The following is a 57671-nucleotide window of genomic DNA, read 5'->3' on the forward strand; positions in this document are numbered from 1 at the left end:
AGGCGTGCGCCAGCCCGACTGATGAGGCGATACGCTTCCAATCCGGGCGCTGACGATCGGCGATCATTTCGCGGGGCAAGGCGCTGATGGTCATCGGGCTCTCGCCCTGGCCGTAGATCTGCACCAGGCGCGGGCCGAAGGTGTCCAGCGCATCCTGCAAATCGGCCAGGTACATCGGCGCGCCGCCGTAGACGATGGTCTTGATCCCTTCACCGGCATACCCCGTTACCCGCGCCTGCTCGACCATGCGCTTGACCATGGTCGGCGCGGCGAACAGCGAAACCTCGCCAAGCCGGGTCGCCAGCTCGAACACTTCTTCAGCCTTGAAGCCACGGGACTCCGGCAGCACGTGCCGAGCGCCGCAGCGTACATGTATGAAGTTGTACAACCCGGCACCATGGGACATCGGCGCGGCATACAGCACCGCCTCGTTACCGCTGAGCGCATCGACATCCAGCGGATAGCACAGCGACATCGCCACCAGGTTGCCGTGGGACAGCATCACCCCCTTGGAGCGTCCGGTGGTGCCGGAGGTGTAGAACAGCCAGGCCAGGTGATCGGCATTACAGGTGTAAGGCAGTGCCAGCGCATCGCCTGCGCCCTCCACCACCCGCCCGCGCCCGACCTGCTCGCGGCAATCCTCTGCCAGCTCGCCCGGTGCAAACACCTGGCCATCATCGGTAAAGATCACCCGCGCCTGGGCGTTATCGACAATCCAGGCGGCTTCGCTGCGGTGCAGCTTGCAGTTGATCGGCACGATCACGGCACCGACCCACCACACTGCATACATCAGTTCCAGGTACTCGCAGCAGTTCTTCATGAACAGCGCCACGCGATCACCCGGCTCAACCCCGTGCTCGTGAATGAGCTGACAGGCCAGACCGCGCACGTTGGCGGCAAAGGTCTGGTAATCGGCAATTTGCCGATGCCCGGCAAACAGCGCCGGGCGTTCGGGCCAGCGCTGGGCGGCGGTGTGCAACCAGTTGGCAATGTTCAAGCTCACGCCCTCCGTGCCTGAAGCACCGAGGCGTAGTTGGCGACCGCCATACCGCCCATGTTGAAGAGCAGGCCGAACTCGGCATTCGGTGCCGCAAGCCCGATCGGCTTGCCGGTCAGTTGCGCGAACGCCAGGGCATGCATCGACACCCCCGTCGCCCCCACCGGATGCCCCTTGGCCTTGAGCCCGCCCGACAGGTTGACCGGCAACTTGCCACCGGGCTGGACAATACCCGCCTCCAGTGCCCGATACCCCTGCCCTCGCGGTGCCAGGCCCATGGCTTCATAGATCAGCAGCTCAGCGATGGTGAAACAGTCATGGACCTCGGCAAACCCCAGATCGTCCAGGCTCACCTGCGCCTTGCTCAAGGCCGACTGAATCGCCCGCTGCGGCCCTTCAAAGGCCAGCAGGTCACGTTGCGACAGCGGCAGAACATCGTTGACCTGGGCCATGCCCTTGATCGCCACCTCGCGGCGGAACTGCCGGGCACGCTTGGCCGACGCCAGCACAATCGCCGCCGCGCCATCGCTGACCAGCGAACAGTCGGTCAGACGCAGCGGCTCGGCGATATAGGGATTGCTCTGCGACACCGTATTGCAGTGCTCGAAACTCATCGCCTTGTGCATCTGCGCTAACGGGTTGCTCATGGCATTGGCGTGGTTCTTCGCGGCAATGCTGGCCATGGCCGACAGCGGGCTGTGAAAACGCTGCTCGTATTGTGCGGCAGCCAGCCCGAACAACTGCGCAAAGCTCAGCCCTGCTTCTTCCACATCATGCTGATAGCCTGCACCGGCCAGCGCCTTGGTCACCTGCGCGGTCGAGTTGGAGGTCATCTTCTCCGCCCCCACCACCAGCACCAGCTCCGCGCTGCCGGACAGAATCGCATTGATCCCCGCCTGAATCGCCGCCGAGCCCGAGGCGCAGGCGTTTTCGCAACGGGTGGCGGGCTTGAAGCGCAACGCCGGATCGGCCTGCAACATCAGCGATGCGGGGAAGCCGTCCGCCACCAGCCCTGAATTGAAGTGGCCGAGAAACAGCGCGTCGATCTCCGAGGCCGCCACCTGCGCATCGGCCAGCGCGGCGCGGGTGACATCGACGATCAGGTGTTCCAGGGTGGCATCGCTCAAGCGGCCAAAGCGCGAATGCGCGGCGGCGACGATGCTGACGGAGTCGGTTGCCATGGTTTTTATCCTTCTGGTTGAACAGGCGTTCCTTACAATGGCCCCAACCCCGAAGCCCTCGCTATTCGTGCAACTACGTATAGGGATGAGTAGCCAGACTGATGGATACTGCGTGGCAACATTTCAAAGGAACGAATGAGGCCCGCGCCATGACCGACCCCGCCCGACAACTGCAAGACCTTGAGCGCCTGGCCTTCCAGGTGTCGCCTGCGCCGCAAGTGATCACCGGCAACCGCCGCATGCTCGACCTCAACGAAGCGTTCCAGAGCCTGTTCGGCTACCAGCGCGACGCCCTGCTGGGCGAACTGATCCTCAAGCTCTACCCCTCACAGGCCGACTACAACGCCATCGGCGAACGCAGCCTGAGCTGGCTGCGCCACGCCAAGAACGGTGCTTACTCGGATGAGCGTTTCATGCAGCACCACAGCGGCGAAGTGTTCTGGGCCCGGGCCAATGGCTACACCCTGACCCCGGAAGATCCGTTTCAGTTGATGGTCTGGCATTTCGAACGCATGGACCGGGCATTCCGGCCCACGGTCAACCTCACGCCCAGGGAGCGTGAGATTTCCGCGCATATCGTCAACGGCCTGACCTGCAAAGAGATCGGCCGCAAGCTGAACATCTCGCACCGCACGGTGGAAGTGCACCGGGCGCGGTTGATGAAGAAATTGCAGGCGAAAAACAGTGCTGAGCTGGTGTCGAAAATCATCGTACTGAACTGACGCCCGATCACCAGGTCCAGGGCTTCCACCAGCTCGGTGTAGCGCCAGCGCCGGCTGCTGCACCGCTACCGTTGAGCTGTAGGTTGATCTCGTGAATCTCTTGCGAGAGCCCGGTAATCATTGTGCTCGCCGCGCGCCCACATTTTTTGTACAGGGTAACGGCCTCCTGCATGTGCGCACGGGCTTTCTCCAACCGGGCAATTCTCTTCAGCACCATGGCGTACACGCTCAGGCAGTCGGCAAACGCCCGGATGTCTGCCTTTCTGACGCTTCTGAAGGTTTCGACACCACGCGCCAGATAGGCCTCTGCTTCCTCATAACGCTCTTGCTTGAAGTAGACCGAACCGAGCAGGTAGCAGGAATGCGCGATGCGCTGATCGTTGCTGGCCAATGCCGATTCACGCAGATACAACACTTGCACAAACAGCTGCTCGGCCTCCTCCAGGCGGTTCTGTTCTTCACGCAAGGCCGCCAGGCCATTGAACACGATGGCGCGGTCAGCCGTGTCTATTTCACTAAGGTCTTTGGCAATGTCCAGGGCTTCGAGGAAGCACTGCTCCGCCAACAAGAACTGGCCACTGTCTTTGTATTCCACGGCCAGATTGTTCAGGTACATCACCAGAGCGCAGCGTGTAGCCGAATCTCTGGCCATGAGCCGACGGTGGGCCAGCTCAGCCTGAAGGTGGTTTTGGTCCAGCCTGAACGTCAGGCACTGGTTGAACATCTCCTGAGCGCTACGGGTGTCTCCGGTCTGTGCAGGAAAGTGGCGACTGCGCTCGACGGCATTGCCCAGCACCTCTTGCGCTTCAACCAGCGCGCCTTGCTTGAGCAACAGTTGCCCCAGGTTGCACTCCAGCGTGTAGAGCTGTTGATGGTCATCGGGCGTCGTATCACCAAAGATTGCGTACGCTATCTGGTAGGCCTCAACAGCGTCCTTGACCTTGTCCAGGCCCGCGCACACGTTCGCATAGGTCACCAGCGCATGGATGTGAGTCGGGTGCCAGCTGGGTAGCGAGTCTCCAGCAGCCTCCAGCGCTTTGGCCGCGAATGCGCGAGCCCGGATGTAATCCTGCTTATCGCAGTAGGTGTCCGCCAGTACGACGGTCAGGGTAATGAAGTCGATGTCGAACGCGTCGAAAACCTTGGCCGCCATTTTGAAGCCATCGAGCAGCGTTGCTTCTGCCGCGTCGAGATTCCCCTGGTCCCTGTAGGTCAGACCCAGATTGCTGAGTATCTGTACCAGGTCTCGATTGCCATGCGGATAAGCCGCCAACTGGATCTTGTAAGCGTTGCTCCCGAGGCGCGCCGCCTCTGCAAGATCACCTTGCTGATAGCGGGCCAGCGCAATAACCGCCAACACCTTGCCGACTTCCGGATGATCCTTGCCGAACGCGGCTTCAAACTGCGCCAACACCTGCCGTTCAAGGCGTTCCGCCTTTTCCGGACGGCGACTGGCAAGGTACATCGCGGCCAGGTTGGCGTTGTTACGCGCCTGCAGCGTGAGGTTGTTGTCAAAGCGTCCGGCAATCAATTCGGCAACAAATGCACACCAGGCTTCGCACAGCGCGTTGTACGAAAGGTCGATGAACTGATGGGTAATCTGGTTGCAAACGGCCAGATCTTCGACAGCCAGAGGAAACCAGAGCGGCGAGCAGGCTTTCCAGGCGGCGGTAATACCCGCTATCGCCTGGTCGTGTTCTGCGTGTTGAGCACCGAGCGTGGCGAAGGCTTGCATCAAGGTTGCCGGGGCAGACTGGTAGCAAGCAACGACGCACAGCGGCTTTTGCAGATCCCACCGCAGGGTGTCCAAGGCCACGGCGTCGTCAGGATCCAGGGCAAGCAGTTCACAGGCTTGGAAAATGCGCTCGGCGATGACCAGCGCAGTGAAGCTGCCCAAGGCATTACTCAGCGACGGATGCTGGCTATTGCTCGCCCACCCGACGATCAGAATGATTTCCTGGCGAATGAGGATTTCATCGGCACCCTGCATGACAGCAGACTGCAACGACGAATGCATCAGTTGCTCACGCCCCTCATAGCGCACCAGGTAAGGACGCAAAACCGAGAGCACGCGGCTCATGAGCAACTGCGGTGCGCGCTTCTGCCCACTCTCGCCTTCGGGCTCATCGCTGTCGCTTGCCAGCAGCAGGGCCAGCTGGCGCTCGGAAAGCCCCGCCCGCGAGGCGCACAGATACTGTGCCGCGCGGGAAACGATCTGCGGATGGTTCGCCGTGCTCAGATCAAGGTCCCAGGCATTGAGCATCGAGCGGAACAGGCTTCCTGCATCCGGATGCTCCAGCAACACCTGAATATCTTGCTCAAGCGTTTCATGGGCCGAACGTATGCGCATTTGTTCGAGGACAACCCGCATGTACACCGGCAAGGCCATTGCCGGTGCCTGGATCAGCTGGTTGACGAGGGCTTCGGGTAAACGCTTGCGGTAGTTGATCGTGTAGGTATCGATCATTCTGCGCAAAAGCGCGGCATCCGCCCGCTCAAGCCCATAGCGCCAGACGGCCTCCTCGCCTGCATCCAGGCTCGCTGTCGCCGACAGAATGACAATCACCTGTTCAGGCAGGGCCAGCTTCTGCAACTGGCGCAGGACCTGGCTGGGGTTGTCGAAGCGTTCGATGCCGTCCAGGAGCAGGACCAGCGGCTTGCCTTGCGCCGTGGCGACGCTTCGCGACAGCAGCTGGACCAAGGCCTGCCACTTTTCGTTCCCGGAGGGCACTTGAGTCAATGCTTGTTCTGGCGTCACGCGGCCTTCAAGCAGCACCTGAATGTCGTCAAGCCACTGATCGATGCCTCGTTTACCATCGGCACCGATGTGAAAGTCGAGGACCCTGGCGCCGGCAAGCAGTGGCTGTCGCGGCAGGTTGCGCGCCAGATAGGCCATCAAGGCGCTTTTGCCCGCGCCCGGTTCACCGATAATCAGCGCAGGTCGCTTTTCTTTGCCGCTCAGCCGGTGATGGCAGTACCCCAATACCGCCTCGCAAGACCCGGTTGGCGGTACATAGAACTTCAGGCGCGTCGTGGCAAAGTTCTCATGCGGCAGGCGCAGCAAAGCCAAGGCGCCCTGCTTTTCCGGATAGCGCCGGTCCAGCTCCTGCAGCAACTGAGCCTTTACCGACTCACCAAAGGCTTCAACCGATTCGTAGTTGTCGATTTCGATGACGCCCGACTCGCGGAGCTTGTGCTTGAGCACCTCGAGTTTGCCATTGCCCGGGTCATAGAAATCCGTGGGCTGAGCGCCGCCTGACTGGCGGTACAAATCGGCGGTGAGGGCGTTGCTGCGTAAATAGAACAGCGCTTCGGCACGGCCCTGCTGCTGGCCCTCAAGGGCGTAGTCAAACTCAAGCTCGGTCACGCTGATGTTCTTGTCCAGCGCTGTCTGGATCTTGCCGACGTACTCGCTGAGTTCCTTACCCTGCAGGTAGTCATTGAGCATCGCCTGGTCGGGTACCCAACCATAACGTTCGCCCAGAAAGCCGATGAAGAACGGTGGGAATTCGCGGCAGCGGTCAATTTCGTTCAGGCAGACCGCAACGGTCGTGCCTTTTTCAGCTTCCTGCTCGGTGATGCCCCAGCGCAGATCAATTTCAGTGAAGCCCACGCCCCGGCTTTCACACGCCTCACGCACTTCGGGAAAAACCCGCGTCAGCAGGTAGTGTCGCTCGGCCTGCATATCCTTGAATGTTGAGGAAAGGAAGACCCTGATTTCCCTGACTGTGCTGCTGTCGTTTTGCATGAAGACGTCCGTGAGCAAGCTCGAAGCCGATAATGGCCAATCAATATCAAGCAGCATTTAAAGCTGATTTTGAGCGGCCACGCAATAATCGGAAAGAATTTCACAATAATGTCCCTGTACGCCTCCTCATCTTTATCCCGGCTCGATATGCTGGCGCTCTTTGAGTAAAGGCATATTGATGTCATGTCGAGTTTCAGCAGTAGGCCCAGTGCGCTGGATGCGCGCCCGTTGATGCGTGAATCCACAGGTGTGAGCCAGCCCCTTTCCATCGTCATCGGTGTCAGCGGGCATCGCGACGTGCTTGCCCAGGACGCGGCGCGAATCGAACGTCAGTTTCGAGAGCTGATCGAGTCATTGCGTCGGCAGTACCCCGACCTTGCCCTGCGGGTGATCACCGGGCTTGCCGAAGGGGCCGATCAGCTGATCGCCCGAACGGCCCTTGCGCTGCGTAAGGAAGGCGTGCCGGTTGAGCCGGTAACGGTGTATCCGATGCCGCTGGCGCACTACCGCGAAGACTTCCACGGCGCGGCGCTAGCGGCCTTCGAGGCGCTCCACGCCGAGCTGGAAGCGCTCGGCCTGCCGATAGTTGAACTACCGCCAGTGAGTGATCGCCTGCAGGCCTACTGCAATCTGGGCGATTACCTGCTGAACAAGTCCGATGTGCTGGTGGTGATCTGGGATGGCAACCTTTCGGCCAATCAGGGCGCGCAGCCCAAGCCCGGCGGCACCGAGCACATCACCTTGCAGGCGCTGCAACCGCTGGAAATGCTGGCGCGCACACGAGACACGGCCAGCCAGCTGCGCAACGACATCAGCCGCTACCTGCACGACGTCGACACCGTTCCGGTGTACCGCATCAGTGCCAATCGCCAGTCTGCCAGTGCCATCGATCAGCACTGCGGCTACATCCTCAGTGCCAGCGCCGAGGGTGTCAGTGTCAGCGCGCAACCGCCTGCCCACACCCTGGCGCATCTGCGCGAGTTGAACCGGTCGAGCCGGGCCCTGGCCCAGAACAGCAAGGGTCAAGGCCATTGGCCGAGCGACGACCAACCGTTCTACAACCAGCGTTCTGCCGACTTGAAGTCGATTGCCGAGCTCTTCCAGCGCTTTGACGGCCTGGCCAACGCCATGCAACTCAAGACCGACCGTACCCATCGCACCGTGGCCGGACTGACCCTGCTGCTGACCAGCGTGTTCCTGTTCTACGCAAAAATCCTTCCTGTCGCGCTGGTGCTGGCCGGCTATGTCTGCCTGTTCGTGCTGTCCTTTCTCTGGTACCTGCGGGCCAAGCCCAACCGGACCAAGTTTCGCTACGCCTTCTACCGCGCCGTTTCCGAGTCGTTGCGTATCGAGTTCTTCTGGCAAGCGCTGGGCCTGGTCGATCCACAAGGCAATGCTTCACTGGCGCAACGGCTGCCGGCCCAGGGTCAGGACAAGCGCCGCACCATCGTCTCGCTGATCAGACAAGCATCGCTGGGCGGCCACCAGGCAAACGTCCCACCGGTCGAACGCAACAAAGTGCTTCAAGACTGGATTGCCGCACAGCGCGCGTATTACCACAAAGCCCGACATCGTCTGCACATCAAGCACGAGAAGATCGAGCGGGTGGTCAAGGCAACCATCTGCATTCCAGTGGTTCTCTGCGTCGTGCTGCTGTCGTTCTATTCCTTCTTCAAGCACACCACCTTGCCTGGGCTGGAGCTGGCCTGGAAAGACCTGATCGTGTTTGCGATCGGCTGGATTCCGGTGATCGGCGCGGTGCTGGAGCTGCACGCCAATAACACCTCGATCAAGGAACTGCATGCGCAGTACCAATCGACCGAGCGCTACCTTGAGCGCGTCGAAGCCCTGATGGCGAGCCCACAAGCGGCAGACATGGGCGCGGCCGTGTTCGAAGTGGTCGGCGTCGAGTTGTCCCGTGAGCACATGAGCTGGTTGGCCACCACCGAACGCAAGGCGATTGTTCCCGCCCATGGCGGTTGAGCGCCAATCAACTACATAAAAGGAAGCCTGTAGTGAACTCAGTCCTTCAGGGCATGGTACGAAGCGCGGGCAAAAAGCGCCTGCTGACCATCGATGGCGGTGGCATACGCGGCGTGATCGCAGTAGAGATACTCGCCGAGATCGAACGCCTGCTGCGCGTGAGCACGGGTAACCCACAGTTGCGGTTGTCCGACTGGTTCCACTTCGTCTCCGGCTGCAGCACCGGCGCCATACTGGCAGCCGGATTGTCGCTGGGCATGGCAGTCGATGAACTGCGCGACCTGTACAGCAGCTCCGGCCAGCGCATGTTCAAACGTGCGGGCTGGTGGCAACGGCTGGGGTTTCATCGCTACGTTCACGGCGAGTTGGAGCGCCTGATGAAGGAGCGCTTCGGCGAGCACACCACGCTGGGCTCCGAGCAACTGAAAACCCTGCTGATGGTGGTGCTCAAAAACGCCACCACAGACTCGCCCTGGCTGCTCACCAACAACCCCTACGCGCAGTTCAACCAGCCGGGCCCAGGCTGCAACCTGGACCTGCCACTGTGGCGCATTGTGCGCGCCAGCACCGCTGCGCCGACGTTCTTTGCGCCCGAAACCATCCATTTTCCGGGGCTGAAAAAGCCCTTCGTGTTCATTGACGGCGGCCTTACCCCTTACAACAACCCGGCGTTCATCTCCTACCTCAGTGCCACACTGCCCGCCTATCGCATGGGCTGGAAAACCGGTGAAGACGACATGCTGCTGGTGTCGGTGGGGACCGGCCTGCACCCGGCCTCGGCACCGGAGCTGACACCCCGACAGATGAACCTGCTTTATACCGCCACCTCGACACCGGCCGGCCTGATGCTGGCGTCGGCGAACCAGCAAGACATGCTGTGCCGGGCGTTTGGTAAATGCGTCGCGGGTGACCCGCTGGACAGTGAACTGGGCGACATGATCGGCATGCAGAGCAGTGCGCCGTTGTTCACCTATGCGCGTTACAACGTCGACCTGACCAGCCAGGGCCTGGCCTCGATAGGCTGCGAACAACTGATTGGCCGCAACCTGCACCGCCTCGACGCTACCGAGCTGATCCATGACATGCAGACCGTAGGCCGGGCAGTGGCGAAAAGCAGGGTTCGCCTGGAGCATTTCGAGCGGTTTATCGAGCAGGTGCCTGCGCAGCAACGGCAGGCGATTGCCTGAAAACCCCTGCGCGGGGTGCGGCGGGATGGAATGGGGTGGGAGCGGGCTTGCCCCGCGATAGCGACCTGTCAGCCACATCGCATCGCGGGGCAAGCCCGCTCCCACCGGGGTGCTAGGCCACCCGCTCGAGGTAACTCGACTCGCCGCCACCCGTCGCGCCCGACAACCAGCGCCAGACGAAACTCAGCGTGGTACGCCCTGCTGGGTCAACGCCGACCGTGCTTTGCGATTGTGCAAACGCTCGCTGATGTGCGGAAGGTCGCAACTCATAAACCTCGCATCCTTGTAGGCAATCAATGGCGTCGATAGCTTTTTTTGCCGCTTGGCGTCAGACAATAAACGCCACCTCGTGGTCCAGTGCAGAAGCTACCAGACCCACAGCCACAGGTGTTACTTGCGCCTTGCAGCGCCTGCACAGCTGGCCGTACCGGGCTGACGCCAAGGTAGGCGCTGCAGCTTTTTTTCGAGCCGCTGATCGAGCCGTCGTTGCACAGGAACAGGTCGCCATCACACCCGGCGATACCGCCTTTGCGGCCGGAGCAAGGCGTGTTGGCAGCCAGAGCACTGGACGTGCCGAGCAGCATGATCAGGGCCAGGCCCAGCAAATGGGGAACAGTGCGCACCACGGCAAGGCCTCCAATAAGATGGCCACATGCTATCACCCAGACAACACCAATCACACCCGGTGGGAGCGGGCTTGCCCCGCGATGCGATGTGACTGACAGACCGCAATCGCGGGGCAAGCCCGCTCCTACCGTAGCTCCAGCAATACAGCTGCTGGATCAGAAGGCGAAACACGAACAGCCCAAAACACCCCAGAAGCCCTGATAGTCGCTCACCGGCACCGTAGACTGTCGCGCACGCTCATGGCTATGGGCGTGCACCGCACACGCCCCCAGACACTGATGCACCGCCGGCGCCACTGGCCGCCAATGACCAGCCACCTTCGCCACCGGCGACCACTCCGGCAGCACCGGCAGCGCTGGCGGGCCGAGCTTGTCGAACTCGCCGGCGCCATACACCACCTTGCCACCCACCACCGTCAGCACCGACTCGATCCACTTGATCGACTCCTCACCGACACTGAAATAGTCCGCCGATAACGCCACCAGATCAGCCAACTGCCCCACCTTGATCTGCCCCTTCTTGCCCTGCTCGCTGGAGAACCAGGCGCTGCCATGGGTAAACAACTCCAGCGCGACATCACGTGACAAGCCTTGCGGCTGCAACGCCATACCGCCCACCGTCCGACCGCTCACCAGCCAATACAGCGAAGTCCACGGGTTGTAGCTGGACACCCGGGTAGCATCGGTCCCCGCCCCCACCGGCACACCCTCGCTGAGCATGCGCTGGATCGGCGGGGTGTGCTCAGCGGCCTGGGCGCCATAGCGGTCGACAAAATACTCACCCTGAAACGCCATGCGGTCCTGAATGGCGATACCACCACCCAGCGCCCTCACCCGCTCGATGTTCTGCGGGGTAATGGTTTCGGCATGGTCGAAGAACCACGGCAACCCATTGAACGGAATATCGCGGTCAACCTTCTCGAACACATCCAGCATGCGCGAGATCGATTCGTTGTAAGTGGCATGCAAGCGAAACGGCCAACGCTGCTCGACCAGGTGACGCACCACCGGCTCCAGCTCCTGTTCCATGGTTTGCGGCAGGTCCGGGCGCGGTTCGAGGAAGTCCTCAAAGTCAGCCGCAGAAAACACCAGCATCTCGCCCGCGCCGTTGTGGCGGAAGAAATCGTCACCGTCGCCAGGTTTCACGATGTTGCTCCAGTTCTTGAAGTCGCTCAGTTCTTCCTTGGGCTTTTGGGTAAACAGGTTGTAGGCAATGCGGATACTCAGCTGCCCCTGCTTGGCCAGTTCCTGGATCACCGCATAATCGTCCGGGTAGTTCTGATAACCACCACCGGCATCGATGGCACTGGTAAGGCCCAGCCTATTCAGCTCGCGCATGAACTGCCGGGTAGAGTTGACCTGATACTCCAGCGGCAGCTTCGGCCCCTTGGCCAGCGTGGCGTAGAGAATAGTGGCGTTGGGACGGGCAATCAGCATGCCGGTCGGTTCGCCCTTGCTGTCACGCTGGATTTCACCGCCAGGCGGGTTGGGCGTGTCCTTGCTGTAGCCCACGGCCTTGAGCGCGGCGCGGTTGAGCAGCGCGCGGTCGTATAGATGAAGGATGAACACCGGCGTATCCGGCGCCGCGCGGTTGATTTCCTCAAGAGTGGGCATGCGCTTTTCCGCAAACTGAAACTCGTTCCAGCCGCCAACCACCCGCACCCACTGCGGCGCGGGCGTGCGCTCGGCCTGGTCCTTGAGCATGCGCAAGGCATCGGCCAGCGACGGCACGCCTTCCCAGCGCAGCTCCAGGTTGTAATTGAGGCCACCACGGATCAGATGCAGGTGCGAGTCGTTGAGACCGGGAATCACCGTGCGCTGGTTAAGGTCGATGAGCTCAGTGGCACCACCGCGCTGGGCCATCGCCTCGGCATCGCTACCGACGGCAATGAAGCGCCCGTCCTCGATCGCCACCGCCGTGGCGCTGCGCTTATCGCGGTCGACGGTGTGGATACGGCCATTGAAGAGGATCAGATCTGCAGACATGGAACCCCCTGAAAAAGTGGCGTGGAAACCTCGGTGTTTGCAATCAACGCGCATTCAGCCAGGCAGCGAACGCCCGGGTTGCCAGCGGCATGAAGCAATAGACCACCAGCAACACAATGCTCAAGGTGATCACCACGTTGCTCGGCACATAGCCGCCGAGCCATGGCCAGGTGCTGAACACCGGTTGCCACAGCCAGGGCACCAGCAGCGACAGCGGCAGGATCACCAGAAAGGTCACACAGACTTGCTTCCAGCGTGGCGGCGGCGCATCGGCCGTGGCCGGGTTGAACCAGAACTCGCGGTCGGGATTGATCTCCAGACGGTCGCCATCGGCAAGCAACGGGCTGACCTCCTCGACCAGTTGCTTGCGTTCGGCAGAATCCAGCCACGCCTGCAACTGGGCGCTGGAAGCAAAGCGCAAAATGCAGGTGAACAGATGCAAACCACCCTGCCGCTCGCGCACCACATCGATGCCGATATGCCCCGGATAGCCCTTGGCGATGCCAATGGTGCGCCGCAGCCAGGCCTCATACGGCGCCTGCTGCGCGTCGCGAACCTGATGGCGGATCAACAGGGTCACGACATCGTCTGAACGCTCGGTCGTCATCATGGGCTCCTCTGGGTCAGCGCGAATGAACACAACCGCAGAAGCAACAGCATGGCCCAATCAGCGGAAAATGCTCGCCGACAATCACCGCCCCACCGCCATTCGTCGCCTTTGAGAGGGCGGCACCCAATTTTTGACACTTACTGGCGTGCCTATTGCACAATGCCGCCCAAGCGGCCCCGAAAAGACGTAATTCTGACGCGGCAGCGGCCAACAATAACGTTTTAGGGCGCCGACCAGACGCCTGCTCAGCTATCGGAGATGTAACGTGTCAACGCTCAATGAAATCGCAATGAACCACGCGAGAATGGTCAAACGGCTGGCGGAGGAATCGATCGTACTGGAACAGCGACAGCCCATCGTCGTCGGTGGTTTCGAGGTTTCATCCCTAGACACGCCAGACCCCATGCCGCTGCCCTTCATCATTGATGCTCAAGACAGAAGCATCGAGCTGGTTGCTGTAGCGGTCTGATCGCCAGACTGCTCCCCTGCTTCAACACTGGACCGGCTTTCACTGCCAGAAAACCGGTCCAGCCTTACGGTTCGCCTTCTACTCGCGTTATGTCTTAAAATAGCCGGTTGCAGAAAGAACCGTCATGGCCATAGCCATGAAGGGCTTTCATCCTTTACATATAAAAGTGTGGTGAAGATGAACAAGCCTTTCATTTCGCTGTGCCCTGAAATTACTCGGGCACACGCGCTGACGTTGATGGATTGGTTGGAGGATGAGCGCGTCACCTGCTACCTGAGCGATTCGCGTCATGTCTCCCGCTCCATCGAGCAAGTCATCGATCGGACGCAATTGCCGATCCTGACCCATCTATTCAACCGGGACGGCCGATTCTTCATGGCCTATGACCGGCATGACGCCCCGGTGGGCTTTGTCCGTCTCGTCAAAACCGGCCCGAATTGCGAGATCGTCCTGGTCATCGGAGACAGCGACAAATGGGGCCGCAACCTTGGCGCCCGCACGCTCCGCGAAGGCATGAAACTGGCCTTCCTCGACATGCGCGCCGAGAAACTCATCGCCAAGATCCACCCGGACAACGTGCGCTCGCTGAAAGCCTTTCTGCGCAGCGGCTTTCTGCTTGAGAACGAAACGCCGACATTGAAGTCATTTTCCATGACGGCGGGGCGCTATCTGCGGTTCTTGCGCGAAGGTGCCGTTGTCGACTCCACTGAGATCTACATCACTGAAATCGACAAGGCCAGGCTCGAGAGCCTGATCGCGCTCGAGCAAGGCCCGGCCGTTGTTGAACTCGAACATGAGCTTGAGCGAGCCATTGTCGTCACGCCGCAGCAGGTGGCGCGCAATGTCGTCACGATGAACTCCAGGGCCTTGCTGCAGCTGGACGACGAAGAGATCGAAGTGGCCCTGGTCTACCCTGAAGACGCCGACAGCAGCGCCGGCAAGCATTCCGTGTGTTCCGACATCGGTGCCGCCATCCTGGGCTATCAGGAGGGGGACGCCATCGACTGGCGAATTGCTGACCGGACCCGCCGGATCGGGATCAGGAAAGTGCTTTACCAGCCGGAAGCCGCGGGCGATTTCCACCTGTAATTGCGCCTTTAGCGCAGTGTTCGTCCATCAGGCGCGAAAGCCCCCCAAGGCTTTCCGTGCCTGATGCGGACCCTCGTACTGACCGCAGGACTGCGCAGCGTGCTACTCGCGAGATCAACCTGCGCCCCGTGCGGCCCCCGACTCAACGACCATGGCATGGGCCAAATCCTCAACCAGCGCCTTGGCCATCCCCACCAGATAATGCGCTGCCCATGCCGACGTACCGTCCTGCTCAAGGCCGGCTTGCAGCGTCAGGTGGTGCGCACAGCCCATCATGACCGAAACCTGCTCCAGCACGAACGCCGCACCTTGCCCTGGTTCGACCCGAAACAGCCGCTCAGCGCCTACCCCGCCCTCGCCTTCAGCGAATGTGCCGACGCCTACCGTCTTGAGCTCCAACCGCGACCCCTCATCCATCCCAACCTCCCTAGCCGCCACTGCAATTAAAGCGCGACTCCAAATAAATCTGTGGGAGCGGGCGTTGCCCGCGATCGAGCGCAAAGCGCTCGCCTATACCAGACCAGCCACCTACACCCGACCACGGAACCCCGCGGTTACTGCCGCCAAATCAATGCCGCAACTGAACCTTACTCAACGCCACTTCAACCAAAGCGCGGGCGTTGTCGATTTCATGCATCGTGGACAAGGTCAGGATCTGGCCTGAGGACGAGGAATGGAGCATGACCGTCTGCTGTGCCACGGTCATGGCGCAGACCAGGTATTCGGAGATTTGGACGAGGATGTCTTCGAGGGATTGGTTTGAGGGAAGCGGTGGGTCGGGGACGATTTTTAACATAGCGAACTCCTTTGCTTTAGGGAGCCGCCACACGCCTGCTGTCAAACAAAAGGTGGCAGCTATACGCGGGTTGACAGACCGAGAAAGCAAAGGAAACCCGGCGCACACGAAGGTGCCCCACGTACAGCCGCCATAACGCGAGCACATGCGGATTCACTTTGAATTCGGTCTGTCAAAACCGGTCGTTGAATTGGCAACGACTGGGGGAGACTAGAGCGCTATCAGAAACACCGCAATGGCTTGAAGCAGGCGGGAGTATGATTCGGAAATGGACTACAGGGAATCGGGAAATTCTGAAAATTTGCATGTCACGGATGGAAAATCCGTCGACGATTAGGACTGAAAGTATTTCCACACGCGAATATCGGCAGCCAACCTCCAACTCGACACCGACATACATGAGTTAGGAGCGAAGTTGTCGTTTGGATTTGATGCACACCTTTCAATATTTCGTAGGATTTTTCCTCATTTTTGGTAGGCTTTTGCCACCAATCGAGAGGAAATGAAATGCCCGTCGTCATCGTTGAGAACGACACATCGCAGTGGGAAGACGAAACAGGCGCTGTCTATCATTTCCCCAAGCGTTACCAAGCCTGGCTCACCCAGGGAACCGAAGTGATCTACTACAACGGGCGAATTAAGGACAAAACCTTCGCCTCCGCCCGTCTCAGCGCCAAGCCGCATTATTTTGGTATGGCGCGCATCGGCAAAGTCTACGCGGACCGCAGGAGTGATAAGGGGCACTTTTTTGCACTGATAGAGAATTTCACTCCGTTTGAAAGCGCTGTCCCCTTAAAGATTCACGAAGCGTATCTAGAGACTATCCCCGCCACCCGCGCGAGTAACTATTGGCGCGACGGGGTTCGGCCCATTTCCCAGGCAGATTACGATGCAATCCTAAGCCACGCGAAACTTCTGCCTTCGCAGGCCTTCGCGGTCATACCGACGACCGAAGGCGATCCATGGACCTTCGAGTCGGCCCATGAAGGTAGCAAGACAAGCTACTTTGGAACCCGTTACGAACGCCGGAAAGATTTGAGGGCGAAGGCCATCGCTATCCACGGACTTGACTGCAAGGCATGTGGGTTTAATTTCGAACAGGTTTACGGCGTACACGCTAAAGGCTTCATTCACGTTCACCATGTAGTACCGATTTCGGAATTTGGGGATGAGAAAGCCGTAAATCCCGAGACTGACCTTGTGACGTTGTGCGCCAACTGTCACGGGATGGTCCATCGCAAGCGAGATATGACTCTGAGCGTTGATGAACTGAAAGGAATGTTGCGAGGGCGATGGGTAATCGAACCTTAGTTGCCTGCGGAATACCGGTCGACTTGTGGCTTTCGTATCTGTGCCGTTGAACACATATTTGATTGGTTTTACAGCTGCTGGAAAATGTCCGCCCCACATGGGCGGTGCGGTATCGGTTGAAATAGCAGCTACCCGGACTTTAGGGAAACTAATATAGAACAATTGCGAGACGGCGGTTCAAATCCCCCCGGCTCCACCAAATACACATCTAAAGACGTCCACGGACGTCTTTTTTTGTGCCTGAAACCCAGCAAATACGGGGCTTTCAGCACCATCAAGATCCGTCAGCGTCCATAGACATCCATGCAAACGTGTATTCCAAGTGGTATTCCAAGCTCCCAGCTGGTAATTTTTGGAATACACAAACAGCATTGGAATACACCATGGGTGCCCAAGCCACGCGCCTTTCAGACCTGAAAGTCAAAGCCGCCAAACCTAAGGAAAAGGACTACACGCTGACTGATGGCAACGGCCTTCAAATGCGAGTGAGAATCAATGGCTCAAAGCTATGGAATTTCAACTATATCCATCCCGTAACCAAAAAACGGATCAACATGGGACTAGGCACCTTCCCCGAGGTGAGCCTGGCTCAAGCACGCAAGCGAACCGTTGAGGCGAGGGAGATCGTCGCTCAGGGGCGGGACCCGAAAGAGCAGCGCGATGCGGAGCGGCAAGCGAAAAAAGCAGCCACAGAACACACTTTCGAAAACGTGACGACGGCGTGGTTTGAGCTCAAAAAGGATTCAGTCACCCCTGCCTATGCCGAAGACATTTGGCGCTCTCTCACGCTGCACATCTTCCCGGACCTGGGCACCACCCCGATCTCAGCCATCAATGCCCCTAAGGTCATCGATTTGCTCAGACCCTTGGAAACCAAAGGCAGCCTCGAAACCGTTAAACGCCTGACACAGCGACTCAACGAGGTCATGACCTACGGGGTCAATTCAGGACTGATTCACGCAAACCCGCTCAGCGGAATCCGTTCCGTCTTCAAAAAGCCCAAAAAGAAGAACATGGCGGCACTCCCACCCGATGAGCTGAAAGAGCTCATGGTGGCAATCGCCAATGCCAGCATAAAAAGGACTACCCGCTGCCTAATCGAATGGCAGCTCCACACCATGACCCGACCCGCAGAGGCTGCTACCACCTGCTGGGCTGACATCGACATCGAGAAGAAGGTCTGGACGATTCCAGCTGAGCGCATGAAGAAACGCCGTATCCACATCGTGCCGCTAACAGACCAGGCCCTAGCCCTGCTTGAAGCAATCAAGCCCTACAGCGGACACCGGGAGTACGTGTTCCCTGCAGACCGTAATCCTCGAACCCACTGCAACAGCCAAACCGCCAACATGGCACTGAAACGCATGGGATTCGAAGGACGCCTGGTAAGCCATGGGATGCGCTCTATGGCCAGCACCATCCTCAACGAACACGCTTGGGATCCTGAGTTGATTGAAGTAGCGCTTGCACACGTCGACAAAGACGAAGTACGCAGTGCCTATAACCGAGCGGACTACATCGAGCGCAGACGCCCAATGATGAAGTGGTGGAGCGAGCACATCCAAGAAGCAGCTACCGGCAATCTTTCGATGTCGGCCATCCAGAACAACCGGGACAGGAAGGTCGTCTCGATTCGTTGACTCATAAAGCTCTACCAAAGTAGCGTTCACCCTCAAACATGCTACACCCACCAACTAACCGTTCCAGATACTAGTTATTTGGAACGGTGCGAAAACAGCTCAATAGTTAATTATTAAAGACCACAGCGACCGTCAACACAGAGATCACAAATACAATAGGCCTATTCAAACCACCCACAACATACAGTATTAATAATTAAGAGCCAGAACATCAACTCCTTTTAACCAATACACTCCCAGAATTAGATCCATATGTCTTACCTGTAACCATACCTTGTTTGTAATAGTCATTGAGCAGCTTCAAAAAATCCTCCACATCATCCTTGTTTTCGATAAGGACTCTTCCATCTGAAGTAGACTTCAACTCTCGGCCTTCATACTGAAGAAGCATCTGCTTCATATTCTCAACTTCGGCGACACCGATTTGGGCATGATTGTTATTTTTAGCAATATTCGCCAGGGTTCGCATCATAGATGGTTTTGATGTGACTTCTGCCCGAATAATCTCTAAACCTTCGACCACAGAATGATTATTTATTATCTCTAAAGTTTCATTTGACAGCTCAACAAACTCATCTTCTAGCTCGGCGATTTTTTCGAATGCAGCTTTAGAGAAAATCAGAAACGAATTACCTTGCAAGACGCAATCAAATTTATCTTCAAAAGTAATGTGCTCAGTCTTAATTTCCACCAACTTAGGGTCAGTGGAGTCGAAGTGAGCCTTAATTTTCTTCCCAAAGCCTTGTGGCGTGTCTGTAGCAACGCTTGTAGCCGTAAGCTTTTTGAAAAACAAGGCTTTCGTCTTTCCACCATCAGTCGTACTTACAATTTTAACGCAGTAGCACCATATATTCTTTTTTAGCTCATTTAAGGAAACAGCGGATTTTATTTCCGTGCCGTTGAGAATTTTCTTCCAGGTATGATCTGAAACCTTTAGCTTTTCAGCCTCATCATACTTGAACAGCGTTTTTGGCATGTCATCGGAGATGACAGCATATTTCTGCGCCACTGCCGAAGACTCTATATATTTCTCGACTTGTGCCTTTGCGGACTTGAGAAAAAAGCCATTGATTTCTTTCGAGGCATCCAACCTACTAAGCGTATAGCTAAAACCTTTTTTCTTATTTTCAGTCTTGGCTTTTCTTTGTATGAAGAACACCTCAAACGAAAGATTTTGTTGGCTTACTAAATCCTGAATGGTGCTCAAAGCTTCGCTACTCATCCTTCCTCCCCAAATCTATACCGAAATACAATCTGTGGGCAATTCGCTTCATTTTGAGCAAATCACCTTCTTCCATAAACTTTTCTTTCGTTAGAATTATTATTTTCTTCTTTGCTCCTGCTAGACTTTCGACCTCTACGTGATAGAGGGAATACCAAAAACTCAAAGTTGGGTTTATAAGTATCATTGATGAGTTGACGTAAATTGTATACGTTACGCACATCAAAGTGATTATTGGTATTAGCTGGGCAGGGTCAGCGGGGTCTTGAAACACGAAAGGGATAATATAAGTAAATAGATAAGCGATTGATTCTGAGTTTTTATTTTCTACGTCCACCACTTTGGAAATTTCGCCGCTTTCCTCAGCTCTCTCTACGAGATTTTGGAGCAAGACCATCAAGAAAATAACAGCCAAAACCGAGATTATTATAAGCGTGGTAGCCACACCGAATTTCTTTGCGAAATTCATCCAGGCATCGCTGTTGAAACCTCCAAAGCTAAGATAGTCACTGTTTTTATAGAATTGCTGAAAAATAATTATCAAAAATAACGGAATGTAAGACACCAGGAAAAGGGTAAGCCTTCCCAGCCGCGTCAATCCGTGCCTTCTGTCCCTACTGCTCTGCATTGGACGATTCCCTGTGCCTTAACACGAGATCTTAGCTGATAGGTGACTACCCTCCAATCAGAATCCTATCCGGACGCTCAGCCTGATTCGTTGAGTAGTGCCAAAACGTCGCATACGGAAAATTGCCTCTAAAATTCCTATAACCAGATCCTAGATGCCGAGTCGGATTCAATTCGAGAAAAACTCAACCCTACATAATCGCAATGACATAACCACCAGAGAGGTTCGCCCCATGTCATTGCAGTGCCCTCGCTGTCATTCCCCAAAAGTCGCTTCCTTCCACCACGCCATGAAAATCGGGGCTGCTATCGGCACCGTAGGCGGTGCAGCCCGTGGCGTCAGCGCAGCTCTAGCAGGTGGTCAGGCTGGTGCGCTCATCGGCGCTATCGCCGGACCTGTCGGCATCACCCTCGGCTCAGTGTCTGGTGCCATTCTCGGTGGCTTGGCCGGCGGAGTCGGCGGCTGTGCGCTCGGCGCCCAACTGGGTGAGTCGCTCGATCGCCATGTCCTAGCCCACAACCTCTGCCTGCTATGCGGTCACCGCTTCAACCTCCCGGCCTGATCAGGCCACCTCTCCTATCTATTACGTCCGGACGCTACTGCGCTCTGCAAGGCGCTTTATGCCGGCTTGCACCTAAAGGAATTACAACCATGGCTCATCTCGTCGAAACAATGGCATACGCCGGCGAAGCTCCCTGGCACGGCCTGGGCAATCAACTCACCCAGAAACAACCCATCGAGGTCTGGCAACATGAAGCCGGCATGGACTGGCAGATTCAGGAAAGTCCAGTTCACTTCAAAGCTGACGCTATCGGCCACCTCGGCAGCATCCACTCCTTCCCCGAGCAGAAAGTCCTCTACCGTTCGGACACAAAGGCTCCACTTTCGGTAGTTTCCAGCCGCTACCACACCGTGCAGCCCCGCGAGGTGCTGGAGTTTTACCGAGATCTCACAGAGGTCTCTGGCTACGAGCTGGAAACTGCCGGCGTACTCAAAGGCGGCCGCAAGTTCTGGGCACTCGCGCGCACTGGGCAAGGCGCAACACTCAAGGGTAACGACCAGGTCAACGGCTATCTGCTACTGGCCACGTCCTGCGACGGCACCCTGGCCACCACGGCAACACCAACCACGGTTCGGGTGGTGTGTAACAACACCTTGACCATCGCCCTGGACGGTACCAGCCGAGCCATCAAAGTTCCGCACAACACCCGCTTCGATCCGAAGGCAGTGAAGAAGCAACTCGGCATAGCCGTCTCCGGTTGGGACGAGTTTATGTACCGCATGCGCCATCTTGCCGAACGCAAGGTGCAATGGCATGAAGCCCTGGGTTTCTTCATGAACGTGCTGTGCGAGGTCAATCCGAGCAATCAACTACCGGAACAGCTGCCCAACGAACGCGCCCTGCGCAAGGTACAGGAGCTTTACGAAGGCCGAGGTCGAGGCAGTCAGTTGGACTCGGCACGCGGCACCGCCTGGGGCCTGCTCAATGCCGTGACCGAGTACGTCGATCACGAGCGTCGTGCCCGCAGCAACGAGTACCGCATGGACTCGGCCTGGTTCGGCCAGGGTGCGCAGATCAAACAACGCGCCCTGGACACTGCTCTGCGTCTCGCCGCCTAACAACACCGCTCATCAACCGCATCGCCCGGTCAGCTGAATGCTGGTCGGGCGTTTTTATGTCTGCAGGTGAATACGATGAAAGCAACGTCATTGAACAGCCATACCCGCAAAGCCCGCCCTGCCCTGCGCCTGGTCAGCACCAAGGAACTGCCGCGTGAGGACTGGCTGGCCGTGCGCAAACAGGGCATCGGCAGCTCGGATGCAGCCGCCGCTGTCGGCCTCAATCCGTACAAGTCGCAGTTAGAACTGTGGCTGGAGAAAACTGGCCGCGATGCTGCATTGCCGAAAGCCGATCCACAGGATGAAGAAAGCCCCATGTACTGGGGCAATATCCTCGAACCTATCGTGGCCTGGCACTACAGTAAACGCACTAAGAACAAGGTCCGGCGCATCAACGCCGTACTGCAGCATCCAGATCCAGAGCTGTCCTGGATGCTCGCTAACATCGACCGCGAGGTGATCGGCGCAGACGATGTGCAGATCCTCGAATGCAAGACCGCCGGCATAAACGGGGCACGCCTCTGGAAAGAAGGCGTGCCCGAGTATGTGCAGCTCCAAGTAATGCACCAGCTCGCCGTCACCGGCAAGCGGGCAGCGGATGTGGCGGTACTGCTGGGAGGTCAATCTCTGGAGGTTCACCGCATTGAGCGTGACGAGCAGATGATCGCTCGCCTGATCGAACTGGAGCGCAAGTTCTGGAGCTATGTGGAAACCGACACTCCGCCGCCAGCCGACGGTAGCGCATCGGCCGAGGCGGCTTTGCGCTGCTTATACCCGGAGGACAACGGCCAGGCCGTCGACTTCAGCGGCCATGCAGGATTGGCGGCGGCCTACTTGGAGCTCAAGGCCGTACGCCAATCCATCGGCGAGAAACAAACGCGCGAGGCCCAGCTCAAGCAGATGCTGCAGCAAGCCATCGGCGAGGCCACCCGAGCGGAGTTTTCCAGCGGATATATCAGCTGGAAGAAATCCAAGGGCAGCACCGTGCTCGATGTCGAACGCCTACTGCAAGAGAAACCTTATCTGCAGGTTCGCTACGCCAAAACCAAGGAAGGCAGTCGCCGCTTCCTGATCAACTGACTCCGCTATCCCTCACTTTCCGCCCCCTTGGCCAGTCCACCCAGTCCACCCAGTTCGCGCTGCGTGACTGGCTTTTTTTCATTTTCAGGAGAACCATCATGCTGAAAGGCTTAGCCCTGACGCCACCCGTGCTCGGACGCATCTCCATCGGCAAAGTCGTTGAGAAAAACGGCAAACGCCTGCCGGAGAAAGATGATCAGTTCACCATCACGTCCCAGGTGCAAAGCAGGGATGGCTGGCTGCTACACCCACTCAACGACGAACTGCGCCAGAGTAAGGAAGACAAGCTGCGCAGCCTTCCTGTGCGCCTTCTGTTCAATGAGCCGGAACTAAATTTCCGGGCCGACTACACCTTATTCGACCGGCAATCCGGGCGACCGCTGTGCGTCGGCAATGGTGAAACCTGCAAGCGCATTACCCAGGACGGCATACAGTCTCTGCCCTGTCCTTCGCCCGATGCCTGCCCACTGGCAAAAGGCGGTGCCTGCAAGCCTTACGGCCGACTGAATGTGATCATTGGTGATGAGGATTCATTGGGTAGCTTTGTTTTCCGCACAACGGGTTTCAACAGCATCCGCACTCTGGCCGCTCGGCTGCATTACTTCCAGGCCATCTCAGGTAATCGGCTGGCTTGCCTGCCGCTGGAGCTGCGCCTGCGAGGTAAATCCACCCGGCAAAGCCATGGCACGCCGATCTTCTACGTCGACCTCACGGTACGCAATGGCATGGATATGACCGAAGCGCTGCAGAAGGCGAGCGACCTCGAAACACAGCGGCAAACAGCAGGTTTCGATCAGAGGGCTCTAGATGACGCGGCTCGCAGGGGCTTCGGCAACGGCGCCTTCGAGGACAGCGAGGAGGACAGTCACGTCGTGATCGAAGAGTTCTTCACAAACTCGGAGCCCGCCATTACCTCTGGCCAGGGTGAATCCCAGCCAGCTCCCAACTCTCTCGCGGGCAAGCTGGAAACTCTCGCCTCGCAGGCCCACTAAATCAAACCTGTCTGTGCTGAGCACATCGGCCAGGCAGAAGCTCTTGGAGACCCGCCATGTCGCTACTGCGATTCTTGCTCTGTTTGTTCATCTTCGTCGGCGCGCTTGCCGCCGCCGGGGCGCTGGTGCTGAGCATTCTGCTCATGCTGCGCTTCCCACCGCTGTTACTGGCCGTGGTGCTGGCCTGCTGGATCCTGAGTCGCTTGCTCAGACTAATTTTCCCCAGTCGGAGCAATCCCACCTGAAATATTCCAAATCACCGTCAGCGGCCATGCGCACGGCCGCTTTTACCGGGAGCATGAATCATGCTTCGATACTGCTTGATCTGCGACTCCAAGGCCGTCCTGACTAGGGAAGCAGTCAAGGGCATCGCCCTGTTGCTCGGCCTGGCTGACAGCGCGCTGCGAGAAGCGCAGAAAGCGAATGAAAATACACAAGCGCCAGGCAGCCATTTGCTCATCAATGGGTTGGCCGCCATTACACCCGCTTATCCATCAGCATTGCGGGTAGCCGAGGATGTCGCCAAATATCACTTCGCGGGGTTCAACTGCTTGTGCCTGTGCTGTGGTGCTCTGTTCGACGAGCCAGGGGCACAAGATTCCTCCGAAACAACAAAGCAACCGCCGTGACTGAGCCCATCAGTCGCGATCGAGTCTAGTTACAAGACGCTCCACCATATCCATGACGAAGTCGCGGTCATGCGCCTCTAGTCTAGACAGCAAGTCATAGAGCCTCCGCGCCTGATCTTCTGGGCGAGAACTCCCCTCGGTCAGCAAATCAGCTGTTTCACACCCAAAAATTGCCGCTAACTCGACCAAACGCTCGATGTTAGGCATGACGATCCCGCGCTCGATACGGGATACAGCCTCACTTCCAATCCCAAGCTTTTCCGCAACCTGTTCTTGGTTCAGCTTGCAACGAACACGCTGGCGAGCAATTGCTTGACCAACAAGCTCCGCCAGTTGCTTCGATTCGGTTCTTGACATGCCACCCTCCAGTTCAACCTGGATGGTTGGCGATCAACCTGTTGACATGAAGGACTTACCAAACCGAGACTCACCCTAAAAGGTTGATATTCGACTTTTTCTCTAAACCACTATCTCTTGCAGGGAGCTCAAAAAAACCATGATCGTCGTAACCGGTCTGAATGAAGCGCAGATTGAAGGTCTCGTGAAAAGCAAAGCGTCCTTCGAGATCCATGGCCTCAGGGGCAATTTCATGGCAGGTATCAAACTTGTCGAAATCAAGATTGAAAGCCAGGGGCTGAAGTGTCGAGTCAGAAGCGACGTGAAAAGTGCTGTGGTACAGGGCGGCGCACTCGGTGCTGTATTCACCGTCCTGACAACACCTGCAACATTGACCATAGCAACATTAACGGCCGCAGCAGGTGTAGGTCATACGTTAGTTACTTACAACCCTGACTACGAAATCATCAAGGACTACGTCAATAAGAAGCTCAAGGTTGTTTACAAGAGATAGCAGCCTTGCTCAATGACCTCCTTCTTCAAACCCCTCATAGTAAGAAATAAACCATGAAACTTATTCTCAGCATGCTCCTTCTAGCGTTCTGTGCTCACGCCACCGCCTCCGTGGACTATTACGAAGGCAACGGCTTGTTCTTCCCAGATGAGACCTCACTGAAGGGCCTCCCCGAAGCCATCCCATGTAACATGAAGAAGATTTACACCGGCCAGACCATCTTGAACTGTACCTGGCTGGCCAATGCGCGCTACGTGCTCCTGTGGGATTCCCAGCGTCAGCAGAACGTCCGCTACAACAACCAGATCAGTGGGATGTGTCAACGTGGCAAGTGCCGCGTGAGCAACGCAATGGTGGGTGAGTGGAACCAGGACATCCCGTTCCTGATCTCGATGTGGTACCGGATCGGGACCAGCACGGATGGCAAGCCCGTCGCCTATCGTACCGACGCCTCTCGCCAAGTATCGTACATGGAAGCAGGTAGTCTGCTGATGAAGTTCTACCTGGATGCAGGTGTCCCGGACAATGAACTGGTCTCGACCTTCGACAAGCGTTACATCGGTGGTTGGGCAGCGTGGAATCAGGAGAAGGGCGGAGCTGCATCAGCAGCAATGAAGGCTCCTACTGCTCCCCAGTCCGAATGGCCAGAAGTCAAAACCGCCTGGTGCAACCCGCGCATGGATGATGATTGCTACATCAACAACAAGAAAGTCCCTATTGCCGAACTGGGCAAATGGTTGCCGGACATCAGCGAATCGAATGCCGACCAGCTAGGAGGTCATTGTGAGACCATTCTCTGCTTCGACGAGAACAATCAACCGATGGGCTACCTGTTGCAATGATGATCCGGGCACTGCTGGACGGTGCTAAGACAATTGCCTTGTTCATTCAGAATGATAGGGGGCATACACCCCCTATCGGTTTCACTTCGACTCTTATTTTTTGGCCAAGTGCATAGCTGACCAGCTACTCACCAATGAAAGGGATGTTCTTTTTGTCAGTCCGGCAGAATCTACGACCCATTAAGCTTGCATCCGAAAACTTATGAAACTACTCAACACCTACGACGACCGCGACGAAGCTGAAGAAGCCGCCGAGAAGCTAACAGGCGAGCAGCGCCTCGCTAGTGAGCGCACCGTGCCGCTCTTGGTAAATGAAGCCGCCAGCTCAGCTCAGCTCAGCTCAGCTCAGCTCAGCTTGCTACATCGTCGCAGCACAACATTCATCAGTTGGGTTCGGATTTCTGTAGCCGAAGCAGCCAAATCAACTGTGGCAAACCGAATGGCATGCCCCTGACAATCACCTCTTCGAGAAAATGAAGGGAATGTCATGTTGCGTCTCGGCTGGCGTTATGTGTTCTGCTTCAGACCAGAGGCCCAGGAAGTGCGTTCCTAAGCTCCAAGCACACACATAAGAAAACAGGGCACAAAAGGTACATAACCATCCATCCGGCGACCGTGAACCCAGCCAAGCCGATCGCAAGCTAACCGTGACGCTCAAGAGCGTCCTCAGCATGATTGGCACCCAGACGTTGGATCACATTGTTGTAGGTCATGACGGCTGTGTATCGCTCGCCGAACGGGGTTACCTTTAATTCTTGGATCCATACCGTCCCATGACTGCCCTGGCATCAGCCAAGGGCAGTCATGGGCCCGGTGCCTCTTCCATATTTTTTGTCGTGATCCCGCGTGTATTCCGCTTCTACTGCATCCGAAACCATAAGAACCATCCCCAAAGACCTTCGTGCCCGACTTACACAATTCTTCACCGATGGCGAATTAAGCAAACCGCTGTCAGCGCCGTCCACCTAGTCTCTTGATGCGGAAATGGGCTTGCACTACAAAGTCACCGAGCGGGCCTCCCTCAACCTCAAGACCGAGCACGACATTATTAGTGGCGACTCGGAGTGGTTGAGCAAAACCCGCTACACCGCAGACTTCGGGGTGACCCGGTAAGTGTGCAGGCGGCTTTAGAGCCGCAGCCCGCCGTCCAGCTCCAGGATTCGCCCGGTGTAATAGTCGTTCTCGAAAATGTAAGCCGCTGAATGGGCAATCTCCTCTGGCCGCCCCATGCGCTTGAGAGGAATGCCTGCGGTCATCTTCTCCAGCGCCTCGGGTTTCATGCCCAGGGTCATCTCTGTTTCGATAAACCCCGGTGCTATACCCGCCACGCGGATACTGAAGCGCGCCAGTTCCTTGGCCCAAGTGACGGTCGCGGCCGCCACGCCGGCCTTGGCGGCGGAATAGTTTGTCTGGCCAACGTTGCCGGCCCGCGAGATCGAGGAAATATTGATGATGACGCCCTGGTTCTTCAGCTCGACCATCTTCGCGGCCACTTCGCGGGTGCAGAGGAACACGCCGGTCAGGTTCACGTCGATGACGGCCTGCCACTGGGCCAGGCTCATTTTACTCATCTCGCCGTCCTTGACCTTCAGGAGCAAGCCATCGCGCAAGATGCCGGCATTGTTGATCAGACCATGAATGGCGCCGAAATCATCGGCGACCTGGGCCACCATGTGGGTCACTTGCTCTTCGTCGGCCACGTTGCACAGGTAGGCCCGTGCTTCCACGCCATGTGCCCGGCAGGCAGCTACGGCTTGTTCGAGCTTCTCCGGGTTGAGATCCGCCAGCGCAAGCTTCGCGCCTTTGCTCGCAAAATACTCGGCCATGGTGCGGCCCAACCCCTGGCAACCGCCGGTGATAATGATTACTTTGTCGTTGAGAGGCATTCGCAAGTCCTGTGAACAGAATAAAACAACTATCAATGTTTGTTTTTTTGACTGAGTCAATCGAAGGAGTCATAAGTTAAGCGCGCACGCTGCCAAGAGTTCCCGAGAATTACTGCTCAAGGAGTTCCTTGGGAGCACTCTCCACCTTGTCCAAAGCCATGCTCGGTTTTCCCTTTGGCTTAGCTTAAGATTCGAGATGCACCGCCCGGCGATCGTGGGCACCGGGCGGTGCTTTGCCTTAATGGCCATACTCAGCGACGAACCTGATGGAGAACGTCGCTGCTCCAGCTTCCCTGCAATAGAACCCATCCTCGTAAGTTCATAACAATGCGATACGCAGACTACCCATGACCGGCTAGAACTTGTAACCCAACCCTACAGTCAACATGTGCAGTTCGCCTCCGGCCTCCACTCCCTCACTAGCCCCCGTCCCTTTGGTGATATGCCGGAAGTCGTACATGTAGGCTCCCGTCACCTCTACTCCCTCAGACACCTTGTACGTGAAACCAAGATGCGCGCTCTTGGGCTGATTACAGGGTGCAATTGCAATCAGCGTGGCCTCACGGTCGGGAACCTGGTGGTTGGCAAGAGACAACCCGGTACGCAATTGAAGCCGGTCGTTGTATTGGTAATTTACTCCGAAGCGAAATACATGCTGGTCGCGCCAACCGAAGCCCGGCCCGTTACCTGCTCCGGGTGCACCACCTTCGGTCAGGGAGTTGGCCAGGGCCTTCTCATGGCTCCAATCGATCCATAGGTAATCAAAGGCGAATGTCCAGGCACCCGTGTCATAGGCCAACCCCAAGCCTGCCTGCTGCGGCATGTTTAGGCGTCCGTTGGGAATGATGTCCTCATGTGCATCAAGTTTCTGGAACCAGACTGGCGTCGAGTAGGTGACGCCCAGACGCAGCCCTGGCGCGATAGTGCCCAGATATCCGATGCCTAGGCCGGCACCCAAAGCGTGATCCCGGTCGTTGGTCGCGCCAAAATTCTCCAGTCCATGCAACATCAGGCTTTCATAACCCAGTTTGACCGACAGCCCAAGGTAGTGGCCTGGTTGAAACTCGTAGGTGGCCGTTGGTGCAATTAATATCTGGGTCAGTTCGGATTTCACATTGGATGTTCCGAATGCGGGAATTGGTTTGCCGTAGTCGATGCCGGCACCGTACCCGGAAACCGAGAGACCGAGGGTTACATCAGGCTGGTACTGATAGTTAACGCCGAACCCCGGAACAAACACCAGCACGTCATCGCTGCTCTCGGTGCCATGAACGTTCGAACGCAATTGCCCCGCAGTGGCGGTGAGGCTGCCATCCACCCGCGAACCGACAGCTCCCATGCCAGCAGGATTATTGACAGCGGCCAGCGAGTCGGTAGGGTTGGCTATAGACGCACCGCCCATGCCCATGGCCTGTGCACCATAGCCTGCGTATTGCGGACCGTTGGAGGCGCTCGCTGTTGTCGCGAACAGCAACAGATACGCAAGCGTAAGTTTAAAACTATTCATGACCCTGATTCCTTGTATTTGTTGTGGTCAGGTCAACTATTCGCGGCTGTGCGCCTGGCACAGCATTTCCCGCGGTGCTTGCTCTTGGGCAGGCACCCTGGAATTCACACGCAACTAAGCGAGGAAGAGCGGGCGCGCTTCCGCGCCCGCTTCTAATCAACGGCAGGAACTATGGACGGCCCACGCCCTTACCGACAGCAACGCGAGTGGTGAAGATCGTTGTTTCGGTCCGCAGATTGACCATGGCATCGAAAATGTTGTCGCCATCGACCTTTGTGGCCACCAGGAACAACGTCTTACCATCCTCACCACCGAGAGTGCTGGCCACGCACTCGTAGCCCGGCATGGGGATGCGGTCGGTGACTTCACCTTGCGTGTTGATGCGCATGAACTGCTCGGCACGCAGCATGCTCAACCAGATGCCACCTTCGGCGTCGATGGAGATCCCATCGATGCAGCCACGCTTGCGGGCACGATCTTCCGCCGAAGGGAACAGCTGCGTCAGGTCCAGCAGCACGCGGCGGTTCACAAGCTTGCCGTCGATGATGTCGACCGCGCTGAGGCGCTCGGCGAAGGTCTCAACGAAGACCAGGGTCTTCTGGTCCGGGGTGATCACGATACCGTTGGGGAAGTTGCAGTCTTCCACGCCGACCGAGATTTCGCCGCTGGGCTCGACGATCACGATGCGGCCCGGCTTCAGGGCTTCCCCTTCAAAGACCCGGGCTCCGACATCGTCGACATAGATTCGCCCCTGCTGGTCGATGACCATGTCACCGACGTAGCCGGTAAAGATATCTGAGAGGTCCGCGTAGAGTTCAAGCCCGGCTGGCGTGTGGCGGTAAAGGCGGGCCTCGTGCATGGAGCTGAGGATAAGGTCGCCATTGGGCAAGAAGCCCATGCCGTTGGGCTTGTTCGGCATCTCGGCGATGACAGTCTTGTTGCCAGCTGCGTCCACCGCGTACACCTTCTTGCCCAGCATGTCCGAGACATAGAGTGTGCCATCTCGCCAGCGTGGGCCTTCACCGAAGTACAGGCCACTGGTAAGTACATTCAGCGCGTATTGTTTTTGTTCTACCGACATTTTGCATACCACCTTTGGTTTGTGTTGTCTGGTTCGCAACAGCCCAGGCCCAGGCAGGACCATGACGGGCCGTCACATTCAAGCGATCTCGAACAACGCCGCAGCCCCCATGCCGCCACCGACGCACATCGACACCACCGCGTACCTGGCCTTTCGACGCTTGCCTTCGATCAGCACATGGCCAACCTGGCGAGCGCCTGTCATGCCATAGGGGTGACCGATGGCAATGGCGCCACCGTTGACATTGCACCGGTCTAGGTCGATATCGAGCTGACGCTGGCAGTACAGGGCCTGGCAGGCGAACGCCTCGTTCAGCTCCCACAGGTCGATGTCCTGCACGCGTAGGCCGTGCTGCCTGAGCAGCTTGGGGATGGCCAGTACCGGGCCTATGCCCATCTCCTCTGGTGCTAGCCCGGCCACGGCCATCCCGCGATAGAGCCCGAGCGGCGACAGACCCCGCTGCTCGGCAAAACGCTTGTCCACCAGCACGCAGGCGCTGGCGCCATCGGACAGCTGGCTCGCGTTGCCGGCAGTGATGGTCCCGCCTTCAAGCACCGGCGCCAGGCGAGCCAGCCCCTCGAGGGTGGTCTCTGGCCGGTTGCCCTCGTCCTGCTGCAGCAACACGGCCTGCAAACGGGAAGCCCCCGAATCCTTATCGACGATGCGATGCTGGGCACTGATGGGCACGATCTCTTCCAGGAAACGTCCCTGCGCTTGCGCACGGGCCGTACGCTGCTGCGAGACGTAGGCGAACTCATCCTGCTGCTCACGGGAAATACCGTACTTGCGCGCCACGAATTCGGCCGTCTGCAACATGGGCATGTAGGCATGGGGAGCCGACTGGATCACGGCGCCATCCTGCTCATCGGCGACCCACTGGAAGTAGCGCTGCTGCACGGCGGAAATGTTTTCCTGCCCGCCTGCGACAACCACATCCATACCATCGACGATGATCTGCTTGGCCGCCGTGGCGATGGCCATCAAACCGGAGGAGCACTGGCGATCCAGCGTCTGCCCACTCACCGAATGCGGCAACCCAGCCGCGAACACGGCGTTGCGGGCAAGGTTGGACCCGGCCGTCCCGGCGGCAAGCACAGTGCCAATGACCACATCGTCAATAGCGGCTGGCTCAACGCCCGCACGCTCGACGGCATGGCGCAGCACATGCCCCATCAGCGTCGGTGACTTCACGTTGTTCAGCGCACCACGGCCTGCCTTGCCAATTGCTGTGCGCGCGGTCGAGACAATCAGCGCCTCACGCATGGCCACCCTCCTCCCGCGCCGGATAGCGCCCGGAGAGCAGTGCCCCGGCACCAGGTACGACCGGTTCCAGCCCCAGGTGATCGAGCATGCGCCGCACCGTGCAAACTGCGGTCGAGGTCACCGGGATGCCCAAGGCGTCCTCGGCCGCCTGGATCGACGGCAACGACTGCATTTGCACACAGGCCGACAGCACCACTACATCGACTCCTGTTGTATTGAGCTTTTTCACATCTTCGAGCAAGAGAGCCGGATCGCGCCTGCCTACATCGAGGTTGTCTGATATCTCAAAGGCAATCGAATCGACCACCTCTATCCCTTCATTCTCGATGTATTCGACCACTCGATCGCACAGTGAGCGCATGTAAGGTGCAAGCAACGAGATCCGCCGAGCCCCCATGATCTTTAATCCCTCGACCAGGGCACCTGCCGAGGTCATCACTGGCGCGTCGCAATGGTTGGCACGGGCGATCGCCGTCAACTCCTCCTGGACCTGACGATGGTAGCCATTGCCCATCGCCATGATCGCCACCAGGCACGCCGTACTCATGACATCAACCCTTGCATCCGCCAGCTCGGCGGCGCAACGCAGGGCTTCGCGGTTCATCGCCTCTAGCTCTTCGGGTGTGACCTTGTGCATGCGCATCCGGCTGGAGTGAAAGGTGAAGCGCTCAGGGCGAAGCTGCTGGCGCGCATTGAGCATCGCCGGAATCTCCGTCTCCATCGTGGTGTTGGAACTGGGCACAATCTGGCCAATTCGATAGGTAACGGTCATGGTCGTGCCTCTTCAGCAGAAATATGGTGTTGCTGTAAAGCCTCCCGGAGAAGGTGCGGTATCTGCACGCTCCGGCGTTCCAGCGGCTCGATACAGATAGGTGCAAAGATGCCTTCGAACGCCAGCCGCCCATCAGGCAAATGCGCATGGGCGACCAAGTCGAAGCTTCTCTCGCGTATGGTCCCGACGTGGATAGTGATATCTACGATGGATTCCGCTGGAAGGCTCACATGAAAAGTGAGGTCCATGTGCTTACAGGGCAATCCGACATTTCCTTCACCTTTCGCACCTGGCCCCCAACCAATATGGCGGTAAAAGTGCATGACAGCGCCGATCAGGTATTCGGTGAAGCGCCCGGTGAAGGCGACTCCAGCGGGGTCGCAATCCATCCAGCGCACCGTGCGCCGTACCGTGAAAGGCTGATGCCCGACGACGATCTCGACACTCTCGTTCATACCTGGCTCCCGACGTTGCCCAGGCGCGCCATCAGATCCGGATACTCACGCCGCAAACGCTCGTCATCGACGCGGCCGGTACGGGTCATGAACTGGTAGACGAATTCCTCGGCACTGTAGTTGTCCATCCACTGCGCCATCCGCTCGTACCAGAGGTAGGATCGCTCGGAGGCGCGGATGAGCTTCTGCTTGCTGGGCCTGTGGCTACGCTCGTATGCCGCCAGCCCAGCCAACGCGTCCCCCTCGCAATCGAGCAGCGCCTTGGCCAGAGCGATGGAGTCGTTCATGGCGATCCGTGTACCCGAACCGATGGAGAAATGCGCGCTCGCCAGGGCATCACCGATCAGTACATGACGGCCATGGGTCCAATGGGCATTACGCACCACCGGGAACTGACGCCAGACGACACGGGCATTGCCATCCATCAGCGGAGCCCCTTCCAGCTCAGGCGCGAAGATCTTTTCCATCAGCGCCTGGCGCTGAGCATCGCTCAGACTGCCCAGATTCAACCGTTGCCAGGTGGCATCATCGCATTCGGCGACGAAGGTGCTCATCTCGTCGCTGTAGGCGTAGTAATGGGCCACGAAATGCCCACCGGCATACTTGCGGAACACCAGCGCCGAGGCATCGAAGACCTTCGGCGTACCGTACCAAGCGAAGTGGTTGCCCAAGGTGCTGGTGGTGGTACCGAAGCCCTGCTCGAAGGCACGCCGGACCACCGAGTTGATACCGTCCGCGCCCACCACCACATCGGCGTCGTCCAGGCCAAGTCGGGCAAGGTCCGCCAGGTCCTCGATGCGCTGCCGGTAATGCACCACCACGCCCGCCGCCTCAGCCTGCCGCTCCAGGATTTGCAGCAGCGTCAGCCGGGGAATCGCCCCACCCTTCACGGGCAGGCGGATATCGATGGGCGTTTCCGCCTGCACGATCACCTGGTGCTCATGCTGCTTGGTGGCGGCACAGAGCGCGTCATAGGAGGAAGGGTCCGCATCACGCAGTTGTTGCAGGCCGGTATCGGCCAGCACCACGCCAAAACCGAAGGTCGCGTCCGCCGCGTTCTGCTCGATGACCTCCACCTGCCAGCCAGGTGCGCCGTGCTTCAACAACAGCCCGAGATAGAGGCCCGACGGGCCACCTCCGACAATCGCTATCTTCATCACTGCTCTCCTCGGCTGATCTGCAGCCGATAGCGATCGAACTCACTGACCAGGCCCACAAAACCGCCCGTCAGTGCCGCGTTCCACAATGCCGGGACAAAGCCCAGCCGCTTGCGCTCGAATACCAAGGCGTCTTCGGCCGTGATCTTCCAGTAGCCGTTACCCAGTTTTTCCAGTTGAACGCCCGGGGCTTGCTCTGCTGCCTGGACGAGCGGCGAGAACTCCGGAGCATCGAGGACATACAGCGCGAGCTCTTCAGCAGCATCGGGGTCGATACCCTTGGCCTTGGCTTTCCAGACCTGATCGATGCTGGTGAATCCGGTGCTTCCGGCTTCAAGACCATCTTCAAGCGCCATGGCAGCTTCGAGGGTGCGGGTAGCATCCTCTGCATCCAGGGCGTCCATCGGCCGTTCCTGAATGGTGATTTCCAGGTAATAGCCATTCGGGTCGTTGAAGTAGATCGACTCGATGAGTTCGTGGCGGATCTGGAAGATCAACGGGATACCATGGCTCTCCAGGCGGTCGCGCCATTGCAGCAACTCTTCGCGGGTGTCGACGCGCCACGCGGTATGGGTGGCCTCGAAGCGATAGTCCGCCACCGGCCGGGTGTAGTCCGGCTGCTCGGTGTTGATGTAGTAGAAGAAAGCAATGGTGCTGTGATTGCCGCTATCGAAGAAGAAATGCAGGAAGTCCGGGTGATTGGACGGCCCCCAACCTCGCGCCGAGATGGCATGAACGAGCGGCAGGCCAAGCTTGTCGCGGTAGAACTCCACGGTTTCACGGAGTTTCCAGGTGGGCCTGGCGCTATGATGGACACCCTTGAGAACGGGCTGGTTTACCATTTGAAGTACTCCTTAGAACTGCCTGTCAGTTCGCTTGTTTGGCCTGTTCACGCTCAACATTCGCCTTGACCTGCTCGCGCAGTTTTTCCTTGCTGAGCTTGCCGGAGGCGGTCAGAGGGAATACGTCGAGCACTTCGATACGCTCCGGCCATTTGAACTTGGCCAGGCCATAGTCCTCCAGATAAGCGCCCAGCTCCGCGACACTGGGTGCGGCAAAGCCATCGCGCAGCACCAAGGCGGCGCACAAGCGCTCGTCGAACACCGGGCAGGGATAACCCACGGCGGCCACAGCGGCCACGGCCGGATGCCCGGCGATTGCCAGCTCGACTTCCTCGCAATTGATCTTTTCGCCACCGCGGCTGACCAGGTCTTTCAAGCGACCGCAGAAGACGTAATAGGTCTTGCCGTCAATGACCTTGGTGTACATGAGGTCGCCGGAGCGGTAGTAACCGTCGCTGGTGAAGGTTTCCCGGTTGCGTTCCTCAGCACGGAAGTAGCCATGGATGGTGTACGGCCCCTTGAATGCCGGCTCGCCGATTTCGCCCGGCCTGGCATCCTGCTCGGTGCCCGGCACCAGGATGCGGATGTCGTCCCAAGCAGATACCGGCCGACCGTTGGTGGTGTCATGAGCCTCAGCCATATCCTCCTTGTGGCCGAACATGATCACGCCCTCGGTGATGCCAAACACGTTGTGGGTGCGTACGCCCAAGAGCTTCTGCAACTTGGCGGCGCTGTTGGCGACCAGCACGCCCCGGGCATTGGCCAGGTCGACCCGGCCATCCTGGATCGCCGACTCAAGACGGGCGATGATCGGGCCGCCGAGCATCAACCAGGTCGGTTTCGTCGAGGCGATCAGCGAGATCAGGGTGTCCGGCTGCAGGTCGGGCGTCACCGTGACCGTGCCGCCGGTCATGAGGAAGGGACCGAAGCAGCAGCCCATGTTGAGGTTGTGCACCATCGGCTGCGGCATGAACAGCACATCGTCGGGCTGGTAATCCAGCCAGCGGGCAACCGCGCGCATGTTGTAAAGGTATTCGTTGTGAAAGCGCGGGATGATTTTCGGCACCCCAGTGGTGCCACCGGACAACTGATAGACCGCGACCTGGAACGGGTCCAGGCGCACGCCTTGCAACAGCGTCTCGGCTTCGGCCAGGTCGATGCCGTCGATCAGCATGTCCTGATGCAAGACACCGTCCTGGGATGGACCACGCACCTGCATGATCAGCCGTAAGGAAGGCGCGGCCTCCTGCATCTTGCGGGCGAAGCCGATGCTGTCGAACTTCGGGTCGTCTCCCTGGACAATGTGCAGCTTGGCTTCGGCCAGGCTGGCCAAGTAACCAATTTCGCGCTCACGGTGAGCCGCCAGGGTACAGATCGGGATCAGCCCGCTCTTCAGGCAGGCAAGGAAGGCGATGATCAGCTGTTCGCTGTCACGCAACTGGAACACCACAGGGTCCAGCGGCTGCAGCCCCTGCTGCAGGAACGCACCAGCCAGGCGGGTGGAGCGCTCGTCCAGCTCCCGGTAGGTGATGCGCAAGCCCGGCCCCAGCAGCGCGATGTGGTCGGGGTATTGCCTGACGATCGAACGAAAGCCATCGGGCAAGGTTTCAAAGCCCAGCACGCCTTCGGAGAGATACCGGTCGAGCTCGCTCTGCTCGGGATACACCACGCCTGGAATGGGCGAAGCGACATGTCGCAACTGTTCGCCAGCACCGAGGGCGGCAGAGGTGGAAGAGGCTTGTGTTGTTGTAATTGTCATGACTGCACGCTCTTGGTCGTTTAGAAGGTGTCTTGAAGCCAACGTCCCAGGTGTTCACCAGCGATGAGCTGACCGCCGATCTCACCCTCGTCCAAGGCCTGGCCGTGATGATTTCCACGCACGCGGTAGCGCTCCTTGCTGGCCGCCGGGATCGCGCCATAGATGGCATTGGCGTCACTAGGGAACACACAGTTGTCGCCGGTGTATTCGATGAGCAGCGTGGGTTGCTCGATAGCGTTCGCGCACTTGGCCAGGGAGGCGTTCGAGGAGAGCCCGGACCAGGTTGACAACCATGACTCCGGCGTCACCGTCCGGCCGAAGCCAACGCTGCCCAGGTTGGAAATGAAAGGGTCGCTGCCCCAGAGCGAACCGACGTAGCGGTCGGACGGATCGAGCGAGGTGTCCCAGCAACGCAGGTCGGCATCGGTGCGCCACACCTGGAAGATCGGCCCGTGGCTGGCCAGCGCCTTGTCGGCGCGCGTACCACCGGACTTGATGCGCTCGCGCGCCGCCTGCCGTTGCTCGACCAGTTGTCGGGCAAAGGCATCGATGCGCGCCACACGCTGGCGCTGCGCGATCCGGTAGCGATCGATGAAGTCGACGCTGTAGCGGGACGAGTCTGGCGGCATGCGAAAACCATTCACCTCACTGAATGGGTCCAGCGCAGGATCCGTCGAGAACGGGTCGGATTCATCGCTTACCGAAGGATCAAGCGCATTCATCAGCAAGATGCCTTGACCCGGGTGCGGCGACACCAGTGCGATGCCATCAGCCGGCGGAAAATCCGCCGTGGCAAATCGGGTAGCACGACCTGCTGGTGTGCTGGTGATGCGCTTTTCCCGTGCGCATAACGCCTGCTGGTTGTAGAAGGCAAACAGCCCTGCCCCGCCCGAGTTGCCGAGCAGGACGATGGTCTCGAAGCCCATTGCCCGTAACTGGCGCATCCCGGCGGCAACATCGTAGAGCGCGAACTCATGTTCAAGACGCAAGTCGTTGCCGATGGAGCGAGCACCCTGGACCCAACAGGCCCAACCAGCATCCAGTACATCCGGGACCAGATAGTGGGTTACCACCAATTCACGGGGATGCATGATGAACACCACCTTACGCTCACCGCCCCGGGAAAACAGCACACCCAAGGCACCCTGACCGTCCTGGGTAAGCAATGGGCAAGGGGTCGAACTGAACGGCTTGCCCATGCGCTCCGGGCGCCAGGATGCACCACGCAACCCTGCGGTGACCGCTACTTTCTTGTTGCTGGAATTAGCCACGACGGGCCCTCCTGCCAGACCTCAAGGGATCGTTTGAACACATTAATTGAGACATGCTCAATTAACCTCAGGGCTAGGTTAGGCCACTAATTGAGATGGTGTCAATTATGAAAAAGAAAAATTCTTGCACCCGCCAGAAACCGAACTTCGCAGTCAATTGACAGCCCCTCAATTTGCTCGGCGCGCAAGCTCGATGCTAATCTGAGAGTCTGTCAATTAAGCCCAAGGGAAGCCTGGATGTCTGAAAGCTCCGTCACCTCTGCAACCGCCAAGGCAGTACCGCGCAAACGTTCGGGCCGTCGTCCAAAAAGTGATCAGGATGTTTCGCGAGAGGCGATGATTACGTGCGCCATCGGGATTGCGCAGAACGAATCCCTGACAGAAGTCAGCATGGTCCGGATCGGGAAAGAACTCGGCGTCGCGGCAGGCATGGTCCATTACCACCTGGGCAGCCGCGATGAACTGATCAGCGCGGTGATCAACGCTGCTTTCAAGGATCGCTTGCAGCAACTACCCGCCCTCACGGGCGATTGGCGCAAAGACATCGAAGCCTTCGCTCGCTCGTCGCTCGCGACCCTCGAACGCTGGCCTGGGCTGGCCACCTATATACTCACCGAGAACAAGTTCCGCTTGTTCCAACGCGTGCAACCCGGCGAGATCGATTATGGCTTGGCCTACTTCGATCATATCGGCCAGATTCTCAAGGCAGCCACGCTGCCACAGCCCTTCGCCGCCATGGCCTATCACCTGTTGTTGCTTTTCGTCTCGGTGATCGCAGCAGAAAAGGAAAACCATCAGGCCCCACATGCCCATAGCGATTTCATTAGCGGCTACCTGATGAAATCCACACAACATTATCCAGGGGCTGCATTTCTTGCCTCGGACTTTGTCGCCATCGATAGCACCATCACGTTCGACGCAGGCTTGGCCTTGCTGCTGGATGGTTTCGACAGCTGGCGCAGATAGGCGCGTCTAAACCCAGACCTTTCGTACGACAGCCTGCGACCTGGAACCGGATTTACGCCACCGAATACGGAAAGAAAAAGCGGTGCCGGTGATGGATGCCTTGCATGCCTGGATGATCGCTCAACGCCAACTTGTGCACGATGGCTCGGCCATTAGCAAAGCACTGGATTACAGCCTCAAACGCTGGACGGCGCTGTCGCGCTATCTCGATGACGGGGCCGTACCCATTGACAATAATTGGGCTGAGAACCAGATCCGGCCCTGGGCGCTGGGGCGCAAAAACTGGCTCTTTGCAGGGTCACTGCGCAGCGGCAAACGGGCGGCGGCGATCATGAGCTTGATCCAGTCGGCGCGGCTCAATGGGCATGATCCGTATGCTTATCTGAAAGACGTCCTCACGCGTCTGCCGACGCAACGAGCAAGTGATATCGCGCAGTTGCTGCCGCATAAGTGGCAACCGGTTTAGTTACGCAAGACGGGATGCCCGGACGCATACGCTAAGACAATTGCCTTGTTCATTCAGAATGATAGGGGGCATACACCCCCTATCGGTTTCACTTCGACTCTTATTTTTTGGCCAAGTGCATAGCTGACCAGCTACTCACCAATGAAAGGGATGTTCTTTTTGTCAGTCCGGCAGAATCTACGACCCATTAAGCTTGCATCCGAAAACTTATGAAACTACTCAACACCTACGACGACCGCGACGAAGCTGAAGAAGCCGCCGAGAAGCTAACAGGCGAGCAGCGCCTCGCTAGTGAGCGCACCGTGCCGCTCTTGGTAAATGAAGCCGCCAGCTCAGCTCAGCTCAGCTCAGCTCAGCTCAGCTTGCTACATCGTCGCAGCACAACATTCATCAGTTGGGTTCGGATTTCTGTAGCCGAAGCAGCCAAATCAACTGTGGCAAACCGAATGGCATGCCCCTGAATCACAACCGTCTCGTCGACCGACAGGCCGATCGCAGGATGTAGCAACAACCCGCTAGCGCGATCGGCAAGAGCATCGCCACGCCCTGCCTGAGACCGCAGGTAGGCGTAGATTTGGTACATATAGCCGCTACGCAGGGTTTCCTCGCGGTACCAGCCATTCGTCACGATTGATGTGAACTTGGTGTCGATGACGATTCGCCGCCCAGTTGATGGGTGATCGAGAACAACGTCAGTTCGCATTGAGGGCAAGATCTTGTCGATCCCAGCGGTTTTTTTCTCAATTTTCCAGCCGAGTGCGCTACCGCACTTTACCCGCCACCCCTGGGGACTTAGCACCACTTCGTAGAGCCCGCCGACAGCCCGCTCGAACAATCGGCGCACCCAAGTCACCTCTCGATCTGGCAAAGTGAGCACATTCGCCCCAGACACTTCAGATGGTATCGCCAAGTCGAATGCCAGCTTCGCGGCTGCCAGCATAAATCGATCGTCTGCATCGTTACGTCCAAAACGATCGGTGCTCATTTGAGCTCGCGTGGGTGAATCGCCAGATACCCCCATCGCCTTCATGCCACTCGCAAGTGAGCGGCATCGATGTGCAAGCTCTCTTCTCTGCACGATTCTGGAGATGGACTCCAGAGCAGCTCGGACAAAGCGATTGCGAGGCGTGTCGATAGTCAGCTCATCGAATCGGCATGCTACCAACCCGCGATCCAACAACTGATGGCGTTCGCTAGTCAGAACATCGATACGGCCCCGAACACGATTAATCACGGCATCACGAGAACGGTAGCCAAGGCTTAGCCTGCGCCGTTGCCTTACCTCAACAGCATGAGCAAGAATCTCCGCAACCAGATCCGGCAGATCGTCAGGACTATCTTCCAAGCCGACCTTGCCGATATCACAAGTGCGAAACAGGTCCGAGGCGTAGAGCATCAGCAGCCAAAGGTTGCGCACCGGAATGCGTCCGATGAAGCCCTCGGCACTCGCGGGCACGCTATCCACCTGCTCTGCGATGCTGCTCATCACCAACCCTGTGTCAGCCGTGCAATCGCCTTTTCTGCTTCGTCGGGCGCGTCAAACCAATATTCATCCAGCAACGGGCCGATCTCCGTCTCTACGACCTGCTGGAACCACTTCTTCGTGTCTCCCGACTCCAGTCGATGCGCGGGTGTCACATAGCTGTGGCCAATCCGGAACTGCTTACCAAGACGGACATCCGCCGCAATCTGATCATTCAGCGTGGAAAATCGTTGCTCGATATCCTCCACCAAGACTGGATCAACAGCACACTCTTTGACTACCCAGTTCCGCCACACGAGCCCAAGCCTCGGCTCCAGACCAATGAAAGCGAAGCGGCGACGCAGCGCCAGATCGACCAGCGCGAGTGATCTGTCCGCAATGTTCATGGTGCCGATAACATACAAATTTTCGGGAATGTGGACAGGACGACGCTTACCATCTGCATCTGGGTAGCAGAGTTCCAATGCTTCGCTGGGTGTACGCTTTCCTGCTTCCAGCAGCGTCAACAGCTCTCCGAAGATCTGCGCGGGATTACCACGATTGATTTCCTCAATCACCACAACAAACTTCGAAGACGGGTCTTTGCTGGCAGCCTTAATCGCTTCCATGAAGACACCGTCCGCCAGCGACAATTTACCTTCACCAGTCGGGCGCCAGCCTCGTACAAAGTCCTCGTAGGACAAGTTGGGATGGAATTGAACCGCCCTAACCTTACTATCGTCCTTCTGCCCCACTAGCGCGAAGGCCAGCCGCTTAGCCAGCCAAGTCTTTCCTGTGCCCGGAGGCCCCTGCAGGATCAGGTTTTTCTTGGCTCGCAGCCGATCTAATAGGAGGTCGATCTCGGTCCGAGCAAGGAAACACCCATCCCTGAGCATATCTTCGACCAAATACGGGATAATTGGCGCTGCCACTTGAAACGCTTCGCTAACTGCACTTGTAGCTACCTGGTCTTGAGCGCTGCCGTCAGCCTCGTCAGAGGGCACAGGTTCGTCGTCCGGGCCCTTGTACATCCAGGACTCTAACGATAGGTCCGGAAAGCTATGGACGGGATAATCGTCTTCGCTGAAGCGCGCACGCAGATCGTCAACCAGCTTCAGATAGCTCCCGGCATCACAGGGGCCTTGCTGGCCACTTATGGCGACATTCAGACCGAGCCGCTTGTTGATGTAGTGACGCGACTGGCTATCGAGGGTCAGAAACTCCCACGGATGTGTCCAGTAAAGGCCTGTCGAAAGATTCCAGGCAACGCCCCACACCTGGGTCGCCTCGTTGTAAGCCTGGATGAAAGCAATCCGGGTATCCGGCTGGTCGTCTTCCAACATGCTGTGCGCGGCCACGAACACTTTCCACAAAGTGTCAATGTCGCTCGCCCCGCGCTTGTCGGCGTAAGCAAAAAACCAGGAGCGCTGATTGTTGAGGACGGGAATACCCTCGAATGAAGGCGGAACAGGGACGGTTACTCCCAGCAACTTGGCCAGCTCACTCGCTATGGTTTTGCGATTGGCATCGGTCATTGACCGGTTGAAAGTCCCCATCGTGGTGAACGGGCAAATATCCCTCAGCGGGCCACTGGTGCTATCTGGAAACTTGTCCTGCAGATAACCGAGTCCCGGCACACGCGAACCAATCTCGTGGATACCCTTGATGAGCGGGGTTCGGTCGTCCGCGTAGGTCAGCAGTTTTTCCGCCACCGCTTCATAGAAGTCCGTCCACTGAAAGCGCTGCTTTTCGGACAAAACTGACCCAAAACGCTCACGCCAATAGGGTTCATTGCGAAAGCGATCCACATCCTGCAACTGCTTGTCGAAAGCGAACGCGATCAACGCGTCGTTCATCCAATCGCCTGGAGTCACACGCCAGATGGTGGCCCGGAAGGTATAGAAGTACCACTCACGCACCCCTTCGGTCGGCAACCATTGCACCTGCACCCGCTCACCATCTTGCGGGTTGTCGAGGATGGTACCAATGGCTTTGATGCCCAGGACGGATACCGTGCGCTCTCGGTTATCGAACGGCAGCCCATGTTTACGCGTATAAGCTGCCTTAATGGCAATCCGTTCTCCGGGGCGCATAGAGCGAACCAGAGCCATTTCCTTGTCGTTCGGTTTACTAATCTCCCAAAGCCCTTGAGAAAGAAAACGTTCGCTCTGGTCGTTAGTGTGTCCAAAGCTGGCACCGACAAACCAGGTCGTGCTCGCCATGCTGTCACTGGTGATCATCCATGCCCCCTTAGTAATACTGTCGGATGTAGCTATAGGCTTTCTCGAACAGTTCTTCATCCGCATGCAGCTTGTACTTGAAGAGGGCCTTGCGCAGTGCCTTCTTCACTTCGCGCTCACCAGCTTGGGTTCCCTGCCAACCTGGGAAGCGCACCAGGCGCACGATCTCGTCGATGTCTGCGACCACCCGCTCGACCATGATTGGCGTCTCGGCCGTCTTGACCTCATTGAACAGCTCGGTCAGCGCCGCCTTGCCGCGATCCTCGTCTTCTTCGGGCGGTATTTCCTTCTCAGCCTCGCGCGTTTCCTTGGCGATCTCCAACAAGGCTTTCAAAAACTCTACGCTGTTGATCTGCCCGGACTCGAAGCGATCTTTCAACGCATCGAGCCGCTCCGATAACTGCTTAAACTTGGGGTTGCCACTGTGGCCGCGAAGCCGGCGTTTAAGCTTGATCTCGATTTCCTTAGCCTTCTTCGGGTCAGGGTTCGAGAGAACTGCCTCTAGCAAATCGGCGTCCAGCACCAGAGTGTCGAGGTCATCGCGCACCGCATCCACATGTACGTTCTGGTGAATCAGCTCGATAGTCTTGGCACCCAGTGAGTGCCAGATTAGCTTGCCGTGACCGCTGGAAGGCTGAACGGACTGATACACCTGTGAAAGCCACTTGTAGTCTTGCTCGAAAGGCCCCAAAACCGTGTCGGGTGACAGCGCCTCCCAAATTTTGTTGAGTACGCTGTATTCGGCGGCAAAGTTGTCCCGCACCTCGTTGTTCGGCAAACACTCCTGTGCAGCCATCAGGCCTTCATAGCCTTGCTGGTCACGATCAATGCCGGGGAAAAAGGCCAGGCACTTCTGTATCGCTTCGGGCAGCTTGTCCTTCAGCTCTTGGATGTTGCTAACAACCTGTTTGACGCTCTGGTCATCGAACTCCAGCGCAGCGGCCACATCGTCGAAGATGCCCAGATAATCCACGATCAGGCCATGGGTTTTCTGCTCAGAGTAGGTCCGGTTCACCCGGCAGATCGCCTGCAACAAGGTGTGGTCACGTAACGGCTTGTCTAGGTACATTGCCTGCAAGATCGGCGCATCGAAGCCGGTCAATAGCTTGGCTGTGACAATGATCAGCTTCAGCGGGTCGGCTGGGTCGCGGAAGCGGTCGAGCAGCCGTTCCTCTTCATCACGCGAGCGGTCGTAAGCCGCGTACTCCGGGTGAGCCTTCTTATCGGATGCCTGCACAGACATCACGATGTCGGTGGCCTCCGGTGGCAGAAGCTTATCCAACTCCGCCTTGAACAGCAGGCACGACTCCCGATCGAAGGTGACGATCTGGCCCTTAAAGCCATTGGGCTCGACCTTGCCCTGAAAGTGCTGAACGATGTCCTCACATACCTTGCGAATACGCTCGGGGGTCTTTACCAACACGGCCATCTTCGCGGCGGTCTTAGCGAGGTTGTCCTTATCCAGGTCCGACAGGCCACCAGTCAAGTCCTTGTAGGCGGCGTCAAGGGCAACCTTGTCGATGTGCAGGTCAATCAAGCGCGGTTCGAAGTGCAGCTTCAGCGTAGCACCGTCGCGAATCGATTCTTCGAAGCCGTAGCGGCTCATATAGCCCTTATCGTCTTCGTCGGCGCCAAAGGCGTAGAAGGTGTTGCGGTCGGAGCGGTTGATGGGCGTACCAGTCAGGCCGAAAAGAAACGCATTGGGCAGGGCCTCGCGCATCTTGCGACCCAGGTCGCCTTCTTGCGTGCGATGGGCCTCGTCCACCAGCGCAATGATGTTGCTGCGATCGTTCAGGCTGCCTGTGGCCTCGCCGAATTTGAAGATTGTGGTGATGATGATCTTGCGCACATCCTGCGCAAGGAGTTGCTGCAACTTCTCGCGTGTGTCGGCCTTTTCCAGATTAGGAATATCTGCCCCGGTGAACGTGCCGGTGATCTGACTGTCAAGATCGATTCGGTCTACCACGATCAGTACCGTGGGGTTCTTAAGGCCGGCATGCATCCGTAACTTCTGCGCGGCAAACACCATCAATAAGGACTTTCCCGAGCCTTGAAAATGCCAAATCAGGCCTTTTTTCGGATAGCCCGCCAGCACCCGCTCGACAACCTTGTTAGCCGCCTCGTACTGCTGATAGCGGCAGATGATCTTGATGCGGCGCTGCTTTTTGTCTGTAGCGAACAGCGTGAAGCTACCGAGAATGTCCAACAACACCTGCGGCCGCAGCATGCTCTCGGCGGACAGCTTGAGGGATTTCAATGGGTGATGTTGCGCATCGCCACCGTCCAGGTGCCATGGCCCCCAATCCTTGACCGGTAGGCCAATCGACCCAAAGTGGTAAGCCTTGCCCTCGGTGGCGACCGAAAACACGTTGCAGACGAACAGCTCTGGAACGAACTTTTCATAGTCATCGTGCACCTGCACTGCGCCATCGACCCAGCTGATACATTTCTTGACCGGCGTCTTGGCCTCGATCAGTACTAGCGGCAGACCGTTGACCAACAGCACTAGATCGGCACGGCGCTCAGTAGGACCTGCGCGATAGATGTACTGCTGAGTGACGAAGTACTGGTTCTGCGATAGATCATCCAGATCGATCAGCCGCACCGGCACATGCTCGTTGTTCTGGCCGAAAGGCATGGAGCGCTCGCCGCGCATCCACGCGGTCATCTCTTCGTTGGCCCGGATCAGGCCATCCGAACGCACCGATAGCACGATGGCACGCAGTTTGTAGAGCACCTCATCGGCGCGATCAGGGTGGGTGGAAATTTCCGGATTCAGTCGGATCAACGCATCTCGTAGCCACGGTTCAACCAGCACTTCCTGAATCTGGCGCGGTACTTCAGCAGGTGCCACGTAGCGCCAGCCGATGCCTTTGGGGTTGGGGCCATAGAAGGCATGATGTTCTGAGACTGTATTGGTCGGGACAGCCTTGAACGGGCCGGCGAGCAGATCGCGGACGTAGGCTTCAACAGTATTGGATTCGTTGAAATAGCTCACTCTACGCCCCCTGCAATTTCTGCCAAAAGCTGTTTTTTCATTTCCGCGGCAGACGAACGACGTACCGCCGCCGCCTGTTCCGCAGACATCGCGCTCGCCATCTCCTTCAGTAGCTGTTGCTGTATTTCCAAAGGCGGCAAAGGAAGACGCACACGGAGCAGATTGCTGGCGTTCACGTTTGCCTGGCTGACCGCTTTCGTCGCATACGCGAGTACTTGTCGACGTCCAAAATCAGAGTTCAGGTAAAGAGTTAAGAACTTCGGCTCCAGCTTTTCTAGGTTCGTTTTGATTCGCACAAGGTACGAAGCAAAGACATGATCGCCCTGGAGCTCGTACACACCCGTTCGGCCAACCAGCTCGTAACTATTGGTGCGATTAAAAAGCACATCACCGTGAATGAGTCGATAGGCTTCGAAGTCTTTATTGTTGAGGTCGACATACTTGATGTCGTTCTCGACACAACGCCCATCTTCAATATTCATCATCCGTAGCATCGGATATTGACCTTCCGATCCGGCATTGATTGAGAGGCCGTACTGTGTTCCTTGAATAACTGAACCAAGGTCAACGATTGGCCATTCCCGACTGAGAACATCAGCTAGGAGTGACCGCCCAAAGCGCGCTACATGATTCACTACATCGTCGTGAGCGGCCATCACATTTTCCGTTGCCGTGAGCATTTCAACGAAACGTACTTGCTCATCCTCAGGTGGCAACGCAAACTCAAACTGCGCTAGGTCTGAATAGTTGATGTAAGGATTGACCGAACCTTTCGAGTTCTTGATCGAGAAATTGTTGAATGCATCAGTCTGCATCAGGAACGGTAAGAATGTTGGCAGAAGCTCCCGAGGACTCTTCGGCTCCAGCACGAAGGTCGTGTTGGCGCAAATACCGTCGAAATCAGCGATTGCGACTTTCCGCAAATAGGTTCGACGTGAGCCATAAAGGACTTGTCCAGGCTTGAATCGCATGTGAAAGGCTGGCCCCAAGTAACCTGAACCAATCTCACCCCAGCGACGCAGGCGAAGGTCGTCGGTATCCATGTGCTCACCAGCGATGTAGCGCTCCAGTCCGGAGGTTTCTGGATCGGCCTTCTCTTTGCATTGGCGCACAACATCGCCGAACTTCACCCGACGCCAGTCGGGTTTCATGACATTCTTATTCTTGTCAGACACGTTCGATGTCCTCCGTGATCAATCGTCCATCCAGTGCTTCCGTCAGCACGTCCATCTGTTGCCAAAACACCCGGCCATCGGTCTGCCATTGATCCCACACTGAACGCAACGTAACCGCGTCACCATTGCCTTGTGTGGCCGGCGCTGCAACCAAGCGTTTTACGTAAAAGGGAATCGACAGATTGTCAGCTTGTGCGGCTATCTCGGCCAAGGTAGCGACCTTGGCGAAACCGGGTACATCCGAAAAAGCTTTGTAAGCCGTCAAGATGCTCTGCTGATGTTCAGCTTTGAGGAAGCTCTGCGCACGCTCGCGGGTGACCTCATTCAGTGCGTCGATGAAAATCACCTTTCCTTTGCGCGTGGCGGGCTTCTTGCGGTTACAAATGACGATGCACGCCTCCATCGGGGAGTTGTAAAACAGGTTGGGCCCCAAGCCAATGATGGCCTCGACCCAATCCTGCTCGATCATCTTGGCGCGCATGGCCTGTTCTTCGTTGCGAAATAGCACCCCGTGTGGCCACAGCACGGCGCAGCGTCCCTTGGCTGAGAGGCTGGTAAGGATGTGCTGCTGGAAAGCGTAATCGGCGCGGCCTTGCGGCGGAGTGCCTAGCGTATTGCGGCCCCACTTGTCACTGCTCCATGCTTCGCGGTTCCATTGCTTTATGGAATACGGCGGGTTGGCCAGGATCACGTCGAACTGGCGCAAGCGGTCGCCCTCGATGTGCTTGGGGTCCGCTAGGGTGTCGCCCCGGATGACCCCAAAGTCCTCTACGCCGTGCAGGAACAGGTTCATGCGGGCGATGGACGAGGTAATAAGATTGCGTTCCTGCCCATAGAGCTTGAGCGTGCGGTATTCGCCGCCGGAGCGTTTCACCTCGTCCAACGCAGAGATCAGCATGCCGCCGGTGCCACAGGTGGGGTCGTAGATCGACTCTCCAGCTTGGGGGTTGAGCAGTTGCGTCATGAGGTGGACGACGGTGCGGTTGGTGTAGAACTCGGCGGCCGTATGGCCGGAATCATCCGCAAACTTTTTGATCAGGTACTCGTAAGCGTTACCGAGTTCGTCCTCAGGAACGTTGGCCACCGACAGCGTCTGGGTCGAGAAATGTTCAATTAGATTTTTTAGCGTTTCATCCGGCAGGCGCTCGCGGTTGGTCCACGGGGCATCGCCGAAGATGCCGGCGAGAAGATCCGGATTGGCTGACTCAATGGCGCGCATAGCGCTTTGGATCGCAGCCCCCACATTCGTCGCAGTCTGTCTTACGTTATTCCAATGGGCACCCTCAGGTATCTGGAATCTGTGGTTTTCAGCAAACTGGGCATAAGAGAGGTCACCAGCGGAGTTAGCCAGGGATACCTGGTACTCTTCTTCCCAGACATCGGCCACACGCTTGTAGAACAACAGCGGGAAAATGAACTGCTTGTAGTCACCGGCGTCGATGAGGCCGCGTAGTAGCACGGCCGCTCCCCACAGATAGCTTTCGAGTTCTTGTTGGGTGATGCGCTTGTTTGGGTGACTCATTTCAGCCAGCCCCCTTCTGTCATGACCTTCGCGAGCCGTTCTTCGGCCTCGCGACAGCGAGTGAGTGCATCCTTGAATGACACGATGGCGTCAGGCAGTGGCGGGATGTCTTCTGTCAGTGGTGGCAGGACATAGCGTGAAATGTTTAACGTCCAGTCTTCGGATTTGATTTCATCAAGGGTGACGACCCTCGTTGCATCCTGCACATCAGTAAAGTTTTGGTACCAAGTCAGTATTTCAGCTGCATGTTCCGGCTCAAGGTGATTTTGCGCACGGCCACGCTTGAAGAGGCGTGATGCGTCGACTACTAACACCTTTTTTTTGTGCTCAGCTGGCTTGCGTGTACGCAGGACAAGAATGCATGCGGCCAGTCCCGTACCGTAAAACAAGTTGGGAGCCAGACCGATAACGGCCTCAACCAGATCCATCTCGAGTAGCTTCTGGCGAATGCTGCCCTCAGTGCCTTTGCGAAACAGTGCTCCTTGAGGTAGCACCACTGCCATTCGCCCCGTCGCGTTAGCCATGGATTTGACCATGTGCTGCACCCAGGCGAAGTCGCCAGAACTAGATGGAGGTAGGCCGGCAAAATTGCGCCCGAACGGGTCATTGAGCCACTGTTCTTCACCCCATTTCTCTAGAGAGAAGGGAGGATTGGCAATCACGCAGTCGAAAGCCGCCAGCCGGTCTCCCTCAAAGAAAGCAGGGTTACGCAGCGTGTCACCGCGCACTACCTGAAAGTCCTCAATGCCGTGAAGGAAAAGGTTCATACGGGCGATGGCGGAGGTCGTTAGGTTTTTCTCCTGACCGAAAAGCTTACCCCAGAGGCGTTTTACGTCGCCGTGCTTTTCTTTCACATGCTGGACGGCTGCGAGCAACATACCACCGGTGCCACAAGCTGGGTCGTAGATGGTGTCGGCTTCTTTCGGGTCGAGCATATCAATCATCAGACGCACCACGCTGCGCGGGGTATAGAACTCACCGGCTTTCTTGTTGGTGGCGTCGGCAAATTTCTTGATCAGGTATTCGTAGGCGTCGCCCAGAAGATCTGAACTTACATTCTTGTTGCCTAGCGGAAGCTTGGAGAAGTGCTCGATCAAATCTTTGAGTAATGGATCTGACAGACGATCCTTGTTTGACCATTGCGCATCGCCGAATACCCCGTACAGGCTTTCTGGGTTTGCTTTTTCGATCTGACGCATAGCCCATTGAAGCGCTGAGCCTACGTTGATCGACTTCTCGCGAACATCCTCCCAGTGACAGTAATCAGGAATCTGGAATCGATGCGACTCCGGGTAAAGCGCCAATTCAGGATCGCCCCCTTCCTCAACGACTTCGCGGCTCTCGTCATCCCAGACGTCGCAAATACGCTTGAAGAACAACAGCGGGAAGATGTAGGTCTTGAAATCAGCTGCATCTACCGGACCGCGCAGGATGTTGGCGGACTCCCAGAGGTGGCTTTCGAGCTGACTAAGGGTGATTAGTTGGTCACTCAAAAACGTAGCCCTTTTCATAAATTTCACCGCAAAGCGGCCTGTATACGTACATATTCTTCACTGTTTAGCCGAAAAGGTTGGACTGCTTAGCGATGTAACCCAGTGGCTTCTTCTGCTTCTCGATCAATCCTTCGTCGACGAGACGCTGTAGCCACGCCTTGGCCTGCGCGTTTGAGATGTCCAGCGCGGCGGCCACTTCGACGTCTTTCATCGGTGCATTCAAGAGCTGCTGAATAACAGTGCGCACAGCGGCGAAGAGCATTTCAGCAGGGGTCGATTCCGGCTGCGGAGATCCCTTAGCCTCTTCCATCGGTGCCACGCACTCTGGTGTGACTGGCGGCAGCTCTTCCGAGGTCGCAACTGCTAATTGCACATCGGAAATAACGTCTACAGATGCCGTTGGCTTGGAGTCAGTTGGCGATGGCCCATCGTTCGAAAACAGCGCAAAACCAACCTGTGGGGCGGCCGCCTGTGTCGGCATCACTACGTTGAACACCGCTTCGAACGAATCCACGTCTTGCGGGTTCGGCCAGATAAGCGCGCCTTTCTTTCGCAAACCTTCCAGCCCCACAGAAGAGTCGCTCGTCGGTCGAACGAAGACAGGGACGAACTTGAGCTTGTCGAGCTGCTCGACTGCGCCCGCCCAAGTACCACCTTTGTTAAAGTCGGAACTCACTACGAGGGACGTATCAGCCAATGCGTAAATCAGCTTGTTCCGCTGCATGGCATGACCGACGTTGAACCCGGCATTCGGGTCGTAGGGCGAAACCAGCACTAGCTGGCCATCAAGCAACAGATTGCGGTGCTCGCGGTTCATGGTGGTCTTTTCGAGGCTGTCAGCCAGAACACCACAAACCTTGCCACCTGCCTCCAAGGCCCCGCGCATCGCGGCTTGATCGATACCTTTGGCGCCACCTGAGACAAGCGCTCTCCCTGCTTGAGCAGCGAGCCGACCAACTGCCATCGTGTAGTTGATCAGAGATTCGTCCACATGACGCGACCCGACGACAGCAAGCCCACCAGATTCAAGCAAGCTCATGTCACCACAGCCGTAGAGTACAGCTGGCGAGTCTTCGCGAAGACGTGCCTTCAAGCGACGCGGATATTCGACGTCGGCACGGCTAACCACCCAAATGGCACGTGCTTGCCAGCGCTCGACCACTTGGCTCAACAGGAATCCGCGTCCCAACAACCGCTGTAAACGGCTTTCGTCAATCACCGGCTGGCAGGCACGCAGGATCTCAGCCGCATCTGGCGAGATGAGATCGGATGGTTGTCGTTGGATTTCGCGCAAATGACGGGCGAGGCGTTTGTATTCTCCGGGCGAGAGCAGATCGGGTGACGCGGTTCCGCGTCCGGCAATGAGCGGTGCAGTCAGTAGCAGGATCGCCTGCGTGTTGGGTGAAAGCACCGGCGTCATTCGTCGTGCCCCGTCTGTGAAAGGGCCAACGGCCAAACCGCGCCACTACCGTTCTTGAGCAATAGCCACGCAGACACCGTCAGCGTCCAGCGCGAATCGACCATATCATCAACCAGGAGGACCGGGCCAGGAAGGATAGGCTGGCCGTTAAGTGCGAGCGAGCCATCAATATTGCGCGCCTGTTGTGTACTGTTTGCCATCGTTTTCTGTTCGGGCCTTGCGTCTGTTTTCGTGATGACCATGTGAAACGGCACCCCCAGCGCAACAGCCAAACGTTGCGCGAAATCAGGCACCAAACCGGGATGCCGAAGCGAAGGAACGCAGGTCACCCAGATCGGGGTCGGTTGCGGACTCCACTCGCGGATCATCTTCACGCAAGCAGTAACAAGGTCGTCGGAAAAACGGCCATCATGGTACTTACCTTGTCGAACCAGCCCGCCCCAACCAGCATCACCCCAAACGCAGAGCGCCCTTCCGGATTCGGCCTGATGGGCGGAAGCAATGAATCCCTTAACGCCGTACTGGGGCATCCCGCCGTCCGGCCATTTCTTGCGCGGTTCAATGGGCAAGCTGGTTCGACGAAGAAACGTAACGGCAGCTTTGACCAGCTCGGTATCCACAGTTGTAGGCAATGGCGGTAAGGCAGGTTCTGTTACAATAGTTGGATCACCGTCGAGTGCGCCGATCAGGAACCCCATGTGATCACCAAACGGCAGACCAACGTATTCCTGCATCTGCTGGTGTTCGTCACGCCGCAATGCAGTGAGCCGTTCCGCTCGCCCCCAAAAGCTTTCGCTCAACGTTGCCGCCGTAAGCTGCCACTTACTGCCTTGCTTGGCTATGGGCGCTGGTGCTTCGAGCGAAAGCAGTGCAATCGTCTTTTCAACACGCCCCTTGCTGAGATTGAGTCGGCCTAGCATCTCAGGAACGGACAAACCGTTGGGTTCTTCTTCTAGCGCCTCCAGAACATCGGCCACTTCCTGTCGGGTCGGGAAGGCACTCCGGATAAACCAGTCAGTGATGTCAGACTCTTCCTCACCGCTGAGCAGCACCCCGTAGGCGGAGTCCAGTGCACGTCCCGCACGACCGACCTGCTGGTAATAGGCGACCACCGAACCCGGCATCTGGTAGTGGATGACAAATGCCAGGTCGGGCTTGTCATACCCCATCCCCAAAGCCGTCGTGGCAACCAGCGCTTTGACCTGGTTGTTGAGTAGCGCCTGCTCAAGCTGCTCTCGGCGATCACCGGTCTCACCGGTGTAGGCCTCTACGTTGAAGCCCCGGGTCTTCAGCCATTCAGCCACTTGATTCGCGTCACGCACCGTCAGCGTGTAGATGATGCCGTGACCTTGCAACGTGGCGAGTTGCTCCGCCAGCCATGCAAGGCGTTCGGCTTGGCTGGGTAGGCGGATGGTCTGTAAAGAAAGCGAGGTGCGATTAAGATCACCCCGGGACACATCGATCTTGGGCCCGAGCACCGCAGCGAGATCTTCCATGACCCTATTGTTCGCCGTCGCCGTCGTAGCAAGGAGTCGAAGATTGGGCGGCAGCGTCTTAACGATACGCTCCAGCAGCCGGTAGTGAGGACGGAAGTCGTGCCCCCAATCGGAAATGCAGTGCGCTTCGTCGATGACCAACATTGAAATCTGTGCGGCGATACCCGCCAATACCTGGGTGCGGAAGCGCTCGTTTGCCAGGCGCTCGGGCGAGATCAACAGAATGTCGATTTCCCCCCTGGACAGTCTGCCCTCGACTGCCGTCCAGTCATCCATGTTGTCGGAGTTGATCGTGGCGGCGCGAACGCCCATTCGCTCCGCCGCAGTGATTTGGTTTCGCATCAGCGCCAGCAGCGGCGAGATCAACAACGCAGGCCCAGCACCGGCCTCGCGCAGCAGCGCGGTCGCGATAAAGTAGACAAAACTCTTACCCCATCCTGTCTTCTGCACGACCAACAAGCGGCCTTTGCCTTCGGCGATGTGGCGAATGGCACCTTCCTGGCCATCGCGGAAAGTAGCATCAGCACGCCCGGAGCCGATCCGAAGAAGTTCCAGCGCGCGTTTTGGATCGTAGGCCACGTTATTGCACTCCTTTATTCTTATCGGGCAAGCGGTAGCCCGGGGCCAATACCGCGTTCTTGACGCCGTAGAGCGCCAGATGGTCTTTCAGCCACAATCTGTATTCGTCACCACGCAAGCTGTGGTCGGATGAACAGTCAATGCTCCACTGGCGCAAGATGTAACCGGCGGTGGCAGCGCGCAGTTTCATTCGCAGTGAGCCGTCAACCATCCCGTAATCCATCTGAGTGATTTCGGGGCGTGACTGATCGGGGTGCGGCACTATTTCCAGCTCGACGATCCGAGTCCATTGAATGTCCTGGTCGCTGCGTTCATGGAGCTGAACACATTCCCCCTTCATCAAGGTCGGCCGTTTGATCCGGGTAACGACGAAGTCCCGGAACTCCTGCGACTTACGGTCGTAGGCGCGGACATGCCAGCGCAGGCCATTGTCGATCAGCGCAAACGGGACGATTTCCCGCTCGGTGCAACCACTGGAGATGGAGTGGTACTCGATGCCCAGCGGGCACTCCTGATGGATTGCCCTAGTCACACTCGCCAGCACATCCAGATCCGGGTGCGTGAAACGTAACGGGCTCTCACTCGCAACCGACGCTTTGAGGCGCATTGGCTCACCGTCGCCAAAGCCCTGGGTTAGCCACGCAAGTACCCGCGCCGGGAGAAAGTCGAAGACCGGCTGAAAGTCCGGCCCAAGGACGTAAGACTTGCCCTTGGCGTCGTAGTCGATATTGCCTGGGGCCAACTCCTTGTACAGCGCCAGATCCCTTGATGCGGCGGCGGATTGGATGCCAAACCGCACCACCAGGTCCTGGCGGCGTATCTCGCCAATAAAACGGACGCGCAACTCTACGAACGCGAGACGGTCACGTTGTGGCTGAGTTAGATCTGAAAGCTGCTGGTTCGACATCTGACGGGTTCGTTCGGGTTAGCGTATGCGCTTCCGGGTATTTGTAGATGCATAATACCTACAAAAATACGAAGACAATATCACTATGATGATCGAATCATGATCACCATGATAACCATGCCCCGCTAACAGTTCCTGATAACTCACCACTCGGCGACCACTAACAGACGGCAATACCAGCTATCCCCTACTGGTATCGAATCCACGCTGACGACCACCGTACGACTTCGTAGCCGCCTTGCAGAGGTAGCTGGCACGATGGAATAGCGCTGGTAACTCATCAGCATCACCAGGACAGACATTCCGGTCTATTCGGTATTCAGCATTCCCAGGGATATGGACCAACCCTCTCACCTCGTCCACTGACAGCCTCAGAGCACTGGCCCAGGCCTCTTCCAGGCGGCTGATATTATTGGCCCTCTCAGAACGTAGCCGACCCAACGTGTAGAAGGAGTCACGGTTAAGCAGGATCAGCAGATGGTAGTGCGGTCGTCGCCCCTCCCCTATCTCCCTAGCCCAGACGTATCGAACCTTGCAGTCATGGGCATACTGGTTCCGATCACGAGCCTTCTCACGGTTGTGCTCAATCTTCGCCTTGAAAGATTCGATGAACCTACTGATGACCTGATTCGTGTAGGTGCACTCAGACAGATCGATACCCTGTGGTAGCCGAAGATCAGCTCTGAAGGCCAGCACTCTCGGGTATTGAGCCAGTGCCAGGCCTATGGTGCGTTTGAGAGAGGAAATGTACTGGAGGATGAAGGGGCCGGCCTCGATCATCGTTGGCAGGCCTTCGTAGATGGGTTCGTAGTACAGGTGGAGGTTGGAGTTATCGGGATGTCGACGCATGGGTTACTACTCCTCGGGTTGAGTTTCATAAGGTGCGTCTGGTGAGTACTTTTTAACCGTTACCTCTCGATGATCTTCTTGCCTGATCCCTCTATTGAGTAGATAGGTCGGTGCTTGGCTGTGTATCAGTTGGCTAGGTGGGAACCGTACAAGTGATAGCTCATCAGGTAAATGCATAGCTCCATGTCACAAACCTCCCAACCCTACGGGTAATAAGTACTATTAAAAGCATAATACCCGCACCGAGAATGGCTCTCTCGACTGGCTCGGGAAACCAATCCCGAATGCTCAAGCCACACCGGCTTTTTTGGACTTAGCCTCACTCCGGAAACAAATCATCGTTCAGAAGCTCCGCCCCCAAGAAAACTTGCCTCCCAAGAGACCGAGCAATGTGGAGCAGCATCGCTCGACCTAGCGGGAGCCCCTTGTTTGGTCCATGGGCACCAATGGACCAACCCGACATAAACGCCATGACCAGCCGCAGCCGGTCATGGCGCCATGATTAGTTTCTAGCTGGCCATACTCAGACGGCCAGATCGGGCTGAAGCACTCTCAGCTAGGTCGCGCTCTTCAATCCTTGCCAGGATCCAGTCGTGCACCTCGCTTTCCACCCATCCAACGCATCGATCTCCCAGAGAGACCGGCTTCGGAAAGGTGTCCAGGGCAATGAATTTGTAGATGGTCGACCGTGCCAGACCGGTCGAGTCGATGACTTCTTTTAGACGAATGATCCTCATGAGCAGGCTCCTCTATTAGCTCAGAGGATCTGCAGGAGCAGTTAGGAAAAACTTTCTGCCACCCGACAGAACGAAACGCATAGGAGCTCGGCCCTGTTCCCGCACTAGCACCTTGCCCTTCTCAATATTGCATTTGGCCTCGCTGAAGCAACAGCAAGCTCTCGCCATCGATCTCTGCCTGGACTCCCGCAACCAGCTCGTGCGGTTGCATCAGGGCAGAAACTCAAGATTGTCACAACCTTTGGCATCAGTCGCTTATCCAGCGGATGGAGTGTGTGATCGCACGGGTAGATCTTAAAAAGCCACGAACGCCTTGAATACAGGGTGTTTCGCATCATTGAATCTCATCTATAAACAACCTAGAAAACATCTATAAACTGTTATAGATTCACGCTAATAACGATCTATAATCAGACTAGATAGATACTAGGAAATGGAAATGAGCAGAGGTGAAAGCGCACTCGGTCGGCTTATGAAGATGCCGGCCAGGGAGATAACTTGGCTATGGAATGCACTGTCAAATGACGGGATTGACTTTGACGACTGCCAGCTCAACAGCTTAGTCATGCGCCAGCAGATAGCTGAGCACCTCACCCCAAAGCTCATAGCGGCACTTGAGCATGCCAAGGACACCCAGTTTCTTTCCGAAGACGAATTCCGCGGGGTTGCGAAAGATGGACGGCAGCCGAACTGGCTGGTACGCAAAGCCCTGCAAGCTATAGGCGAAAGACGACTTCCCCAGGCGCTCACAACATTGCCGATACGGCAGCAAGTAATTGCTATTTTTGATCTGTGGAGCGCCCGCTTAAGCGACAAGAAAATAGCGCTGATCGACCTTGAATATGCGTGGCGAGAGCATCTGCAGCACGACGAACTATTTAGGTGGTTCAAGGAAGAGGACGAGAAATCAAAATGCTTGATGGCATGGGAGTGGATGAAGAAGCACCTGCCTCAGCAAACCCGAAATGAGCCCCCTTTCGCACGCCATAGCGAGCTACTGGAATTTTTCGACCGTCATGACGCGACCCAAGGTGAAAAGGAGCTCTACGTTTTCAAAATCAAACGGAGTTGGAGCACCCGAAAGACGCGAGAGAATTCGCCCAACAAGAAGCAGTACAATTTTGTACTCACCAACGATGTCAACGCCGCCCTCGATAAAC

Annotated in this window: 49 protein-coding genes and 4 pseudogenes (2 of these 53 cut by a window edge); 21 read left to right on the forward strand and 32 right to left on the reverse strand. The window is 57.4% G+C overall.

The genetic code is table 11. The annotated features are described in order from the left end of the window. Positions 1 to 997, reverse strand: the 5' portion of a protein-coding gene (locus NPS47_RS01410) for a class I adenylate-forming enzyme family protein (protein ID WP_274293468.1). 539 nt of this gene lie to the left of the window's left edge; 997 of the gene's 1536 nt are visible here — the first part of the coding sequence; it begins with the start codon at positions 995 to 997; its stop codon lies beyond the left edge, outside the window. 2 nt (positions 998 to 999) lie between these two features. Then, positions 1000 to 2178 carry an acetyl-CoA acetyltransferase gene (locus NPS47_RS01415; protein ID WP_274293347.1) on the reverse strand — a complete coding sequence of 393 codons (1179 nt, stop codon included), beginning with the start codon at positions 2176 to 2178 and terminating at the stop codon, positions 1000 to 1002. A gap of 149 nt (positions 2179 to 2327) precedes the next feature. Here NPS47_RS01415 and NPS47_RS01420 point away from each other — a divergent pair, with 149 nt between their 5' ends. After that, positions 2328 to 2900, forward strand: a complete 573-nt coding sequence (locus tag NPS47_RS01420; protein ID WP_274293348.1) for a LuxR C-terminal-related transcriptional regulator — start codon at positions 2328 to 2330, stop codon at positions 2898 to 2900. A gap of 7 nt (positions 2901 to 2907) precedes the next feature. Here NPS47_RS01420 and NPS47_RS01425 read toward each other — a convergent pair whose 3' ends face one another. Further along, positions 2908 to 6648: a tetratricopeptide repeat protein gene (locus NPS47_RS01425; RefSeq protein ID WP_274293349.1), complete on the reverse strand. Its 3741-nt coding sequence runs from the start codon at positions 6646 to 6648 to the stop codon at positions 2908 to 2910. Positions 6649 to 6879: 231 nt separating this feature from the next. On the opposite strand from NPS47_RS01425, the gene NPS47_RS01430 reads away from it, so the two are divergent. Both NPS47_RS01430 and NPS47_RS01435 read left to right on the forward strand, forming a co-directional pair. After that, the gene (locus NPS47_RS01430) at positions 6880 to 8631 is read left to right on the forward strand and encodes a hypothetical protein (protein WP_274293350.1); all 1752 of its coding nucleotides are present in this window, start codon (positions 6880 to 6882) and stop codon (positions 8629 to 8631) included. A 32-nt stretch (positions 8632 to 8663) separates the two neighbouring features. Then, entirely contained in the window at positions 8664 to 9818 is a 1155-nt protein-coding gene (locus tag NPS47_RS01435) for a patatin-like phospholipase family protein (RefSeq protein ID WP_274293351.1), read from the forward strand. Positions 9819 to 10111: 293 nt separating this feature from the next. On the opposite strand, the gene NPS47_RS01440 is transcribed toward NPS47_RS01435, so the two are convergent. From NPS47_RS01440 to NPS47_RS01450, 3 genes are all read right to left on the reverse strand, one after another. Further along, positions 10112 to 10402, reverse strand: coding sequence for a hypothetical protein (locus NPS47_RS01440; protein ID WP_274293469.1), 291 nt, complete (start codon positions 10400 to 10402; stop codon positions 10112 to 10114). Between the two features lie 198 nt (positions 10403 to 10600). Next, a complete protein-coding gene (locus NPS47_RS01445; RefSeq protein WP_274293352.1) occupies positions 10601 to 12430 on the reverse strand; it encodes an amidohydrolase in 1830 nt (609 codons plus the stop codon). A gap of 43 nt (positions 12431 to 12473) precedes the next feature. After that, a complete protein-coding gene (locus NPS47_RS01450) occupies positions 12474 to 13037 on the reverse strand; it encodes an antibiotic biosynthesis monooxygenase (protein WP_274293353.1) in 564 nt (187 codons plus the stop codon). Positions 13038 to 13305: 268 nt separating this feature from the next. Between NPS47_RS01450 and NPS47_RS01455 the strand changes: the two genes are divergently transcribed. Then, positions 13306 to 13509, forward strand: a complete 204-nt coding sequence (locus NPS47_RS01455) for a hypothetical protein (protein WP_038609716.1) — start codon at positions 13306 to 13308, stop codon at positions 13507 to 13509. 124 nt (positions 13510 to 13633) lie between these two features. Then, positions 13634 to 14598, forward strand: a pseudogene (locus tag NPS47_RS01460) (GNAT family N-acetyltransferase). A gap of 114 nt (positions 14599 to 14712) precedes the next feature. Here NPS47_RS01460 and NPS47_RS01465 read toward each other — a convergent pair. Beyond that, positions 14713 to 15015, reverse strand: coding sequence for a DUF3077 domain-containing protein (locus NPS47_RS01465; RefSeq protein ID WP_274293355.1), 303 nt, complete (start codon positions 15013 to 15015; stop codon positions 14713 to 14715). A gap of 151 nt (positions 15016 to 15166) precedes the next feature. Next, positions 15167 to 15394, reverse strand: a complete 228-nt coding sequence (locus NPS47_RS01470) for a hypothetical protein (RefSeq protein ID WP_274293356.1) — start codon at positions 15392 to 15394, stop codon at positions 15167 to 15169. A 507-nt stretch (positions 15395 to 15901) separates the two neighbouring features. Here NPS47_RS01470 and NPS47_RS01475 point away from each other — a divergent pair. Continuing rightward, complete coding sequence (locus tag NPS47_RS01475; RefSeq protein WP_274293357.1) at positions 15902 to 16705, forward strand: HNH endonuclease; 804 nt, start codon at positions 15902 to 15904, stop codon at positions 16703 to 16705. 383 nt (positions 16706 to 17088) lie between these two features. Next, complete coding sequence (locus NPS47_RS01480) at positions 17089 to 18345, forward strand: integrase domain-containing protein (protein WP_274293470.1); 1257 nt, start codon at positions 17089 to 17091, stop codon at positions 18343 to 18345. 211 nt (positions 18346 to 18556) lie between these two features. Here the strand turns inward: NPS47_RS01480 and NPS47_RS01485 are convergent, their stop codons facing one another. Together NPS47_RS01485 and NPS47_RS01490 are read right to left on the reverse strand one after the other, a co-directional pair. Then, positions 18557 to 19567, reverse strand: a complete 1011-nt coding sequence (locus NPS47_RS01485; protein ID WP_274293358.1) for a Kiwa anti-phage protein KwaB-like domain-containing protein — start codon at positions 19565 to 19567, stop codon at positions 18557 to 18559. Then, positions 19560 to 20195, reverse strand: coding sequence for a hypothetical protein (locus NPS47_RS01490; RefSeq protein ID WP_274293359.1), 636 nt, complete (start codon positions 20193 to 20195; stop codon positions 19560 to 19562). The genes NPS47_RS01485 and NPS47_RS01490 overlap by 8 nt, the downstream gene beginning before the upstream one ends. A 289-nt stretch (positions 20196 to 20484) precedes the next feature. Here NPS47_RS01490 and NPS47_RS01495 point away from each other — a divergent pair, with 289 nt between their 5' ends. The 6 genes from NPS47_RS01495 to NPS47_RS01520 all read left to right on the forward strand — a co-directional run bounded on the left by NPS47_RS01495 (position 20485) and on the right by NPS47_RS01520 (position 24516). Next, complete coding sequence (locus NPS47_RS01495; protein WP_177333578.1) at positions 20485 to 20757, forward strand: hypothetical protein; 273 nt, start codon at positions 20485 to 20487, stop codon at positions 20755 to 20757. A gap of 89 nt (positions 20758 to 20846) precedes the next feature. Continuing rightward, positions 20847 to 21815 (forward strand): DUF932 domain-containing protein, encoded by a 969-nt coding sequence (locus NPS47_RS01500; protein ID WP_274293360.1) that lies wholly within the window; start codon positions 20847 to 20849, stop codon positions 21813 to 21815. Between the two features lie 75 nt (positions 21816 to 21890). After that, positions 21891 to 22895, forward strand: a complete 1005-nt coding sequence (locus NPS47_RS01505) for a YqaJ viral recombinase family protein (protein WP_274293361.1) — start codon at positions 21891 to 21893, stop codon at positions 22893 to 22895. A 98-nt stretch (positions 22896 to 22993) separates the two neighbouring features. Next, the gene (locus NPS47_RS01510; RefSeq protein ID WP_274293362.1) at positions 22994 to 23887 is read left to right on the forward strand and encodes a hydrolase or metal-binding protein; all 894 of its coding nucleotides are present in this window, start codon (positions 22994 to 22996) and stop codon (positions 23885 to 23887) included. 56 nt (positions 23888 to 23943) lie between these two features. Further along, the gene (locus NPS47_RS01515) at positions 23944 to 24132 is read left to right on the forward strand and encodes a hypothetical protein (RefSeq protein ID WP_274293363.1); all 189 of its coding nucleotides are present in this window, start codon (positions 23944 to 23946) and stop codon (positions 24130 to 24132) included. 60 nt (positions 24133 to 24192) lie between these two features. Then, positions 24193 to 24516: a hypothetical protein gene (locus NPS47_RS01520; protein ID WP_274293364.1), complete on the forward strand. Its 324-nt coding sequence runs from the start codon at positions 24193 to 24195 to the stop codon at positions 24514 to 24516. Positions 24517 to 24525: 9 nt separating this feature from the next. Here the strand turns inward: NPS47_RS01520 and NPS47_RS01525 are convergent, their stop codons facing one another. Continuing rightward, positions 24526 to 24873, reverse strand: a complete 348-nt coding sequence (locus NPS47_RS01525; RefSeq protein ID WP_274293365.1) for a helix-turn-helix domain-containing protein — start codon at positions 24871 to 24873, stop codon at positions 24526 to 24528. A gap of 139 nt (positions 24874 to 25012) precedes the next feature. Between NPS47_RS01525 and NPS47_RS01530 the strand changes: the two genes are divergently transcribed. The 5 genes and pseudogenes from NPS47_RS01530 to NPS47_RS01550 form a co-directional block, all read left to right on the forward strand. Next, complete coding sequence (locus NPS47_RS01530) at positions 25013 to 25366, forward strand: hypothetical protein (protein WP_274293366.1); 354 nt, start codon at positions 25013 to 25015, stop codon at positions 25364 to 25366. 53 nt (positions 25367 to 25419) lie between these two features. Further along, entirely contained in the window at positions 25420 to 26208 is a 789-nt protein-coding gene (locus tag NPS47_RS01535) for a hypothetical protein (protein ID WP_274293367.1), read from the forward strand. A 202-nt stretch (positions 26209 to 26410) separates the two neighbouring features. Then, positions 26411 to 26662 carry a hypothetical protein gene (locus NPS47_RS01540; RefSeq protein WP_274293368.1) on the forward strand — a complete coding sequence of 84 codons (252 nt, stop codon included), beginning with the start codon at positions 26411 to 26413 and terminating at the stop codon, positions 26660 to 26662. Between the two features lie 136 nt (positions 26663 to 26798). Then, positions 26799 to 26960: pseudogene (locus NPS47_RS01545) on the forward strand (JAB domain-containing protein); the annotation flags it as partial. 163 nt (positions 26961 to 27123) lie between these two features. Continuing rightward, positions 27124 to 27321, forward strand: a pseudogene (locus NPS47_RS01550) (DUF481 domain-containing protein); the annotation flags it as partial. A 14-nt stretch (positions 27322 to 27335) separates the two neighbouring features. On the opposite strand, the gene NPS47_RS01555 reads toward NPS47_RS01550, so the two are convergent. The 10 genes from NPS47_RS01555 to NPS47_RS01600 form a co-directional block, all read right to left on the reverse strand. Continuing rightward, entirely contained in the window at positions 27336 to 28094 is a 759-nt protein-coding gene (locus NPS47_RS01555; RefSeq protein ID WP_274293369.1) for an SDR family oxidoreductase, read from the reverse strand. A 355-nt stretch (positions 28095 to 28449) separates the two neighbouring features. Then, a complete protein-coding gene (locus tag NPS47_RS01560; RefSeq protein ID WP_274293370.1) occupies positions 28450 to 29601 on the reverse strand; it encodes an OmpP1/FadL family transporter in 1152 nt (383 codons plus the stop codon). Between the two features lie 169 nt (positions 29602 to 29770). Then, entirely contained in the window at positions 29771 to 30682 is a 912-nt protein-coding gene (locus tag NPS47_RS01565; RefSeq protein WP_274293371.1) for an SMP-30/gluconolactonase/LRE family protein, read from the reverse strand. Positions 30683 to 30760: 78 nt separating this feature from the next. After that, complete coding sequence (locus tag NPS47_RS01570; protein ID WP_274293372.1) at positions 30761 to 31945, reverse strand: acetyl-CoA C-acyltransferase; 1185 nt, start codon at positions 31943 to 31945, stop codon at positions 30761 to 30763. Continuing rightward, on the reverse strand, positions 31938 to 32717 hold the full coding sequence (locus NPS47_RS01575) for a maleate cis-trans isomerase family protein (protein WP_274293373.1): 780 nt from the start codon (positions 32715 to 32717) through the stop codon (positions 31938 to 31940). Before NPS47_RS01575 ends, NPS47_RS01570 begins: the two co-directional genes overlap by 8 nt. Further along, positions 32714 to 33172: an acyl-CoA thioesterase gene (locus tag NPS47_RS01580; protein WP_274293374.1), complete on the reverse strand. Its 459-nt coding sequence runs from the start codon at positions 33170 to 33172 to the stop codon at positions 32714 to 32716. Before NPS47_RS01580 ends, NPS47_RS01575 begins: the two co-directional genes overlap by 4 nt. Beyond that, positions 33169 to 34329: an FAD-dependent monooxygenase gene (locus tag NPS47_RS01585; protein WP_274293375.1), complete on the reverse strand. Its 1161-nt coding sequence runs from the start codon at positions 34327 to 34329 to the stop codon at positions 33169 to 33171. Before NPS47_RS01585 ends, NPS47_RS01580 begins: the two co-directional genes overlap by 4 nt. Then, positions 34329 to 35171, reverse strand: a complete 843-nt coding sequence (locus tag NPS47_RS01590) for a VOC family protein (RefSeq protein WP_274293376.1) — start codon at positions 35169 to 35171, stop codon at positions 34329 to 34331. Before NPS47_RS01590 ends, NPS47_RS01585 begins: the two co-directional genes overlap by 1 nt. Before the next feature lie 25 nt (positions 35172 to 35196). Next, the gene (locus NPS47_RS01595) at positions 35197 to 36930 is read right to left on the reverse strand and encodes an AMP-binding protein (RefSeq protein WP_274293377.1); all 1734 of its coding nucleotides are present in this window, start codon (positions 36928 to 36930) and stop codon (positions 35197 to 35199) included. A gap of 20 nt (positions 36931 to 36950) precedes the next feature. Beyond that, positions 36951 to 38201, reverse strand: coding sequence for an alpha/beta hydrolase (locus NPS47_RS01600; RefSeq protein WP_274293378.1), 1251 nt, complete (start codon positions 38199 to 38201; stop codon positions 36951 to 36953). Positions 38202 to 38438: 237 nt separating this feature from the next. On the opposite strand from NPS47_RS01600, the gene NPS47_RS01605 reads away from it, so the two are divergent. Then, a complete protein-coding gene (locus NPS47_RS01605; RefSeq protein ID WP_274293379.1) occupies positions 38439 to 39167 on the forward strand; it encodes a TetR/AcrR family transcriptional regulator in 729 nt (242 codons plus the stop codon). Between the two features lie 55 nt (positions 39168 to 39222). Then, positions 39223 to 39633: pseudogene (locus tag NPS47_RS01610) on the forward strand (IS66 family transposase); the annotation flags it as partial. Between the two features lie 352 nt (positions 39634 to 39985). On the opposite strand, the gene mcrC reads toward NPS47_RS01610, so the two are convergent. From mcrC to NPS47_RS01665, 11 genes are all read right to left on the reverse strand, one after another. Next, positions 39986 to 41119, reverse strand: a complete 1134-nt coding sequence (gene mcrC / locus NPS47_RS01615; protein ID WP_274293380.1) for a 5-methylcytosine-specific restriction endonuclease system specificity protein McrC — start codon at positions 41117 to 41119, stop codon at positions 39986 to 39988. Further along, the gene (locus NPS47_RS01620) at positions 41119 to 43335 is read right to left on the reverse strand and encodes an AAA family ATPase (protein ID WP_274293381.1); all 2217 of its coding nucleotides are present in this window, start codon (positions 43333 to 43335) and stop codon (positions 41119 to 41121) included. The genes mcrC and NPS47_RS01620 overlap by 1 nt, the downstream gene beginning before the upstream one ends. Before the next feature lie 10 nt (positions 43336 to 43345). Then, positions 43346 to 46333 (reverse strand): type I restriction endonuclease subunit R, encoded by a 2988-nt coding sequence (locus NPS47_RS01625; RefSeq protein ID WP_274293382.1) that lies wholly within the window; start codon positions 46331 to 46333, stop codon positions 43346 to 43348. Further along, the gene (locus tag NPS47_RS01630) at positions 46330 to 47508 is read right to left on the reverse strand and encodes a restriction endonuclease subunit S (RefSeq protein WP_274293383.1); all 1179 of its coding nucleotides are present in this window, start codon (positions 47506 to 47508) and stop codon (positions 46330 to 46332) included. Before NPS47_RS01630 ends, NPS47_RS01625 begins: the two co-directional genes overlap by 4 nt. Beyond that, positions 47501 to 49030, reverse strand: a complete 1530-nt coding sequence (locus tag NPS47_RS01635; RefSeq protein WP_274293384.1) for a type I restriction-modification system subunit M — start codon at positions 49028 to 49030, stop codon at positions 47501 to 47503. Before NPS47_RS01635 ends, NPS47_RS01630 begins: the two co-directional genes overlap by 8 nt. Continuing rightward, positions 49027 to 50541 (reverse strand): type I restriction-modification system subunit M, encoded by a 1515-nt coding sequence (locus tag NPS47_RS01640; protein ID WP_274293385.1) that lies wholly within the window; start codon positions 50539 to 50541, stop codon positions 49027 to 49029. The genes NPS47_RS01635 and NPS47_RS01640 overlap by 4 nt, the downstream gene beginning before the upstream one ends. 46 nt (positions 50542 to 50587) lie before the next feature. Continuing rightward, on the reverse strand, positions 50588 to 51943 hold the full coding sequence (locus NPS47_RS01645; RefSeq protein WP_274293386.1) for a DNA-processing protein DprA: 1356 nt from the start codon (positions 51941 to 51943) through the stop codon (positions 50588 to 50590). Continuing rightward, on the reverse strand, positions 51940 to 54018 hold the full coding sequence (locus tag NPS47_RS01650) for a RecQ family ATP-dependent DNA helicase (protein ID WP_274293387.1): 2079 nt from the start codon (positions 54016 to 54018) through the stop codon (positions 51940 to 51942). Before NPS47_RS01650 ends, NPS47_RS01645 begins: the two co-directional genes overlap by 4 nt. 1 nt (position 54019) lies before the next feature. Beyond that, the gene (locus NPS47_RS01655) at positions 54020 to 54925 is read right to left on the reverse strand and encodes a WYL domain-containing protein (RefSeq protein ID WP_274293388.1); all 906 of its coding nucleotides are present in this window, start codon (positions 54923 to 54925) and stop codon (positions 54020 to 54022) included. Positions 54926 to 55105: 180 nt separating this feature from the next. Continuing rightward, positions 55106 to 55774, reverse strand: a complete 669-nt coding sequence (locus tag NPS47_RS01660; protein ID WP_274293389.1) for an inovirus Gp2 family protein — start codon at positions 55772 to 55774, stop codon at positions 55106 to 55108. 509 nt (positions 55775 to 56283) lie between these two features. Continuing rightward, positions 56284 to 56511 carry a helix-turn-helix transcriptional regulator gene (locus NPS47_RS01665; RefSeq protein ID WP_274293390.1) on the reverse strand — a complete coding sequence of 76 codons (228 nt, stop codon included), beginning with the start codon at positions 56509 to 56511 and terminating at the stop codon, positions 56284 to 56286. Between the two features lie 439 nt (positions 56512 to 56950). On the opposite strand from NPS47_RS01665, the gene NPS47_RS01670 reads away from it, so the two are divergent. After that, on the forward strand, positions 56951 to 57671 hold the 5' portion of the coding sequence (locus NPS47_RS01670) for a hypothetical protein (protein ID WP_274293391.1). 104 nt of this gene lie beyond the right edge of the window; only the first 721 of its 825 coding nucleotides appear in the window; its start codon is at positions 56951 to 56953; its stop codon lies beyond the right edge, outside the window.

Origin of the sequence: Pseudomonas putida, assembly GCF_028682475.1 — a bacterium.
Classification (GTDB): domain Bacteria; phylum Pseudomonadota; class Gammaproteobacteria; order Pseudomonadales; family Pseudomonadaceae; genus Aquipseudomonas; species Aquipseudomonas putida_AG.

Excerpts from the sequence above, each read along its gene's own strand:
- NPS47_RS01605 (WP_274293379.1), top strand. The coding sequence starts at position 38,439 with ATGTCTGAAAGCTCCGTCACCTCTGCAACCGCCAAGGCAGTACCGCGC.
- NPS47_RS01525 (WP_274293365.1), bottom strand. The coding sequence starts at position 24,873 with ATGTCAAGAACCGAATCGAAGCAACTGGCGGAGCTTGTTGGTCAAGCA.
- NPS47_RS01655 (WP_274293388.1), bottom strand. The coding sequence starts at position 54,925 with ATGTCGAACCAGCAGCTTTCAGATCTAACTCAGCCACAACGTGACCGT.
- NPS47_RS01430 (WP_274293350.1), top strand. The coding sequence starts at position 6,880 with ATGCGTGAATCCACAGGTGTGAGCCAGCCCCTTTCCATCGTCATCGGT.
- NPS47_RS01570 (WP_274293372.1), bottom strand. The coding sequence starts at position 31,945 with ATGCGTGAGGCGCTGATTGTCTCGACCGCGCGCACAGCAATTGGCAAG.
- NPS47_RS01635 (WP_274293384.1), bottom strand. The coding sequence starts at position 49,030 with ATGAGTCACCCAAACAAGCGCATCACCCAACAAGAACTCGAAAGCTAT.
- NPS47_RS01665 (WP_274293390.1), bottom strand. The coding sequence starts at position 56,511 with ATGAGGATCATTCGTCTAAAAGAAGTCATCGACTCGACCGGTCTGGCA.
- mcrC (WP_274293380.1), bottom strand. The coding sequence starts at position 41,119 with ATGAGCAGCATCGCAGAGCAGGTGGATAGCGTGCCCGCGAGTGCCGAG.
- NPS47_RS01505 (WP_274293361.1), top strand. The coding sequence starts at position 21,891 with ATGAAAGCAACGTCATTGAACAGCCATACCCGCAAAGCCCGCCCTGCC.
- NPS47_RS01510 (WP_274293362.1), top strand. The coding sequence starts at position 22,994 with ATGCTGAAAGGCTTAGCCCTGACGCCACCCGTGCTCGGACGCATCTCC.
- NPS47_RS01660 (WP_274293389.1), bottom strand. The coding sequence starts at position 55,774 with ATGCGTCGACATCCCGATAACTCCAACCTCCACCTGTACTACGAACCC.
- NPS47_RS01640 (WP_274293385.1), bottom strand. The coding sequence starts at position 50,541 with ATGAAAAGGGCTACGTTTTTGAGTGACCAACTAATCACCCTTAGTCAG.
- NPS47_RS01575 (WP_274293373.1), bottom strand. The coding sequence starts at position 32,717 with ATGACCGTTACCTATCGAATTGGCCAGATTGTGCCCAGTTCCAACACC.
- NPS47_RS01445 (WP_274293352.1), bottom strand. The coding sequence starts at position 12,430 with ATGTCTGCAGATCTGATCCTCTTCAATGGCCGTATCCACACCGTCGAC.
- NPS47_RS01465 (WP_274293355.1), bottom strand. The coding sequence starts at position 15,015 with ATGGATGAGGGGTCGCGGTTGGAGCTCAAGACGGTAGGCGTCGGCACA.
- NPS47_RS01580 (WP_274293374.1), bottom strand. The coding sequence starts at position 33,172 with ATGAACGAGAGTGTCGAGATCGTCGTCGGGCATCAGCCTTTCACGGTA.
- NPS47_RS01515 (WP_274293363.1), top strand. The coding sequence starts at position 23,944 with ATGTCGCTACTGCGATTCTTGCTCTGTTTGTTCATCTTCGTCGGCGCG.
- NPS47_RS01475 (WP_274293357.1), top strand. The coding sequence starts at position 15,902 with ATGCCCGTCGTCATCGTTGAGAACGACACATCGCAGTGGGAAGACGAA.
- NPS47_RS01425 (WP_274293349.1), bottom strand. The coding sequence starts at position 6,648 with ATGCAAAACGACAGCAGCACAGTCAGGGAAATCAGGGTCTTCCTTTCC.
- NPS47_RS01500 (WP_274293360.1), top strand. The coding sequence starts at position 20,847 with ATGGCTCATCTCGTCGAAACAATGGCATACGCCGGCGAAGCTCCCTGG.
- NPS47_RS01530 (WP_274293366.1), top strand. The coding sequence starts at position 25,013 with ATGATCGTCGTAACCGGTCTGAATGAAGCGCAGATTGAAGGTCTCGTG.
- NPS47_RS01520 (WP_274293364.1), top strand. The coding sequence starts at position 24,193 with ATGCTTCGATACTGCTTGATCTGCGACTCCAAGGCCGTCCTGACTAGG.
- NPS47_RS01440 (WP_274293469.1), bottom strand. The coding sequence starts at position 10,402 with ATGCTGCTCGGCACGTCCAGTGCTCTGGCTGCCAACACGCCTTGCTCC.
- NPS47_RS01595 (WP_274293377.1), bottom strand. The coding sequence starts at position 36,930 with ATGACAATTACAACAACACAAGCCTCTTCCACCTCTGCCGCCCTCGGT.
- NPS47_RS01485 (WP_274293358.1), bottom strand. The coding sequence starts at position 19,567 with ATGAGTAGCGAAGCTTTGAGCACCATTCAGGATTTAGTAAGCCAACAA.
- NPS47_RS01585 (WP_274293375.1), bottom strand. The coding sequence starts at position 34,329 with ATGAAGATAGCGATTGTCGGAGGTGGCCCGTCGGGCCTCTATCTCGGG.
- NPS47_RS01540 (WP_274293368.1), top strand. The coding sequence starts at position 26,411 with ATGAAACTACTCAACACCTACGACGACCGCGACGAAGCTGAAGAAGCC.
- NPS47_RS01535 (WP_274293367.1), top strand. The coding sequence starts at position 25,420 with ATGAAACTTATTCTCAGCATGCTCCTTCTAGCGTTCTGTGCTCACGCC.
- NPS47_RS01565 (WP_274293371.1), bottom strand. The coding sequence starts at position 30,682 with ATGTCGGTAGAACAAAAACAATACGCGCTGAATGTACTTACCAGTGGC.
- NPS47_RS01495 (WP_177333578.1), top strand. The coding sequence starts at position 20,485 with ATGAAAATCGGGGCTGCTATCGGCACCGTAGGCGGTGCAGCCCGTGGC.
- NPS47_RS01470 (WP_274293356.1), bottom strand. The coding sequence starts at position 15,394 with ATGTTAAAAATCGTCCCCGACCCACCGCTTCCCTCAAACCAATCCCTC.
- NPS47_RS01555 (WP_274293369.1), bottom strand. The coding sequence starts at position 28,094 with ATGCCTCTCAACGACAAAGTAATCATTATCACCGGCGGTTGCCAGGGG.
- NPS47_RS01560 (WP_274293370.1), bottom strand. The coding sequence starts at position 29,601 with ATGAATAGTTTTAAACTTACGCTTGCGTATCTGTTGCTGTTCGCGACA.
- NPS47_RS01480 (WP_274293470.1), top strand. The coding sequence starts at position 17,089 with ATGGGTGCCCAAGCCACGCGCCTTTCAGACCTGAAAGTCAAAGCCGCC.
- NPS47_RS01590 (WP_274293376.1), bottom strand. The coding sequence starts at position 35,171 with ATGGTAAACCAGCCCGTTCTCAAGGGTGTCCATCATAGCGCCAGGCCC.
- NPS47_RS01415 (WP_274293347.1), bottom strand. The coding sequence starts at position 2,178 with ATGGCAACCGACTCCGTCAGCATCGTCGCCGCCGCGCATTCGCGCTTT.
- NPS47_RS01645 (WP_274293386.1), bottom strand. The coding sequence starts at position 51,943 with ATGACGCCGGTGCTTTCACCCAACACGCAGGCGATCCTGCTACTGACT.
- NPS47_RS01420 (WP_274293348.1), top strand. The coding sequence starts at position 2,328 with ATGACCGACCCCGCCCGACAACTGCAAGACCTTGAGCGCCTGGCCTTC.
- NPS47_RS01490 (WP_274293359.1), bottom strand. The coding sequence starts at position 20,195 with ATGCAGAGCAGTAGGGACAGAAGGCACGGATTGACGCGGCTGGGAAGG.
- NPS47_RS01450 (WP_274293353.1), bottom strand. The coding sequence starts at position 13,037 with ATGACGACCGAGCGTTCAGACGATGTCGTGACCCTGTTGATCCGCCAT.
- NPS47_RS01620 (WP_274293381.1), bottom strand. The coding sequence starts at position 43,335 with ATGATCACCAGTGACAGCATGGCGAGCACGACCTGGTTTGTCGGTGCC.